The sequence below is a fragment of the Komagataeibacter ossonobensis genome (genome assembly GCF_057359305.1).
The window spans coordinates 1-40,807 of sequence record NZ_JBXAYQ010000031.1; the positions used below are offsets into that span (position 1 = coordinate 1).

Here is a 40,807-nt window from a genome sequence, read left to right on the forward strand (position 1 = left end):
GCTGTCGAGTACTGCCATCTGTTTCGGATCGTAGCGTTCCCCGGCTGCGGCCCCTTTGGGAATAGCCTTCTCGATAGCAGCCAGATCACCGGGCGTCAGCGTAAGATCAAGCGCCCCCAGCGCCTCGGAGAGCCGATCGCGCCGGCGGGCTCCTACAAGTGGTACAATATCGTCACCCTGTGCCGCCACCCAGGCAATTGCCAGCTGGGCCACGCTTGCGCCCTTGGTGGCTGCCATTTCGCGCAATGTCTCCACGAGAGCCAGATTGCGCTCGACATTGCCTTCCTGAAAGCGGGGACTATGAACCCGAAAGTCCCCTGGACCCTTTGCTCCTTGCCAGTGCCCGCTGATCAGACCACGCGCGAGCACGCCATAGGCTGTTATGCCGATGCCGAGTTCACGACAGATAGGAAGAATTTTGTCCTCGATGCCACGTGAAATCAGCGAATATTCAATCTGAAGATCGCTGATCGGATGGACGGACGCCGCGCGCCGGATGGTCTCCGGGCCAACTTCCGAAAGCCCGATATGCCGGACATAACCAGCCTGAACCATCTCGGCAATGGCGCCAATAGTCTCTTCAACAGGCACTGCCGGGTCCAGCCGTGCAGGGCGGTAGATGTCGATATGATCAAGCCCGAGCCGTTGCAGGGTATAGGCCAGGAAGTTCTTCATGGCGGCAGGCCGTGCGTCGTAGGAACCCCAGTTGCCACCCGGGTCGCGCATCGCACCAAATTTGACGCTGACGAGGAATCTGTCGCGAGGAATATCCCTGATCGCCTCACCGATCAGCATCTCGTTATGGCCCATGCCATAGAAATCGCCGGTGTCGAGAAGCGTGATCCTGGCGTCCAGCGCGGCATGGATGGTAGCGATGCTTTCTTTCCGATCAGCCGGACCATACATGCCGGACATGCTCATGCACCCAAGACCGATTTCGGATACCTGAGGGCCGCTCTTGCCAAGTTGCCGCAATTTCATATTTGAGAAAAATCCCTGTTTCCTGAAGCAGAACCCTACCACACAGGCTATATTTCGATAACCTCTCTTCCGTTTGGCTTTTTCGTCCTTTGGAACACACGAATGTTTCGTTTGATGGAACAAATGGACAGGCGATAGTCGCCTCATGCCAGACATTGGGGAATCAGAAAGGGATTTCTCTGACGGGACATGAAACTGCATGGCCTTCAGGCAGTAACGCGATTCATGAAATCCTGTAAAAAGGGAAAAACACGTTCAGGCATGTCTTCAAGTAACGTATGTTTCGCGAAGGGTAGGTTAAGCAATCTGGCACCTTTAACCTGCTCAGCAAGCTCAAACGCCTGTTGCCGCGACACCAGCATATCGTCGTCACCATGCACGACGAGCAGAGGACACCGGATGTTTTTTACAGACGCGCCGGGATAGGCATCTTCGTCGCAGCCGAGCCACATATGCGTCGCCGCCTTGAATAACTTTTCGAAATCCGGTTCGGGATTTTCCGCGTTGTAGACCGATATTTGATTCCCGAACATCCCACGCCATTTTTCAAGATTGATCTTCTGATAAATCTGCCGGACCGGATCATTTTCCGGCAACACCCAGTGCGCGCCGACCGCTATGACGAACTCTGGTTGTACGGCATGAGATGCAGCCAGACGAAGGGCGACAATGCCACCGTCACTATGTCCGATTATACCGGATTGTTGCAGCCCCATCGCGTTAAGAACCGCGGTAAAATCATCCTGAAGCTGTCGATATGTCAGGGGGGCCGTCCCGATACCAGATCGACCATGCCCGCGCGTATCAATAGCAATCAGCCTATAATCTTCTGCCAAGTACTTTGCGAGCGGAATGAAATCCAGCCGGCTCTGCAAGCCGCCATGAAGCAATATAATTACTATTCCTTTCGGGTTCCCGGCTTCAGAGACGAACAAATTTGTATCGCCAACTGATACAAACTTCCCTGTATCAAACATTCGATGGCTTTCATAAGGCTGGATTACTCTGGATCGTGCAGCGAGATTATCACCGGTAAGGCCACATTCTCAAGGTTTCACGATGCCTGGTTTGCTGCCGTCAGGGCGCTGCTGGCAACCGGTCGGAAGCTTCCGTCACGTTGTCCTCTTTCCAGAAGACCCGGAAGACTTCCGAAGGTATTCATGGCCGCATCATGTAACTGGGGCTATCGTCTTGCCGACATCGGAACTGAACATCAGCCGATAAAGACCGGGATATTGACAGGCAAACTGGATACAGGCCTGCCCCGCTGCCATGAATTGCATGCACGTTAAAGACATCGCTTCTGTCATGCTCTTCCCACGCCTGACGAAATCGATCCGGGCCACTTCCAGCAGGGGAAAGGTCGAGTTCTGGTCCGCAGCCATCATGGCCGGCGAAATCCCGCATATGATCCGTGCGTTAGCCATACAGGCACGACATGGGCCGGAACAGTCCGGTTTGGGGGATGGGGCATGACCGAGACATATGATTATGATCTGGTCGTGATCGGCAGCGGCCCGTCAGGCAGGCGGGCTGGGGTTCAGGCGGCGAAACTGGGTCGATCCGTGCTGATTATCGAAAAAAATACCCGGGTTGGCGGGGTCTGCGTGCATACCGGCACCATTCCGTCCAAAACCCTGCGGGAGACGGTCCTCAACCTGACAGGCTGGCGGGAGCAGGCTTTCTATGGCCGGGCTTATCGTGCCCGCAAGGATATAACCATAGCCGACCTGAACAGTCGCCTGCGCAAGACCCTGGATTATGAAGTCGATATGCTGGACCACCAGTTCGCCCGCAACGGCATAGCGGTTGTGCATGGCACGGCACGGTTCGTGGATCCGCACCATATTACGATCACCATGGACAACAGGGTTGCGCGGACCGTGTCGGGTGACAGGATCATTATTGCCGTCGGTACCCGCCCGCACCGTCCGGCCAATGTGCCCTTTGACGGGACGGTCGTGCTGGACAGCGATGAAATGACCAGCCTTGCGCGCCTGCCACGTTCCCTGACGGTAATTGGCGGGGGGGTGATCGGTATTGAATACGCGACAATATTCAGTGCGCTGGATGTGCAGGTGAGCGTTGTCGAGGCACGTGACAGTATTCTGGGTTTTGTGGACCGGGGCATCATTGTCGACTTCATGCATCAGTTATGCGATCGCGGAATGCGCTTCAGGCTGGGCAGCCGGCTGGATTCAATCACGGTCGCGGATGGACAACCCGTGGCCCTCCTGGCCGATGGCGGGCAGATCCGTTCTGATATCCTGCTTTATACCGGCGGACGTTCCGGGGCTACGGATCAACTCGGGCTTGATGCATGCGGTCTGCGGGCCGACAGTCGCGGCAGGTTGCAAGTAGACCCGAAGACGTTCCAGACAGGTGTCGCGCATATCTATGCCACGGGGGATGTCATCGGTTTTCCGTCCCTTGCTTCCACATCGCTGGAACAGGGGCGTATCGCAGCGTGCCATGCTTTTGGCCAGACCGTGCCGCCAGCCCCTGAATTCTTTCCTTATGGGATATATTCCGTGCCTGAAATCTCAACGGTCGGCATGACGGAAGAACAGGCAAAGGAAAAATCCATACCGTATGAATGCGGGATCGCACGCTTTCGCGAGACATCACGCGGGCATATCGCAGGCATGCATTCGGGGATGCTGAAACTGGTGATTTCCCTTGAAACCCACAGGCTGCTCGGGGTGCATATAGTCGGTGAAAGTGCCACGGAACTAATCCATATCGGTCAGGCCGTGCTTAATTTCGGGGGAACGTTCGACTACTTTATCGATGCGACCTTCAATTACCCGACATTGGCGGAAGCATACAAGATCGCGGCCCTTGATGCATGGAACCGCATTCCCCGTCGCAGGGGGGACGTGGAGTCTCCATCACCCGTGGCGACATGAAGGATCAGCTTTCCTTGCCTCCGCATTGCATGGCACCGGGCCTGCATGCAGGCTGATCTTCTGGCTGGTGAAGAAAGCTGGCAACATCGAACCTGGCGGAGTAAGGCAACTATGCTCTGTAGTCGGCATCGCTCTGGGCAGGAAAGCCTGGTTGTTCGCCGGTTCCGATCGGGGCGGCCCGCGCGCGGCCGACATGTATTCCCGCATCGTCACTGCAAAGCTCAACGACGTCGATCCCCAGGCCTGTCTCGCCGACGTTCTCGCCCGGATCAACGACCAGCCGGTCTCATGCCTGCACGAGTTCCTTCCCTGGAACTGGGAAAACACTCGTCACGCCAATCATACACAGAGGTGATGCGGCTGATCGACGCCCAGTTCCTGGAAACGCCCTATTATGGCTTACGGCAGATGACATGGCATCTGCGCCGCCTGGAACATGAAGTGGGCCGCAAGCGGGTCCGGCGGCTCATGGCGATCATGGGCCTGCGGGCGATTTACCAGAAGCCGCGTACGACCATGCCCCATCCGGAGCATCGGAAATATCCATATCTGCTGCGGGATCTGGTCATCAATCGGCCTAACCAAGACTGGTGTTCCGATATCACATATATTCCCAATCACCTGTCCGGATTGTATGTATGCGGTGCAGAGAGTTCCAAAAATACGGGACATTTTTGTCCAAATTGGATATACACGATACATATCCATGAGGAGGGATCTCCGATGCTGACCCGCACAACACTCTTTCTATCCAATCGCTCGCAGGCGGTGCGTCTGCCGAAGATGGTCGCCTTCGGGGAACAGGTGCGTGAGGTGGTCATCGTGTCCGAAGGTCCACGGCGGATCATCGCTCCGGTCGATGTGGCGTGGGATGATTTCTTTGCGGCTCCCGGGGTGGATCTGGGGGAGCGGAACCAGCCAGCCATGCAGGAACGCGAGGCGCTCTGAATGCTGCGTTACCTGCTGGATACGAACCTCTGTATCCGGGTGTTGCGGGATCGACCGCAGGGGCTGCGTCCGAGGTTCAACAGCTGTGCGGAGGAACTCTGCATCTCGGACGTGGTGCTGTATGAGCTGCTTTATGGCGCGGAACGCTCGTCTGATCCCGTGCACACAAGGCGTGAGGTCGAGCACTTCGCGGCAAGGCTGGCGGTCCTGCCATTCGACAGTGAAGCGGCCGCCCATACAGCGGACATTCGGGCTGCTCTTGAACGGAATGGCCGTATCATAGATCCGTATGATCTCATGATTGCCGGGCATGCCCGGAGCAGGGGGCTGATTGTGGTGACCGGCAATCTGCGGGAATTTCAGCGGGTGGAAGGTCTTCGAACCGAGGACTGGTTGACTGACACGGTCTGACCGGGAAAGGCTGCGGCGAGACAGAATATTGATAAAAACGATTGTTTATCAATCGACTATGTCATGCAGTAGAGCCTCTCTACGAACCCGCTGACAAACTGCAATTTTCTTTGGTTGCAGGCCCCCTGAAACCAGATATGAATCCTTGATTTGACACGATAAACCCGCTCGCACACGGCGGGTTTTTTGTTGTCTGAAATTCCCTGCAGGAAACACATGGGAAACAGATGAAAAGGTAATCCGGCGCAATTTTGTCGAAGGTCACATGTGTGTGAATGTGGGGCAGGGTGCCCTGATGCCTGTTTCGGGATATCGTTCCGGCCTCACCGAGTCAGGTTCAGGAGACGCAGGAGCAGTCATGGCCGCAGACGAACTCACGGGACTGATCCGATATCTCGGCCAGGAGGACTGGCAGGAGTGTTTTGGCGAAGTGCTTGGCGATCACATTGGTCCGGCGCTGGAAGCGGGCGACATCTCCTTCGAGGATCTGGCGGAGATGATCGGCCCCGACGTTGCCATGACGCTGTGGGGCTGCGCCTTCGAGGATTTTCTCGGGCAGGACTGGGATGACGGCCGGAACTTCGTCGACGTTTACCTCAAGCGTCGGAGCTGGAAGGAAGGGCCGCGTAACAGCGCCTACATGCGTGCCCTCAAGGCTTCGGTCATGAGCCTGTATGAAGTCTCGGACATCAGACCCGGCCAGAGCCTGATGGCGCGAGACCTGCTGCGGGGTAGTGATCCGGTTCTGGTGCATGAAGGCACGGCAACCCGGACACTGGAGCAGTGGGACCGGATTGCAGCACGTCTCGTGCCGTCCGATGGGAAGACCATTCTGGCAGGCGGACTGCTCGCCTATTCGCGGGGTGCCTGTGAGGATCTGGCTGCGAACCTTTACAGGGCTCTGCGGAAAAGACGGGGCAAGGCGGAGTTTCCGAAAGTCGATACGCAGACCCTGCGTGAGCTTGCGCCGATGTTCACGCTGACCTGGCTGTTCCGGACGCTGGAGGACATGGCCCGGCAGATGGAGGGGCCAGCTTTGTTCAATGGGGACGGAGAGGATCTGGTCTTCCACGAAGTGTGTTTCCCGCTGGCAAAGGGCGTGACGCAGAAGATGGTGGCGGATGTGCTTGACGGGATGGCAGCCCTGCGGGCAGAGAGCCGGTCATTCTGGAACTGGCTGAAAGAGCCGATGAGCGATCCCGTGCGCAAGGCTGGACGGGATGAAAACGGGCGGTTCCTGCGCACGGAGATGGATGATGGTGCGATCGTGCTGGGCACGCTGGATCTGAAGGGGCGGCAGTTGCGGCTGCAGGTGAACTCGAAAGAGCGTGCCGAACGTGGTCGTGCCATGCTGCAGGTCGGTCTGGGAGATCTCGTGCGCGCTCCGCTCATGCAGATCATGACGCCGGCGCAGGCGATGGAAGAGCGGGGGACGCATGGACGGGAGGTCTCGCCAGAACTGCAGATCCCGCCCGAGGAGGAAGCCCGGATTATCGGGCAGATGCTGGAGCAGCACTATCGGCAGGTGCTTGATGAGCCAGTCCCGGCCCTGGGGGATATGACGCCGCGCCAGGCCGTCCAGACAGCTTCAGGACGTAAAAAGGTGACCATCTGGTTGAAGGATATCGAAAACACTACGGTCCGCGCCCAAGGGAGTGGCGGTGGCATGGCTGCCTACGATTTTGGGTGGATGTGGCACGAACTCGGAATCATCAGGCTCAGGAAATAGTCCGCTTTCGCCTCATCTCGGTCGTTTGGACCACAAGGTTGTTTGCCAAATAGCGGACATCAGCGCTTCAAAGCCTCGTTGCAGAGATTGTCTGGATCTCACTGATTGCACCTATTGAATGATCCCAAGACACAGACAGGCAACCCATGGACGTTATGGTGAAAATTTCAGCAATACGGAATTGTGATCGGATCATATGACAAGCACGTTCCTTATATCCCTTACATACTGCCCCATAGTATGAAAAGGATACTCAAGGGTAGTATATTCGGGAGTAAGCGTTCGTGCCGCACACACCGGCTGAGAAAAAGCGCGTTCTGACCCGCGTGCGCCGTATTCGCGGGCAACTTGATGCGCTGGAACAGGCTTTGGAGAAGGGAACTGATTGCGGTCCGGTGCTGCAACAGGTGGCGGCTATCCGGGGAGCGATCAACGGATTAATGGCCGGTGTTCTCGAAAGCCACCTGCGGGAAGAATTTGTTGAGTGTGCCGGTGATCGTGATGCTGCCAGTGGTTCGATCGAGAATGTGGTGTCACTCGTTCGATCCTATCTCCGGTAATGCCCTCGATGCTGGCTGATAGGTTATTTGGAGAAAAAATCATGAAATCACGGGCCGCAGTTGCTTTCGAGGCGGGTAAGCCCCTTGAGATTGTCGAGATCGATGTAGCGCCTCCTCGTGCTGGTGAGGTGCTCGTGCAGATCACGCATACGGGTGTGTGCCACACTGATGCGTTTACCCTGTCAGGGGATGATCCCGAGGGACTGTTCCCAGCCGTTTTGGGTCACGAAGGCGCGGGAATTGTCATCGAGGTCGGAGAAGGGGTCACCAGCGTTGCCCCCGGCGACCATGTCATTCCGCTTTACACGGCGGAATGCGGTGAATGTCTGTTCTGTAAGTCGGGAAAAACCAATCTCTGCATTTCAGTGCGCGCCACACAGGGTAAAGGCGTGATGCCGGATGGCACGACACGCTTCTCCTACAAAGGTCAGCCGATCCATCATTACATGGGGTGTTCGACGTTCAGCGAATACACGGTTGTCGCCGAGGTTTCTCTGGCAAAAATCAATCCCGCATCCAATCCAGAGCATGTCTGTCTGTTGGGATGTGGCGTCACCACAGGGATTGGTGCGGTACACAACACGGCCAAGGTGCAGCCGGGAGATACGGTTGCCGTCTTCGGTCTGGGCGGGATCGGTCTCGCGGTCATTCAGGGAGCGCGACAGGCAAAGGCTGGCCGGATTTTCGCTATTGATACCAACCCGGAAAAGTTTGAACTTGCCAAAGCATTCGGCGCCACGGAATTCCTCAACCCCAAGGATTATGACAAACCGATTCAGCAGGTTCTTGTGGAAATGACCGGCTGGGGTATTGATCATACATTTGAATGTATCGGAAACGTCAACGTCATGCGCGCGGCGTTAGAAGCCGCGCATCGTGGGTGGGGGCAGTCGATCGTCATCGGGGTGGCAGGGGCCGGTCAGGAAATTTCGACCCGTCCCTTCCAGCTTGTGACGGGGCGTTCGTGGCGCGGCTCGGCTTTCGGTGGGGTCAAGGGACGCAGCCAGCTTCCCGGCATGGTCGAAGATGCCATGCGTGGCGATATCGAACTTGCGCCTTTCGTAACCCACACCATGCCGCTCGAAGACATCAATACGGCCTTCGATCTGATGCATGAAGGAAAATCCATCCGTTCCGTCATTCATTTCTAAGGTCTGCGTCTCACCGCGCAACATCATTTCCAATGGTTGGAAATTACAGGAGAACGATCATGGCAGTTATTTCCGGTGACGGTGTTTTCTCTCATGTTTTTCTTGGGGCAGTGGATACTGCGGTATCCGCGAAATTCTATGACGCCGCGCTTGCGGCTCTGGGCATAAAAAACCTGGGGCCGTTCGGGCATGGGTGGATTCTGTATGGCCGCGAAAAGCCAGCCTTCATCATTGCACGTCCAGGCAACGGTGAAGCGCCCTCAAGCAACGGTGTCACCATCGGTTTTGCAGCAGCGACACCCGCCGAAGTGGAGGCTTTTCATGCCGCAGGTCTTGCCAATGGGGGAGCCGATGAAGGCGCACCCGGTCCGCGAAGCCACTTACCGGGCGCTTACGCTGCCTATCTCCGGGATCCGGCAGGGAACAAGATCTGCACTTATACCTTCACGGACGGTAACTGACATGCGCAAAAGGCAGTGAGAGCCATGGAACGCAAGGAAACACACGCCTCTTTTGGGGGCGTGCAGGAAGTCTGGCGACACAAGTCCGTGTCGTTGGGTGTGGAAGCAAACTTCGCGATCTACCTGCCGCCGCAGGCAAAAACTGAAAAGGTTCCCGTTCTTTACTGGCTCTCCGGTCTGACATGTACGGAGCAGAATTTCATTGGCAAGGCTGGCGCGCAACGCGTGGCCGCAGAACTGGGCGTCGCCATTGTCGCGTCGGATACCAGTCCACGGGGCGTGGGTGTGGCTGATGACGATGCGTACGATCTTGGACAGGGTGCCGGATTTTACCTCAATGCGACGCAGGAGCCGTGGGCTGTGCATTATCGGATGTATGATTACGTCGTCACGGAACTTCCTGCGCTGATTGAGGCGAGCTTTCCGGTTACGCAGCAGCGAGGCATTGCGGGACATTCGATGGGTGGATTTGGCGCCATCATGATCGCGCTGCGTAATCCTGGCCGCTATCGTTCTGTGTCAGCCTTTTCACCCATTGTGGCACCAACGCAGGTACCATGGGGTGAAAAAGCATTCAGTGCTTATCTGGGGCCGGATCGTGCCAGTTGGGCAGCCTATGACCCGCTTGAACTTGTGCGGACAGCGAAGGAAAGACTGCCTGTTCTGATAGATCAGGGTCTGGCGGACCAGTTTCTGAAAGAACAGCTCAGGCCAGAACTGTTCCAGGAAGCCGCACAGAATGCAGGGCAGGAACTCATCCTGAATCTTCGTCCTGATTACGATCACAGCTATTATTTTGTAGCCAGTTTTATTGCAGATCATCTCAGATATTTCGTGAGTAAACTACGATGAATAGATTGTCTGTCTTTTGGGATCCGGAATTTTCTGGCTTTGAGTGGAGATGAAATCTGTTAGGGGCATCTTTCAAACTGTGAAATCAGCTGGCAGCTTGCCGTGTGGGCTTGAGCGTACCGTCGAAGAGCATGGACCTTTCGACGCGCCGGAGCATCGTAGGATATCTCAGATGTCATGGCGGAAAGGCGTTTTGAACTTCGATAACGAAACTCCGCAGTTTTGGGGTCATAGCAGGGCCGGCATTGTAAAGCAGATGCATCGGGCGACCAGGAACTCTCCACTGGGATAGAATGCGGACAAGGCGGCCAGAATCAAGTTCGGGCTTCAAGGCCTGTTCAGAACCCAATACTATGCCCTCTCCTGACAAGGTGAGGGCCAATAGAAAGCCCCAGTCGTTGGACGTCACAGTGCCAGAAACCATGACAGATCGTGTGCAGGTCTTTCGTATAAAGTGCCATGCTGTTCGTACAGAATTTGCAGAGTTTTCGTAGACAAGACACTGATGCCGGGCGAGTTCCTCAGGACTGTCCGGAGCGCCAAATTTTTCGAGATAGGCAGGCGCTGCGCAGACCGTGAGGGAATATGAGGCCAGAGGGCGACTGACGACCGTAAGATCGGGATCTGGCTCGCCAATACGAATGACAGCTTCATGGCCATCCAGCGTCGGATGAACCAGTTGATCCGTAAGGGATACTTGTAATCGTACCTTCGGGAATTTCTTCCGAAAATTATGTAGAAACATGGGGAACATGGTCCGCCCGAAGGTAACTGGTACGCTGACAGCAAGTGTACCACGTGGTTCGCCCAGCGTGTTGGCGGCAAGATTATCAGCACGCTCGACAGCCTTCAGGACGAGATGACATTGCTCGCAGTAAAGACTCCCTATTTCTGTGAGGCTCTGACGACGTGTCGTCCGATGGAGCAGGCGCGTGCCAAGATGACGCTCCAGAGCCTCTATATGTTTGGCCACCATCTGCGGCGATAAGGTCAGACGCTGAGCGGCCGCGGCAAAAGACCCCAGTTCCACAACCTTGATGAAAACCTTCATACTGGTCAAACGATCAAGCATTCATCATCCTCAGTTGTGACTGACATCTTCTATCGACAATTTATCTCTTAAAAAAGAGGAATATGTTGAGCCTGCTGATTGATCGGCAAGCATCTTCTCCGATGGAGCTCTTTAGAATGCCTATTTATCTTGTGCGAATGGATCATCCGGACGGCGACGGGTGGGGGCAGCATGTCGTGGCGCATGTGCTGTATCTCAAGCGCCTCATTCAGGAAGGTAGTCTTCTGGCTTCTGGTCCGCTGAAAGGCACCCCATTGCGGTCAGGTTTTCTGATCATGAAAGGTGCCAATCGGCAGGAGATTGAAGCGATGGTGGCTCGGGATCCGTTCTCGCCGGAAGGTTTGATCTGTGATCTTCGAATTGAAGAGTGGGATCCGCTGTTCGGTTGCCTGTCCAACCTATCGACCGGCAAACCGCCCGTGGAACTGCAATCTCTATTCCCATCCGAAGAACACTCATGATCTATGAAATGATTCGCTTTCGGACGGATGTTTTGGGAGTGCCAGCCCTCTCCCGTCTCCTGAAAGCACGGTTCTCGGATACCCTGAATCCTGTTGCGGGAAGCCTCACAGGGGTATGGCGAACGGAGATCGGTGAACTTGGAACGCTACTCCTGCTGCGTTCCTTTTCCTGTCAGGATGCCTTGCTTAAGGCGCGGCACAGAACACTGGAGTCCAGAACGCCCTTCGGTATCAAGATGAACGACGTTTTAATAGAAGCTGAGGCGTTTGAAGGCTTTCCGTTTCTTAAACCCCCGGAGTTTGGTGAATGTGGTGGACTCTATGAAATCCGAACTTACAGTTTAAAAGCTGGAGGGTTGGAACCGACCCTGAAAGCGTGGCAGAGTGCTCTGAAGCCTGCACAAGCCTATACCCGCCACCTGATCACCAACATGTTCGCGCTGGATGGTGCGTCACGCATCTGCCATATCTGGGCCTTCGACAGCTTTGAACAACGCAATATTCTGCGTCAGCAACATTACGTGGACGGACTTTGGCCGCCAAAAGGAGGGCCTGAGCAAATTATTCATGCCCAGTCCTGCCTTTGCTTACCGGAAACTTTCTCGCCATTACGGTGACGACGAAAAGCTCACAAATGTTCCCATGAATGACTGCTTTGCCAGCCTTGTCGCTTGATAACCGACATTCTGTTACCCCCCCAAGTCAGACGTTCCATTCCGGCTGTTCATGCAGGGAGAAATTATCTTTGAGCAAGGCGGGCATGATTTGTGAAGTGGATATGTCCGCTGGGACGTCGTATCTGCACTGTGCCTCTTCATGCGTGCCTTTGTTGTTCATACACGCGCAGATTCAGATCGGTGAGATCGAGGAGAGGCGTCGGGATCTGATGGACGCGCGCCCGCCTGACCAGGACACCAATAATCTGTTGCGCCTCCACAGGAGCGCCCTGCAGCAGATCCCGGAACATGGAGGACGTCAGGGTGGAGTCCGTTTTCGTCAGGAGACTGACAGTGCCCTTTAGCGCGGCATCCCGCAGGGGATAACCGGCAGCGGCGGCCGTTGACGCACATTCATGGATGACCGCCTGCGCAAAGCCCTGACCTGCTGGCTGGCTGGCGATATCCCCCACGGTTCCGCGCATCAGGCAGCAGATGCTGCCCAAGGCGGCGAGCAGCACCCATTTGTCCCACATATCCTGCAGGATGTGGGTGGAACACACGGTTTTAAATCCGGGGCCCGACAGGGTTTCCGCAATACTGCGCGCCGCTGGCGTATTGCTACCGTCCCGCTCCCCGACGGAAAGCCGGGGAAGGGAGCCCGTCTGGACAATGCGCCCCTGCGCATCAAGCATGCTGACGATAAAGCACGTGCCTCCCATGACCGCGGCAGGGCCAAAGCGGTCTGCCAGAATATCAAGATGCTGCATGCCGTTGAGAAGCGGGACAATCCGTGTCTGCGGTCCCACCGCAGGCGCGAAATCGTTCATTGCAGCCATCAGGGAATAGGCTTTTACGCTGAGCAGGATGATGTCGTAGGGCCCCTCAATCCCACCGGCCATCACCATCCGGGGGGTCATGGTGACGTTGCCAACGGAACTGATCAGGCACAGGCCCCCGGCACGGAGCTGCTGCAGGCGCCTTTCGCGCACCAGAAAGGTCACGTCATGCCCGGCGCTGGCCATGCGGGCGCCAAAATACCCACCCACGGCGCCTGCGCCGACAACAAGAATTCTGGAACCCATGACGCTGTTTCCTCTCTTTGATCCGCCCTGACGTGTTGCGGTTGAGGGCGAGTTGAAGCGCTCTGGCGGCAGGGGTCAAGACAGGCTCAGAATCTCGATCTTCCCGGGTGCCGGGCCTTGATGCTGGCCGCGTCGATATAGGTCTCGACGACCTGAAGGCTTTTGTGCCGCGAGAAGCGCTTCAGTTCCAGGAGATCATACCCGTCTTTCGCCCCCGTGGTGATGGCGCCGCGGCGCAGGCTGTGTCCGCCAAAGTCCCCCTCAAGGTGGGTGTCGCCACAGCGTTTGCGGATGATGTCCGTGACTGCCCGGTCCGACAGGGCGTGCGGCCCGATCCTGGGCGGGGCTCCGACGGGAGTGACTCCCGCCCTGTGGCCCCGCGCGGACCAGATGCGCCGGAAGACCGGACCTTCCGTGATCCCGGCCTGCCGGAGCCAGGTCTCGTATGCCAGAACCGGGCAGTTCCGGGTCAGGCCCCGCGGGATGCCGATCAGAGTACCCTTGCGCTGGGGATCACCCTTGGACCGGCCCAGCCGGATCTGCATGCCATCCTCATCCACCGTGATGTCGTCCACCTTCAGTGCGGCAAGTTCGGAGCGCCGGAACGCGCCAGCAAAACCGATCAGGAGAATGGCCCGGTCCCGCGCACCGACCAGATCATGTGGACTGATGGCTTCGACGACCCGGACCAGCCTGTCCCAGGTGAGCGCGGTTTTCTGGCGGGGCAGAGTCTCCTTTGCCTCCCGCCGGATGCCGGCAAGCGTTGCGGTCACCATCGGGTGGGCGGTGGGTACGGCAATCTGCGCCAGGTGATGCAGGTAGCGCAGGGCGGCCCGATGCAGGTCTATGGTGCTGGTCCTGCGGCCCTGCAGCGCCATGTCGGCCAGATAGGCGGCAACATCCTCGCCGCGGGCCGGCAGGGCGGGCAGGGCATGACCGGCAGCCCAGCGACACCAGGACCGCACGGCGGCGCGATAGGTGCGCAGCGTGTTTTCGGCCTTGCTGCGGTGCATATAGGCATCGGCCGCCTGACGGGCCGTGGCCAGGCGGCCATCATGTTCGGGCACAGGCTGTGTCGAGACGACGGAAAACCATTGCGCGACGGCAGCAGCCGGCTGGCCGACGGGCGCAGGAGGCGATGCGTCTGACGTCCCGGGACAGGCTCCTACGGGCTGGAGCGGCCGGAACCAGGCCAGGAAGCTGGGCGTACCGTCGTCGATTTCCAGTCCGACAGCCAGTTCGAACCCCGATGGGACATCGGCCACATGGTCCTGAGCCATCTGCTGGGCAGCCGACGCATATGGCACGCCCTGGGCGAGGGGGATATCCGGGGAATAGCTACCGTCCGGCAATTCGATGCCCGCCAGAAGCAGGGGCAGGGGCGGGGTGAACCGCGCGGTCGAGAGGATTTCGCGCCAGCGCGCCGGGTCCTGTGTCTCGGCCAGACGCTGTCGTGTCAAATGGTCAACGCGGGCGTGCAGCGCGGCCTGCGCGCGCCTGCTGGAGCCGAGGATGCGGATGTCGCTCAGCATGACCGGCTTTCCCGGTCCGAAGACCCCTGGGTGCAGAAAAGGTGACCGGGGTCGCCCCTGCCTCTTTTCCGCTGGCCCGGCCTAGGCTGGGCGATCGGTTCGGCAGGACAGAGCCGACCGCTACGCGGGCAGCAGGGGAGGGGCAGACAGGCAGGTAGGGTGGAAAGGCTCTGGAACAAGCGCATTTTGGGATTTTTGTCGAAATGCCTCATGAATGGGAACAGAAATCCTATTTTACCAACCACCTATTTGGCACCGTCCAGTTAATCGTGGCAGAAAATGCTATCCAGCGCGGTCGGGAGCTCTGTCAGATTATCCGCGTCCATAAGCAGCGACCTTGAAGGTTTTTTCGTGGCTGAACAGTAAACTACATGTTTGTCAGAGACGAAGAGAATACCGGGCATACCGGTTTTCTCCTGTCCGAATAAGAGCATCAAGCGCCACCAGATCAACCAGATCACGCGTCGCCGTGGCAGACGTCGCCCCTGTAATCGACCGATAATTCTGGGCACTCAGGCCACCTTGAAAACCATCAGGCCCTTCTGCCAGCATTCGAAGCAGGGCCTTCTCCTGACGAATGTTCAGTTTTCCGCGTAAGCGATCCAGAAACCGCGTTTTCTCAATAAGAAACCGGATGTTCCGAAGCGTGCGGGATTGCGCCTCCAACACGACCTGAGAGAACCAGACCATCCAGTTCTCTATCTGGTTCGTCTTGCTGGCCCGATGCAGTTCGAGATAATACGCTTTCTTGTATGTATTGATGGTCGCGGCCAACGCCGTCAGCGTTGGGGCTGCGAGGGTTTGCGCCAATGCTTTTTCAGCAATAGCCCGTCCGATGCGACCATTTCCATCTTCAAAGGGATGAATGGTCTCAAACCACAGATGCGCAATCGCAGCCCGCTCAATCGCGGGCAAGGGGTCGATCCCGCTTGGGGCGGTCCTGTTAAACCAGCCGATAAACTGCGCCATCTCCGAAGGGACGCTTCGAGATGGCGGGGCTTCGAAGTGGATGTGCGGCGCATGGATGGGGCCGGAGATAATCTGCATTGCCTCGGCATGCGTCCGATATCTGCCAATGACATCCAGATCTCGCCGACCGTTCATGAGCATGGCATGCCACTCAAAGAGACTCTGGTCAGTCAAAGGGGCCGCATAATGCCGATAGAGGTCCGCCATCAATTCAGCGGCCCCAGCCTCAGTTGGCGTAGAACGTCGCCTGTCTGTGGCGAAGCCAAGGTGTCGCGCAATCGACGATTGCACACTGGCCCGATCAAGCTCCTCGCCTTCAATAGCGGAGCTCTCGACCGTTTCTTGCGACATGAGTTGAACGACAAGATGCTGATTGGCGTCTTTGTCCAGATGCTGCATCGCACCGACGACCACGCCTGAACCTTTCAGGAACTCCGTTTCGGCGTCTCGCAGACAGCTTTTCTCGAAGTGAAAATGTGGCCAGTCCGGAAGCTGCCAATTCCAAAGCATGATTGATATCCCAAGGCTCTATCAATCATTCTATCGCATTTTTATGATTGATAGAAGTCTAATCTATCGATCCTTCGGCGTGACGGATTATGCTGCGTATGAACCCAGAGTGGCCCGCAGCATTCCATAATGTTCACTAAGACGGACATCATATCCGCCGTTTTCTGATGAAGGCGAGATATTCCCAACAGTAGATAAATGGTGCGGATCTGGTTCGCTCTTCCACGCAATCTGGACCGAAGCGGGACATTCATCCCGGATCGTCAATGCGAGGAGAAACTTTTGTCGAGCCATATGCATTGACCAGGCATCTGCCTGCGCATCGTACCGGCATAGGCCGGATGAGGCCACGGCCTCCTTTTCGGTGAAGCAATGGACAGCATGGCCGATGGCGAGAAACTGCCACGGGGCAGGGCTGCCGTACATTTCGGTCAGGAAGCCGTCAAACTGGGAGCTGGTCGAGGTATCATCCGCCCCGTTCATGGCAAGAACCCGTGCCCGGATCGCATGTGCCAGGGCGGGATTATCCGTCGAGAGATTGCCGTGGAACGCGACCACGGCTGCGATCTCCGGACCGGACCGCGCGAGATCCAGCACGGCCGCGCCGCCGAAGCAATAACCGATGGCGCAAGATGGGTCGTGTCGATTGGTGCCTGCGATACAAACGACCTGAACTGTGCCAGGGCAAAGGCCACGCGACGGCGCATCATGGAACGGTCAGCGAGCAGAAGGGGGATATGGCATCGCGTGCGCCAGCGGCGTCTTTCGGGCGGATCGCGGCGGCATACATATCCGTCAGCAGGATCACGTAGCGTTGCCCTGCGATGTCCTCGGCCTTGCGGATCACGCTCTCGTTGACGCATGAACCATGCGGGCACCATCAGGAGACCCGGCCGCCGCGCGGCAGTCGTGTCGTCGTAGATTAGGACGCAGTCATAACGCGCGCCCTCGAACGTCTACGAAACTGGCCTGTCGACCATGCGGGCACGCGCATGCCCGGAAATAAGGAACGGCAATGCGGCAATGACGAGCGGACGCAAACAGATCATTGACGTTTCTCTTTCGGTTATGGGACGGGCGAGGGGCAGGTCAGATTATCGCATATGCTGTTTTGCGCTCAACCATTGACGGAGTAAAGCTGTCAGGAGATCGCCATAACGGACCAGAATGAGAGTTTTCTTCAGCCCTGTCCGGGATGGACAGGGGGCTTGGCGGGACAAGTCGACGGCGCCCCGTGGGGAGAGGAAAGCAACGCGAGGTTTTCAGTCCAGAGAGTTTTTTGCAGTGGCGTCATCCAAGCATAGCGGGCTGGGGGAGGCTGCTGCCTGGAAGCACTGATGATGCGTAACCGAATTAAGGGTACTTTTTCGCATTAATAAGGATCATTTTTCTCCTGATTAAGGGGAACCTGAATCGGAGAGGATCGCGGAAAACCTGACATTCTCCTTATTAAGGGCCATTCGATAAAATTAGCAGGAATTTCCAGATTTGTCCTACTTCCGACAAGATAACTTATCGGAAGTAAACTTTTGATCGGTCGGAGTTTGCCCGGCGGGGAGGGGAGGGGGAAGAAAGTCGGGAAAACCGGGCCTTTCAGGACAAACCGGGCGCTTTTTCGTTCTCCAAAATATGTTAACATGATACGACGTATTATATGAAGCACAAACGCCTTAATGTTGTCAGGGTCAGGTGGCGCGGTTGCCCGCTGAGGGTGGACGAACTGCCTTCTTCGAAAGCCCGTTCGGGATCGGCCCGTAGGGCGTGCGGGCCGGAAAACCGCGGATCTGATCAGAATGGCTGAGATCGGTCGACCGCTGCAGGCGGCGCGGCCCCCGACCGGCCTGTCGCCGGCCACGGCACGGGCCTATGCGGCCTCCTGGCGCGCCTTTGTCAGGACCCAACCAGCCGATAGCGGCTTTCCGGTCGGCCCTGTGGCGGTGGCAGCGTGGCTGGAGGCCCGGGCGAAGGCGGGACGGCCGCGGCAGAGCCTGGTGGTGGATCGCGCGGCGCTGACGGCGTGGTGTGCCGCCAATGGCGAGGGGCTTGATGTTGCCCTGCCCGCTACGCGGGTGCGCCGGACCGGGGCCGGGGTCGATGCAGCTTCGCTGCTGGCCGCCGCGCGACGTTGCGGGCCCGACCTGCCCGGTCTGCGCGACCGGGCTTTGCTGCTGCTGACGGTCGCGCTGGACATCGGCGCTGAAGCATTGGCGCGGCTGACGGTGGAAGACATCACCGACACGATAGACGGAATGACCGTCGCCCTGCTGCGGCCCCGGTCCGGGCGTCACCAGTTGCGTCGCCTGCGGCGGCGCCGGGATCCGGCCGTCTGTCCGGTGAGGTCCTGGGCGGCCTGGCGCGATGCCGCGCAACTGCGTTGGGGAGCGGCATTCCGGGGGATCGATGCGCACGGCACCGTCGGGGATCCGCTTTCGGTGCCGGGGTTCCGGTTCGTGCTGGACCGGGCACTGAGACGTCCAGACCACCCAGCCCACCGCGCGCGGCGAACAAAATCGGGGTCCCCGCCAGAGTCCCCAGTTGGGACGGCGGCGCGTCGACGCACGACAACGCCCGCCCCGGACTGGGTTCGGACAACGCTGACGGTGAGCGGTCCGGTGGACGTGGTGGCCCGGTTCCGGGCGGCGGCCCATGGGCCGGGGATCATTCCCTGGCAGGTGGATTTTGACTACGAACAGGCCCGCCTGCTGGCACCGATGGCGGGGAAGGGGACACAGGCGGTGACGCTGGCCCGGCTGCTGCGCCAGGCATCCGAACGCCTGCATCGGATCGCCCTGCAGCATCAGGCGGCGGGCACGCCGTCATGCGCGTTTGACCTACATCGGCTGGTGCCAGTTCCCGGTCCCATTCTGGAAGCCGGGTCGGACTCCCGCGCGGCGGCGGCATGGCTGCAGGCGCATTGGGGCACGCTGCTACCGCTGCGCCGGGTGGAGGTCGAAGCCGTGCGCGATCAGCGCGCCCGCCGCAGTGCCCGGCTGGTCTACAGCTTCTGGTCGGCGGAATGGACACCGTGGCAGGCGCTGGACCGGGTGCGGACGGACTGGCCAGAGCTGGTTTTCGACATCCAGCCGCAGTACGCGCGCACTGATGCCGGGAAGGCCACCAATGCCGCCTGACGAGGACGAAGACTGGGGTGATCCGCCGCGTCGGTTGCCGCGTCCAGCGGTGCCGGAATTCCATGTCGAGGGGTTTCACGGGCCGCTGGACCTGCTGCTGGATCTGGCGGAACGGCAGCGCCTGGATCTGGGCATCTTGTCCATTGCGGACCTAGCGGCCCAGTTTGTGGATGAGGCGGAGCGGCTGGCCCAGACCACGCCACTCATGCAGCGCGCGGACTGGGTGATCTGGATCGCCCGGCTGGTATTCCTGCGCTCGCGGCTGCTGTTTGCCACGCAGGCGGAAAAGCAGGTTGCCGAGAGCGAGGCACGCCGGACGGCGGACCAGATCGAGGGGTTGTTGCAGATGCGCGCGGCAGCGGACTGGCTGGAGGCGCGACCGCAGCTTGGCGTGTCGGTTTTTACGCGGGGCGGGACAGATGCGGATGGCAGCGTTTCTGTACGGCAGGGGACGTATTTCAGTCTGATGGAAGCCTGCCTGAATGTGCTTGAGCAGGAACTTTCGCGAGTTGAGACTTCTATTCCTGTTTATCGGATCAATGTGCCTGCATATTGGCGTGTGACAGATGCGCTGGCTCTTGTCCGCGAAAAAATAGCAAACGGGACCTTCCGCAATATATGGGAAGAGTGCATGCCCCCGATGGATTTAAGCGGGCCGGACAGGACTATTGATCGTCGAGCGGCTGTAGCTGCGACATTTGTGGCTGGGCTGGAACTGGTGCGGCAGGGAGATGCATCGATCGATACGGTCGTGTTTCCCATGGCATGATGTTAGCGATTGCAGACGACATAGATCGGTGGGTATGGCAGATCATCAAGCAGGGCGTAGGCATGCGGTAATTCGTGCGCCTGTCCGGGCGAAAGCGTGAATGACATTGCCCTGCCATGGCCGTTCGCGGCTACGCGGACCCTGGTGCCAAATCCTCCACGTGAGCGGCCAAGAGCTTCACAATCCTTTCGGCCTTTTCTGTGCCCCTTTTTTAGCTGCCCCGGCTGCCTTGTGATGGGCACGGATCGTCGTGCCATCGAGAAAGACCATGCCGAGAGCCTGATCCCTGTCTGTGACCTTTTCAAAGAGGCGCTGCCATATACCGAACTTCGACCAGCGAATGAACAGTTGTGCGGCAATCCACCAGGGACCAAACTCAGATGGCAGGGCGCGCCATTTCGCGCCATTCTGATGACGCCAGAAAATCGCGGATATCGTCCGCCGAAGATTCTTCGGTGGGATCTTGCCCTTGGGGCGGACTTCTTCGATCAGCGGCTCCCATATAGACTTGGCCTGATCAGAAAAGACAGACTGCATCATGCTCATCATAAACAGCTATGCAGTCCGTTCTGTCATTCAAGGCCTAACAGGCTCTAGAACTCGGCCTTGACGGAGCCAAAAAACTGGCGTGGCGCACCGAGCAGGATGGACTGGTTATTGAATGCATTTCCATCTGTATTGTCCATGGTAAAGCCGTTCTGCCCCATGGTGGAGACATAGTGGGTATTGGCTAGGTTGTAGATGTTGAAGGCCAGTACGATCCGGTGCACGGAATAGCCTTTACGGGCCAGGCCCACATTGTGGAAGGTGTAGGACATGCCAAGGTCGCTCATCCAGTAAGGGGAAATTTTGTAGTCACCTACATAATCAAAACTGCGGCTGCTGTAATACTGCGCATCGATAAACGCCTGGAAATCATGCCAGTCATAGGACAGGCGTGATTTGTACATGAACTTGGGGTAGGCCACGACCTGATGGTTGCGGGTATGGTAGGTTACACCGCCGCTACTGATGTTTTGGTCATAGACCGAATGGTTATAGCTGACACTGTTGAACAGGGCTAGGCCCCGCACCGGCGTAAGTGTAAGACCGGCATCTACGCCATTCATGGTGACGCCACCCACGTTCTGTACCGTTGCTGTGGTGTTGGACAGGATCGCACCCGCGCCGGTATTGGCCAGGATCTGTTGCAGGCGGTTGTTGAAATTGGTTCGGTACAGGTAAAGGCTGCCCTGTACAAGTCGACCAGTATAGCGATAGCCCATGGCATAGGTCCAAGCTGTCTCGGGGCGCAGGGTATTCCTTACGGAGTCATAGGCCGCCTGCGAGACCGCCATCGGCGCATTGCTCGAATTATAGCCCGATTGCGGGTAGGTATGCGCGTTCTCCGATATGTCCACAAAGACCTGATGGTGCCTGCCCAGGGTCCAGTCCGCACTGATATGGGGCAGGAAAGCCTTGGCCGTGGTCAGGCTGGCATTGGTGGTCAGGGTGGGAAAACGTAGTGACCAGTTTTGCGCATCGCCCACACGGGTCGTGCTGAGGATGGATTTGAACCCGAAATGCAGCGCGAGCGCGTGCACTGGGTGCCATGTATCTTGTACAAAGGCGGTAAAAGTGTTGGTATTGTATTCCTGCCCCCACAACGTACGGTGCGGCACACCACTGAAGCTGCCAAACGGATCGAGTGGCGCGCCCTCGCCGGGCAGGGGCTCCTGGTAGGCATAGGCGTAGGTGGAATAATGATTGTTCTCGTACCATACGCCTGCCGACAGCGCATGATGCCCTATATTGTAGCTGAATGACGATACCCCGCCAAAGCGCTCCACGAAGGGCTTGCGCACCTGTTCGAATATGCGCCCGCCATTCAGGCGGATCGTGTCATCCGCCACGGGGCAGGGACTGGCGGTCGCATCCGTGCAAGCATAGGGGCTGGCATAGGTGCCATGGCCGGTTTCCTCATGCCCGTACAGCGTTGTCTTCCACCGTAGCCGGTTGGTCAGGGCAAGGTCGGCGGTTATGCCGCCAAAGTAATCGCCCGATGTGGCCGTGCTTTCATAATAGGAGGCATCCTTCGCATCGTGCACATTACCATAGGAGGCGGGGTATTGCCCCTCCGATGCCGCATAGGCGTTGTTCCAGGCATTGGGCAGGCCGTAAAAATTATCCAGACCATAGCCGTTATTCTGTAGCCAGTTGGGCGTGTAGTCCTGGTAATTGACCATCTGGAGCTGGTCCCAGTCAAAAAAGGCGCTGATTTCGCTCTGCGTGCCGATAGGCTGGACCAGCTTGGCGTTGACCTGTTGCATGAACTGGTCGCCGCCGCCTTTCCATTTATCAGTATCATTGCGCATGTAGGATACGAAGAATTTGGTGCCTGTGCGGTTCAGCCTGCCTGAATCAAACCGGAAGAAGGAATGGAACAGGGCATTGCTGCCAAAGGTCTGGTTGATCTGGCCGCCGGTCTGGTCACGCGGGGTGGCCGAGACATAATTGATGGTGCCACCAAGGTTGTTGGTGCTGGCCGTCGCTTCCGCGCCTGCGCTCTGGGTGACATCGAGACGCTCGACATTTTCAGCCGAGATGGCCTGCAGGGGGTTGAGGCCATTATAGTTACGGAATGTCGGTTCGCCCAGCGGTATGCCATCAAGCGTCATGCCGATCTCGTTTTGAACAAAACCATGCATGTAAAGCTGGGTTGAATAGGTATCGAGCCCCTGCGGGTCATCGGACTGGAACTGCACGCCGGGAAGCTGGGCCAGGACCTTCAAAGGGTTGGTGCCAGGCACCTGCTGTTCCATGACCTTGCGGGAAAGCGTGACCTGCGGGCCGCGCAGCAGGTGATGGCTACGCACTTCCAGCGCCTCGACCGGGTTGGCGCGTGCCGCATGTCCGCGCGCCGGATGTTCGGGCTGTTTTTTTTGATCGGGAGAGAGAGGGGTGGCTCCCGCCGGCGATATGGCAATGAACGGCAGGGCTGCCAGCCCCAGCCAGAAAAGAGAATAGGTCGGTTTCATCAGGTCGCTCTTGGTCAGGGCTGAGACATGCATAATCAACTAATAAAAATAGTTATTTACCAATCAACTGCTAAAACTACGTCTATATCCGACATAAATTAATTTCAACATACGGAGTCGTGTTAGAAAAATTTATCCGTGCGATTTTCGAGGAACGAAATGTGAATTTCATAACCAATGCATTGTTATATAACGATAAAACAATTATTCAAAAAATATGTGCAATATTTGACTTACGATAAAAAATGGTAATTATGCACGAACGACGATGCGCGGATAGCCGAAGGAGCCCAGAGTCATGTCCCTGCCATCTTCCGACAACATATTGGAAAAATTACCATCTTCGTCATTCCCTTCATGGTCGGGTGCTACAACGATTTATGATAGTGATTTAAGATCCTATCGCCACAGTCGGCAGGACTGGATGGTGGAACGCCTTTCCCCCCATATAGGGGCAGTGGTGCATGGCCTTGACCTTGCGGCACCTATCTCCGCCCCCGCCATGCAGGATATCAGGGAACTGCTGCTACGCCATCAGGTGCTTTTCATGCGTGAACAGGTGCTGACCCCACATCAGCATCGTGATTTTGCTGGCCGGTTCGGCGCGCTGCATATCCATCCGGTCTTTCCCGCCGTGCCGGGGGTGCCTCAGGCGATCGTGCTCGATACAGCGCGGAACGACCTGAGGGATAATGCGCTGTGGCATACGGATGTCACCTTTTCCCCGACACCGCCGCTGGGGGCTGTTCTGGTGGCGCGGGAACTGCCACGGGTAGGCGGCGGAGATACGCTGTGGGCCAGCGCCACGGCGGCCTATGAGGCCCTTTCCGCCCCTATGAAGCAGCATCTTGACGGTCTGACCGCCCTGCATGATTTCACCCGCTCCTTTCCACTGTCGCGTTTTGGACGGACGCAAGGCGAGCGTGCCCACTGGATGGAGATCCGCAACAGCCACCCGCCGGTAGAGCATCCCGTCATCCGCGTGCATCCTGAAACGGGACAGCGCGCCATCTTTGTCAATGAAGGGTTCACATCGGAGATCTGCGATGTGGAACCCGAGGAAAGCGCGGCCCTGCTGGCATTTCTTTTCCGGCACATGGCGCGGCCGGAATTTCATATGCGCTGGTCGTGGCGGGAAGGGGATGTGGCGTTTTGGGATAATCGTATTACACAGCATTATGCCGTTGATGATTATCGTCCCCACAGGCGCGTGATGCACCGGGTAACCATTATGGGTGACCGGCCGGTCGGCCCAGCCGAAATCCCGGCTTCATGACCACACTCACACCGGACAGGTCGCCTGCCGTACAGGGCGCGCGCAGGCTGGCGGGCTGGCATGTCGCGATGATTTCCGTGGGGGGGATCATCGGGGCCGGGCTGTTCGTCGGCACTTCCGCCACGATTGCAGCCTCCGGGCCTGCCGTGCTGCTGTCGTATCTGGGGGCGGGAGCAATCGTGTGGTGCGTCATGCTGGTGCTGGGTGACCTGACCCTGCGGCATGATGCGCGTGGCTCCTTCATTTCCCATATAGGTGCGGCGCTTGGGCGGCGCAGCGGTTTTGTGACCGGGTGGAGCTATGTCTTTTTATGGGTGGTGACGGGTGGCGCGCAGGCGGTTGCCGGCGGAATGATAATAAGCGATCTGTGTGGCATTCATCCTTTGTCGGGTTCGATGGGGCTTGTGGTCGTGGCCCTGCTGCTCAACATGCTGCCGGTGCGCGCCTATGGCCGGAGCGAGGCTGTACTGTCCATTCTCAAGCTGGCGGCGCTGGCGGCTTTCATGGTGCTGGGCGTTGCGTGGATGGCGCATACGCCGCACGCGGGCGGCCAGATACGTGAAAACCTGCTTGGGCATGGCGGCTTTTTTCCACTTGGCATATGGGCGGTTCCGGCGGTCATCCCCATGATCGTGCAGACCTTTACCGGCTGCGAGATCGCCTTCGTGGCCTCGGTGGACAGCGCGGACCCGGCGCGTAACATCAGGCGCGCCATCACACGGCTGCCCTTTATCGTGCTGCTGTTCTATCTGGGGTCCGTTCTCATGATCGTATGCCTGCGCCCGTGGACGGAGGTCGTGCCGGGTCATTCGCCTTTCCTGCTGGTCATGCGTTATCTGGACATTCCATTTGCCGAAGGCGTTGCCATCGGCATGACGCTGATGGCCGTCATGTCCTGCCTTAATTCATCGAAATATGTCGTCTCGCGCATAGTGCGCGAACTGGCAGGCCTTGGCTGCGCTCCGGTCCTGCTGGCGCGCGCAACGCCCGGTGGCGTGCCCGTCATGGCCGTTATCCTGACCACATCCCTGGAAATCCTGATTATCCTGTCGGCTGCATGGTCCCCCTCGCATGTTTATACGGTTCTGCTCGGAGCTTCGGGAAACCTGATCCTGTTTTGCTACTTCATGGCGGCCCTGGCCTGCCTGCGCATGAGTCCCATGTGGGGAGGGACTCAGATTTTGGCGTCCCTGTGCATCCTTATTATGGCGTCGCTCTTCATATCCATTCCATTTTACCCAGACCTACGTTTGGAAGGTCTTATTGCGTTGATAATTGTATCAACGATCTATGCTTCAGGTTTTGTTTTCCAGTTAAAGCAGAAAAAAACGCATGGGCACGGCAATCATGACGCATTGCGATACGACACCAGTCCTTGAGCTTTCCAAAGTCGCTGTTCATACGAATGCCTGTCGTGAGGTAAGTGTCTTTTTCCGGAGCGTAGAGGAAGTACAGGCTGGAACGGCCATTATCGGAAGAGCTTCCCGGAAATGGACGCTTATTTGTCCTTCTGTCAGAAGCATGGCGGGGAACTGCTTTTGTACGGAACAGGGATGCGTGTTTTTGATCATGAGGGAATTGGGGGCACCGCCTGTGCCATCAAAATTGCGTGAATCTTTCCGAATATGCTACCCGCTCCAGCGAATGAACCGCTTATGGGGTGCCTGATAAGGCACAAACCCTCTGGGCACATTCTTCGGCTGCCGTTCATGATGCATGATAGAGATGATCTTGCTGATGATCCATCGATTATCCACATGGCATAATCCACGTGCCCAGGGCGACAGGACCCACTCGGTATTGGGTAGATATCCACGGGTCAGCCATGGAATAGGCCTTCAATATCCTCATCACTTATTCTGTTTCTGTTCATGACTGATCGTGATTGCCGAGCGCGATACGTCCAGTTGCTTCCAGCACGACATCGGCCTGGGGAGTGTGGATGCGTCCGCACAGGACATTCCGGTAATGTCGTTCCAGCGGGTTGTTCTGGCTCAGTCCGGGGTTTCCGGTCACTTCGACGGCTCTAGAGACGGCAGTGATGGCGTTTTCGGTAACGAGACGTTTGATCTGCCCCGCCTCTAGGCCGCCGCTGAGACCGGCTTCGTTTCGGCTCAAGCCGTGTTCGATCAGGGCTTCGTTGGTAAGGAGCAAACCGTCGATTTCGCCGAGAACGGTATGGAAGCGGGGAAGAGTTGCCAGCGGGCGTCCGATGGCAGAGGGAACACGATTTTTCAGAAATTCGATCAACCAGTCGCGGCCTGAGCGGGCGACGGCATCATAGAGTGCGGCAACAACGACGGCGTGCCATGTGGCGAGGGCGGGGGGTTCCGGGCTACCCTTGCCGTGCGGATTGAAATTGACCAGATAGCGGTCGGGAATGAGGACGTCCTCGAACACAAACGTATCGCTGCCGGTTGCACGCATTCCAAGTTGGTGCCAGCTTTTATAAATTCTGACGCCGGGGAGATCAAGCGGGACAAGAACCTGACCGACGCGGGGTTCAACTTCGTCCGTGGCGCTCCAGACGATACCCCATTTCAGCGCGGACGACCCGGTCGAGAAAATCTTACGGCCATTCAGGCGCCAGGTGCCGTTCGTGTATCTTATCTTTGTCGCGGGGATGCCGCCTCTGGCGGGCGTGCCGAGATCCGGTTCGACGCGGAGGGCGTTTATAAGTGCCCCGTCCCGGACAATGGAAGAAAAGACCTCGTCTCTCACATCCTCCGGCCATACGGGCGACTTTGCTACCGCACCGGACTGAAGATACTGCATGGCAAGGATCAGGGCTGTTGAAGGATCGCCTTTGGCCACTTTTGAGACAATCTGTACGATTTGCCGTAGGTCGATATCGGCACCACCTTTCGTACGGGGCAGAGCAAGGGAAAGAAGGCCTTCTTTCCGCAGATCATCAAGGTTATTGATGGCGATTTCAGCAGAAAGATCATACTCGCTGGCGCGCGTCGCGAAACGGGCAATCAGTTCATCCGGTACATCTGTTCTAATGTTACCTGTCTGCAAGCCGTCCATTACCGGTCCTTCTCTGATAGCAGGATGCACGGAAACCTATCATTGGCCCCGTGCACGTTTGAAAACATCTTCCATGCGCCAGTGCTGATTCCTTCGCGCAGGATCATCCGCCCATTCGTCCCAACCTGACTCCCGTCGCAGTTCACCGGAAAAAGCCACGGCCAGATCGGTTCCGGCAAGGCGGCTGTCGCTCTCGGGTGCGACATAAATGGCGTCCGCCTGACAGTATAATTCGCACAGAAAGCAAGTCTGGCAGTCGTCGGGTCGGGCGATTTCTGGTGAGTTGCCAGGACAGGGATCAAAAACATCGCGCGGACAGACGATGACGCATTCGTTGCATGCCGTGCAGCGATCTTCGAAAATAAGACTGATCATGCGGGTATCTCCACCGGATCGCATCGTGTTCTGATAATGTCCAGACCGCTGCTGCGAACAAGGAAAGGCCGCGTGTTGCCGGAGGAAGAGTCGATCCGCTGGTGCAGGCCAAGGCTGCTTTCGCGGGCGAGGGCGCTGGCAGAACACCAGCGGGCGGTGGCGAGCATGGCCTGCAGTTCGCGAAATCGTTGCCGGGCACGGGGCGTTTTTCCGCCGTACAGTCCGTTAAGCGCGTGGTGACAGTTGGCCAGGCGTTCGATCGCTGTCTGGAGTGTCCGGGCTGAACGGAAATACTGTTTTTCAGGCGCCAGCATTTCAGCGGTGATTGTCCGCTCCGTCTCCCGCTGCACCGCCGCATCTGCCATGCGGATACCGTTTTCTTGGTTCCGCGTGTTCTGGACGGATACTCTCTCACCGCGTGATGTTTTTAGGAAAGTAATGGCGCTTTCCGCCGCGATGCAGCCAGACGCCAACGCCCAGGCGGAGTTGACTGCGCCACCACCGGAGATGGGACCGGTAACCTGCTCACGTGACGCTACGTCGCCAGCCACGAATAGGCCTGGTACGCCGCAGCCACTGTCCAGCCCTGTAACCCGGATACCACCGATACCGCGCACGGTGCCCTCTCCGAGAAGGGTGATCGGAAAACGTTGCTTGAACGGATCGATGCCGAGGCGTCGGAAGGTTATGGTCACGTTTGGTGAAATTTGCGGAAGTTGGCGACGAATATCCTCCGGCACGGCGGAAAGGTCGCAGAATACCGGACCTTGAGACAAAGCGAGCGCAAGAAAGGCATTGTCATGCGGCCCGGTCTGGCGCACCAGCAGTCTGCCGTCTGAATCGTAATAGCGGGCAAAAGAATAGATCATGGTACGCGCCATTGTCGTACGGGCAGGGGCGATGGTGAAAAACGCCGAGAATTCCATGCCGGAGAGTTCCGCGCCGACCTCGGCAGCCATGAGAAGACCATCGCCGGTGTTGTTGGCAGCACCCAGCAGGCTCGAGCCAAACGCGCATCCGCCGGTCGCGAGCACGGTGGCGCCAGCCCGGATGAGCCACGTCGTGTCCGTGCCCTGACGCAGCACGCCACGGGCACCATTGATGACGCCGTCCGCATCCCGCATCAGATGCGTGGCGGGGGCATGATCGAGAATATGGACGCCTGCGGCCAGTACTTTCTGTCGCAGGGCGCGAAGATATTCCGGGCCGCGCAGGGCATAGGGACGGATATTGCCATTTCCGTCCGGTTCATGGCGATAATGCGTGGCAATGGAAGGCAATGTTTCAAAAGTGCGTTCGATGATCCGCAGCATCCATGCCGCGTTGCCAAGCCCCTGAGCGGCGCGCAGGCGTTTTGCCACCGCCTCTTCCCGCGCGCCCGGTTCCGGTGGCACCCACCAGTGACCGGGCCCGGCGGTCGCGGCGACGCCGGATGTGCCGCAGTAGCCTTTTTCTGCGAGGACAACACGCATGCCGGAGCGGGCCGCGGTCAGTGCCGCCCAGCATCCGGCCAGACCGCCGCCGATAATGAGGATATCGGCGTCGATGGTCAGTATCTGATCCGTGCTCATGGTTTCAGGATGTCTTTGTCAAATGCCTCGGACAGAGGCGCGGAGGGATTGATAAGTCCCGCGCTGCGGTAGGTGTCGAGTGTGATATGTTCCGCCTGTTCCACGGCATCACTGATCGGAACTGGCGCGGCGATCAGTTGCCGGGCGACAGAGACCGCAACATCCTCAGGCAGGCCGGTCTGCTGCGCGAGGATATGGGCATATTGCGCCTGATGCGCCTGCCCCCATGCGTAGGCCAGGGCGACCCGCTGGTAAAACGTAGCCAACAGTTGACGTTTTTCGGCCAGCGCAGTCGTGGTCGCGACGAAGAAACTGTTATTCGGTGTCAGGTTGGCTGCGTCGGCAACGATATGGCCGTTGTGTCCGACCGTTTCCAGCGCAACGTAGGGTTCCCAGGTGGACCAGGCGTCGACGCGGCCTGTATCCAGCGCCGCTTTTGCCTGGGCCGGTTGCAGGAAAATGATCTGCGGGGCCGGTGAGGGAATGGCGCCGGTCGCGATCAGTCGGAGCAGGAGCAGGTGACCAATCGAACCACGCCCGGTGGCGATCCGTTTGCCCGAAAGCTGCGCAGGTGACGTAATGGCCGATCCGGGTGCGACGACGATGGCGGTGGTATGGCCGCCACCACGCGGCGGGATCAGATACGCGGCTTTAACCGGGATGCCGACACCCCATGCGAAGAAGAAAGGGCCGTCGCCGGCAATGCCGGTGTCAACTGCGCCCGCCCCAAGGGCCTGGAGAAGGGGAGACGCGGCCTCGAACTCGACCCAGCGGATCCTGAAGGGAAGATCCTGCTCCACGCCCGCGGCTTCCATGACGGCCCGCTGCTGTCCTTTCTGGTCGGCCACAACCAGTTCATCCGGCACGGCGGCGGCAAGGCCGGGCAGGGGATGAAGCAGGGCGGCAAACAGGAGCAACAGGGAGTAGGCGGGGCGCTGGGACCGGAGATGATGCATGCGGCAGGCAGCTTTCAAGGTGGAAGACCTGCTCCTAAACCAGCATTGCGTTCCCAATGATACAATTAAATCACACAAAACTGTGGCATGAATATAAATCACCAGACGGATAATCGTGAAATATGGGAGAACGGGTGGGAGAATAATAACCCACGGAGTCCTCATGTCCGAGACCATTCTCCGCACACCCGCCCGTGCCGCTCGCCCGTCGTCATCCTCCCGATCGTGGCAGATGGCGCAGATGCCCGGCTGGCGCCATTTTTCCCGTTTCCTGTCGCCGGTGCTGCTGGTGATTTTCTGGCAGGTGGGCTGTTCAACGGGGCTCCTCTCGACACGGCTGGTGGCGTCTCCGGGGCAGATCATCGCAACGGGCTGGTCGCTGGCGCATGATGGCACGCTGCCATCCAATCTTGGTGTCTCTCTCATGCGGGCTGTGTCGGGACTGGCCATCGCGCTTGTTACCGGGGTGAGCCTGGCGCTGATTGCGGGACTGTCCCGTATCGGCGAGGACATTGTGGATGCGCCGCTGCAGATCATGCGCACGCTGCCAGTGCTGGCGCTGGTGCCGCTGTTCATTCTCTGGTTCGGGATCGGGGAGACACCGAAGATCCTGCTGGTCGCTCTGGGTTCGACGTTCCCGATTTATCTCAATCTGCATAAAGGCATTCGGTCGATCGATCCGAAGCTGCTGGAGATGGCGCGGACACTCGGGCTTTCGCGTGGCCAGACGATACGCGATGTCATACTGCCAGGCGCGTTGCCCGATCTGCTGATCGGCGTGCGGTTCGCTGTCGGTATTTCGTGGCTGATGCTGGTGGTGGCGGAGCAGATCAATGCGGATAGCGGGATCGGACATATGATGATGGATGCACAGGATTTCCTGCGGACCGACATCATTCTCGTCGGGCTGTTTGTCTATGGGCTGCTGGGTCTGGGTTCCGATCAGCTTGTCCGCACCCTGGAGCATCGTTTTCTGGTGTGGCGTCCGCTGCAGCGCGGTAAAGGACGCTCGGCATGAGCCCGTTCGCACAGCCCGCTCTCCAGACGCGGCTTCAGCCCCCGGAAGGGGCTGCCGTATGCGTGCAGGACCTGACGCGCCGTTTTGGCGGGGGAGCGCCGGTACTGGACCGTCTCGACCTGAAGATCGCACCGGGAGAGTTCGTTGCGCTTCTTGGCCGCAGCGGTTCCGGAAAATCGACACTGCTGCGCACGTTGTCCGGGCTTGACCCGGTGAACGAGGGCCATGTGTCCTGCCCGGAAGATGTGGCGGTCGTATTTCAGGAAAGTCGGCTGCTGCCGTGGAAGCGGGTCTGGAAAAACATAATCTTGGGCCAGGCTGGCGGCGATGAGGGGCGCCGCCGGGCAGAGGCAGTTCTGGAGGAAGTCGGGTTATCTCACCGGACCGACGCCTGGCCAATGACACTGTCCGGTGGCGAGGCGCAGCGCGCGGCACTTGCACGCGCACTTGTGCGGGAGCCTGAATTTATGATGCTGGATGAGCCTTTCGCGGCGCTGGATGCTCTCACGCGCCTGAAAATGCAGCAACTGGTGGCGGGGCTATGGACACGGCATGGCTGCGCGGTGTTGCTGGTGACGCATGATGTTGATGAGGCGCTTCTTCTGGCAGATCGCGCAGTGGTGCTGGATGCCGGGCGCATCCGCACGGATATCGCCATCGCGCTTGATCGGCCGCGTCATCATGCGGATTCCCGTTTTGCCCACCTGCGCTCCGTACTTCTGGAAGCACTCGGGGTTCATGATGACTGAACGCGGTCCGTGGCCCTATGCCGGCAGCAGCGGACTCAGGGCATCGGAAAACACCTTTCCTATATTCGTATCGTGTGGAATCAGGCCCGCTTTTTTAAAGACCTGCGCGACGGATTCAGCGCCTTTGATGTCACTGTCTACCCATGCACGCGGATGATAGGGCCGGTTCTGGTTCGCAAGATAATTCAGGACCTCCTGTTCTGGTACCTGAATGACCGGTGAAATGATTTTCGCCCAGCGCGGCTTGTCGGCGGCAAGAATGGAATAGGCCTTGCCAAGGCGATGAATATAATCTGCAGCAGCATGGCGGAAGGCATCATCGCCAAGTCGCAACGGGTTCGCTCCGATGAAGTAATGGCCGGAGAGAATATCTGCGGCGCTTGCAAGAATGCGAGCCGAATGATCGGCCTGCAGCATCTGAATGGCGTAGCCATAGGTTGCCCAGGCATCGAGGCTGCCCGCGCGCATGGCCGTCAGCCCCTGGCTCATGTTCAGTGCCACCGGTGTGATGTCAGAAAAACGCATGCCGGATTGTTCAAGGAGTCGGATCAGGAAGTAATGCGCGGTTGTTGAGCGGATATATCCGACGCGTTTTCCGTATAGATCTTTTACCGACTGCATTTCAGAAAATGTTGGCACCAGCAGCGCCTGATCGGTCGTGGGGCCATCCATTGTAGCGACGACCGAAACGCGGGCGCTGGATGCCGCGATGAATACGAGCGGAATTTCACTCCATCCCCCCAGATCCACTGCGTTAGCATTGATGGCCTGCGCGATGAGATTGCCCGAATTGAACTCGCTGAATGCTACCTGATAGGGGAAATCACTGAGCCCGAGAGCGGGAAGCAATGTCGAGTCCATGCCACGGAAGCTGGCGACATGGAGCGTTACCGCGGAAAGATCAGCGGCACGGCTCCGCTGTCCGGTCAGGGCAAGCCCCAGCATAGTGGTCGCGGCCAGAGAAAACCGGCGCCGGGGAAACGATGTATCGAAGATCGACATGGAGGGCTCCCTAGAAACTGGAAAATCCTGTCATGCTGGCATGGTCGGTCTGCTGTCTGTTCATAAAAATCAGTCATGTCACGTATAACCGAGTGTTTACGATCTGAAGTGAACCGTGAAATGCGGTTTATACACAATATTTAATTCATTAAATAAATTAACTATGCACTTTTGTATTATTTTATCGTCAATAAAGAGCAGTATGTATATCGTGAAATAAGATTAATTATTTACCTAGGAACCACTAAATGACATCTCGTATCGGTCGCCCGCGTGAGCATCTGGTATTGGGCGCGTATCTCGGTGGTGGCGGTACAAATGGGGATGCCTGGCGCCTGCCTGAGGCAGATGTAGATGCTGATATCAATTTTGAACGATACAGTCAGTATGTCCATATTCTCGAGCGTGGCAAATTCGACAGTATCTTTCTCTATGATAATGTATTGCCAGTACCCAACCCGGAAGTGCTGGCGTATCGCCCCGGCTTTCCGCGATGGGATACGTTCACGCTTCTGGCTGCACTCGCGGTTGTAACAAAACGGATTGGCCTGATCGGTACCGCTAGTACCACATTTAACGAGCCTTATAATATTGCCCGCAAAGTTCTATCGCTTGATCACCTGAGTAACGGCCGGGCAGGCTGGAATGTTGTTACGGCAACGGGGGGAGGCGAAAACTTCAACCTGCCCGAGCATGTCGGTCATGCCGAACGTTACAGGCGCGCACATGAGTTTTATGATGTCGTGACGGGACTGTGGCATAGTGTCGAGCCTGATGCGATAGTACGCAATAAGGTAACCGGGCAGTGGCTTGATCCTGCCAAGGTCCATCCGCTCAATCATAAGGGTGAATTCTATGCCGTGCAGGGGCCGCTCAATGCCCCCCCCCGTATCGCGCAGGCTGGCCAGCCGGTCATTGCCCAGGCCGGTTCATCCGATGATGGCAAGGAACTGGCCGCCCGCATCGGGGAAGTGATCTATACAGCGGAATATGACCGTGAACACGCTTTGGCGTTCCGTAATGAACTGATCGAGCGCGCGCAGAAATACGGTCGCGGGGTCGCCAATCTGCGTGTATTGCCAGGGCTGGCGCCGATTGTTGGTAAAACGCGTGAAGATGCGCAAAGAAAATTCGAGCGCTACCTTTCCTATCTCGATCATGGCGCAACACTGAATGGCCTGGCCAACTACGCCAGCCTTGGCATTGACCTGGCAAACTGGCCCAAGGGCAAGCCTGTTACCCTGCCGGACAATCTGGCGCAGACCAATTCACACAAAAGCCGGCAGAGCCTGATTGCGAGATGGATCAGGGAACGACAGGCCACGACGGATGACATCCTGCGGTTCTTTATTGCAGGCGGTCATCGCCTGATTGTGGGGAGTGCGACCGATATTGCCGATCATATACAGGACTGGTTCGAGGCTGGGGCGGTGGACGGTTTTAATATCATGTTTACATCCGCGCCGACCGGCATGGAGGACTTTGTCGATCTGGTTGTGCCTGAACTGCAGCGCCGTGGCCTGTTCAAAAAAGATTATGCCAGTCCGTATCTGCGTACCAACCTTGGCCTGCCTACAGTATAAAAGCCATTTCTGTTCATGGCTATTTGCCCGGCATTAGCCATTAAGGATTTCTTATGTATTCTCGCCCCCTGCGCGCTACTGTGCCTGCTTTTTCGCATTTTTCTTTCATGGTTATTTTGTCATGCTCAACGCTGATCCATGGAAAGGCGTGGGCGGATGAACCTGTACATAATCCCCCCGCAGAAAAGACCGGAACTGACAGGAACCATATCGGTCACATGGCACATGAGCATGAGCATGAGCATGAGCATGAGCATGAGCATGAGCATGAGCATGAGCATGAAGCTCAGGCGGGAATGACTGCCGTATCCAGCGAAAAGATCATGGTGCATCATCATCGTTCAGGCAAGGTGGAAGCCGCATGGAACAATCTGAAGAAAATACCGGGTGGCACCAGTATTATTGACTCGAAAGACACGGCAAAGCGCAGTAACGCGACGAATGCGGATATCTTCAAATTTCAGCCCGGCCTGTTTGCCCAGGCTGTGTGCGGCGGTGATGACCTACGCATTTCGGTACGCGGTTCCGGCGTGCAGGATGGCCTGTCTGCTACACGGTATGGAATCAATTTCTTCTTTGATGGCCTGCCTCTGACCACAACGGCCGGTGCCGTTAATGAACTGCAGGAGCCGCTGGGCGTGCAGTATACCGAAGTATTGCGTGGCGGCAACGCAATTGACATGGGCGGTACGCTGCTTGGCGGAGCCATCAATTATGTCTCCAAGACCGGTTATGATGCAGATCGCTATCACGCGCGCGTAGAGGCCGGCAGTTTTGGTTACGTCAAGGAACAGCTCAGTTCAGGTGGAGTCTATGGCAAGGCTGATTATTATCTCAGCGTGACTAATGCCTATCGTGGGGGGTACCAGCAAAACACAAAAACATCCAGCTTTGGCGTCAATTTCAATTTTGGTTACAAATTCAACGATCACGTGGATACGCGCCTGTTCGTTCGCTATCGGCAGACGGATGAAGGGTATCCGGGCTATCTCACCCGCAGCCAGATTGCGCAGGACCCCACGCAGGCCCAGAAAGGTTATGGCAACACCAGCACGAATGGTTACGGCACGCACACGCTTGAACCGGGCAGCTATTTTGTAGGCGACAAGACGAATATCCGTTTTAACGATGGTTCAAAATTCACGCTTGGATTTGATTACCAGAATACCCCGATGGATCATCGCCTGCAGTTTACGCGCCTTCAGTATGGTATCCAGAACGCATCCGGCATGCTGGACTATACCCGGTCTGATACGTTGTTCGGCCGTAAAAGTGATACGCATGTAGGGGTTTACACCACAGCGATCCTTAGCCTGTGGGAAACGCAGAAAGTCAAGGATCTTGCGCATTATGCAAGCTATGGTGCGCATGTAGGCCAGCTTATCTCACATGATACTTTTGGTGGGAGCACCACGACTTTTCATATAAGTAATAATTACGAAATTTTCCATAACTTCTGGCTGACAACGGCAGGTGCGCTTACCTATGCGCCGCGACAGATCGCTGTAACCTATCCAACGTATTCTGATCTCCACACCCAATCCCTCTATTTTCAGCCCCGGGCGGGTTTTCGATATGTTGTCAATCCTCACATCCAGTTTTATGGCAACGTAACAAGAGGTGAGGAACCACAGACAATATGGCGCTACCTCACGGGGCCACTCTATACTTCCGGCCTGGCAACAGGACAGAATGCAGGTGGAACTAATATCAAGCCTTCCACCTCGACCACATTTGAAGTGGGCACTGAGGGTAACTGGCGTGGCACGGACTGGAGCCTTACCTATTATCATAGCGCGATACGGAACGAGCTGCTGTCAGTGATGACGCCAGAATCACAACTGTACAATGAAGTGTTGAATGCGAATGCATCGCCAACCACGCATCAGGGCGTTGAGTTCTCGACACATTCCGTACTCTATCAGTGGGCTGGCGGCGTTGTTTCCTTACGGCAGGCCTATACTTATCAGGACTTTCACTTCAATCATGACCCGACATTCGGCCATAACAAACTGCCCGGCATTCCTTCCCATTTCTATCAGGGGCAATTGCACCTGGATATGAAAAACGGGTTCTATATTGCTGCTGATGCACAGGTCTCTTCTTCCGTTGAAGCATCATACGATAATACGTATCGGGCCGCGCCCTATCATATCTACAATTTCCAGATGGGTTATCAGTGGCCGGGAAAACACCGCATGATATATGTTGATCTGCATAACCTTGCCAATAAGCATTACGCGACTGCAGTCATCCCATCCTACAAGGCCGCAGGTAAAGAAGTGGCCGCCATGTTGCCCGGCGACGGACTGAGTGTATTTGCTGGTATTGACATTGGTTTCAATTAATATTTATTTTGTGATTGTATATCATACAGTCTGTACCTTCTCGTTTTTGCCACGGAGAGAATATGACCTGGTTCCCTGCAGAGCAACGTTATAATGGAATGGACTTTCGCCGCTGTGGTAATTCTGGCCTGTGGTTGCCACCAGTTTCGCTTGGGTTATGGCATAATTTTGGCGGTACGGATGTGTTTGAAACCGGGCGTGCGGTCATCCGGCGCGCATTTGATCGTGGCGTAACGCATTTCGATCTGGCCAATAACTACGGGCCGCCCTATGGGTCGGCAGAAGAAAATTTTGGCACAGTTCTAAAAAAAGATTTTGCGCATCACCGCGATGAACTCATTATTTCATCCAAGGCAGGATGGGATATGTGGCCCGGCCCATATGGTTCTGGCGGGTCACGCAAACATGTCCTGGCGTCGGCAGAGCAGAGTTTGCGCCGCATGGGCGTGGATTATGTCGATATCTTCTATTCCCACCGCCCTACACCAGATGTTCCATTGGAAGAGACGGTCGGTGCTTTGGCCCAACTGGTCCGGCAGGGGAAAGCCCTTTATATTGGCATTTCCTCTTACAGTCCGGAGCGCACGCGCCAGGCAGCCGAATTGCTGAAAGCAGAAGGTATACCGCTCCTGATCCATCAGCCTTCATATTCCCTGCTCAATCGGTGGATAGAAGTTTCACTTCTTAAAACACTTGAGGAACTGGGTGTGGGCTGTATAGCGTTCTCTCCCTTGGCGCAGGGTTTGCTGACCAGCAAGTATCTTGATGGTGTACCAAGCGCGTCTCGCGCAGCAGCTGGCACTTCTTTTGCCAACACAATGCTGAATGGTGAGAATCTCCGTCATGTTCGGGCATTAAACGATATTGCGGTGGCGCGCGGGCAGACGCTTGCGCAGATGGCCATTGCCTGGGTGTTACGTGTTCCCGGCATTACTTCGGCATTGATCGGTGCCCGTAATGTTCAACAGTTGGATAATTCGCTTGATGCATTGAAAAATACCAGCTTTACGTCTGATGAGCTGAACAAAATTGATCATCATGCTCGCGATGGAAATGTAGATCTGTGGCGAAAGGTGAGTGTTCTTTAACCCGCATTTCTTAGAGCCTGTTTGAAAAATCGGTCTGATGTGATTAGGGCCTGTTAGACCTTGAATGACAGAACGGACTGCATAGCTGTTTATGATGAGCATGATGCAGTCTGTTTTTTCCGATACCGCATGGTCCGTCTGGGAGCCTTTGATCGAGGAGGTCCGCCCGAAGGGCAAGACCCCGCCGAAGAATCTTCGACGGACGATATCCGCGATTTTCTGGCGCCATCAAAACGGCGCGAAGTGGCGCGCCCTGCCATCTGAGTTTGGTCCCTGGTGGATTGCCGCACAGTTGTTCATTCGCTGGTCGAAGCTTGGGGTGTGGGAGCACCTCTTTGAAAAGGTCAAAGACAGGGATCAGGCCCTCGGCATGGTCTTTCTCGATGGCACGACGATCCGTGTCCATCACAAGGCAGCCGGAGCGGCTAAAAAAGGGGGCACAGAGAACGCCGAAAGGATCGTGAGGCTATTGGCCGCTCACGTGGAGGATTTGGCACCAAGGTCTGTGTAGCTGCGGACAGTTATGGCAGGGCACTGTCCTTCACGCTGTCACCCGGACAGGCGCACGAACTGCCGTGTGCCTACGCCCTGCTTGACGCTCTGCCACACCCGCCAATCCATGTCGTTTGCGATCGTGGGTATGCTTCAAATAAATTCCGTGAAGATCTTTGGAACCGTGGATCTCGTCCTGTCATCCCGCCACGGAGGAATGATCCAGAAGTCGCCTGTCCCAAATGGGCTTACAGACACCGGCATCTGGTCGAAAACCTGTGGGCAAGGCTCAAGGAGTGGCGGGCTGTCGCGACCCGATACGAAAAGAAAGCCGCGTCCTTTCTCTCTGTCATCCTCATCGCGGCTACAGCAGACTATATCAAGGCCTAACAGGCCCTAAAGCTCAGAATGTGGACGCCCGAGCACAGGGGCCGGGTGGCCAGGATCAGATGAAAGACAAGACGTTATCCGTCTGACATGACGGACGAGGAATGGGAGCGGAACGCGCCTTTGATGCCACGCCCCGGACGTCGGGGAAAGCCGCACGAAATTGAGTTCTGCGAGGTTATCAACGCGGTGCGCTATCTGGTGGGTTCGGGCTGTGGCTGGCGGATGCTGCCGATCCACTTCGGGCACTGCCGGACTGTTGACGGCTGGTTCGGTGAAGTGGCCCGACGCGTCCTGTTCCAGACCATCCATGACGTAGAACTGATGATGGATCGGGCTCAGGCAGGCCGCGATGCCAGCCTTATGGCAGCAGTGACCGACAGCCGGAGCATCAAGGCGTCTCACGCGCAAACAAGAGGCGACGACGCCGGTATGAAGATCGTCAGCCGCAGGCGCCACATTGCCGTCGATACGGATGGATGCCTGGTGATGATCAATCTTACCTCTGCCGACATCTCGAACAGTGCAGGTGCGCAGATGATCCTTGCTGCCGTCCGCAAACGCCGCCTTGGGTGAAGCACCTGTTCGCCGATGGCGCCTACGATCGGCTCAGGCTCATGGACCAGGCGGTGTATCTCGACTTTGTCCTTGAACTCATCCGCGGCCGCGAGGGCGCGAAAAGTTTTGAGGTGCTGCCGCGCCGATGGGTCGTGAAGCGAACCTTCGGCTGGATGATCAGATGGCGGCGCCTGGTTCGGGATTACGAACGTCGCATCGACGTGTCAAAGGGCACGATTCTCGTCGCCATGGGAGCCAATTTTATGCGCAGAAACGCACATCCGTGATTTTCCAAACAGGCTCTTATGCAATGACATGGCTCCGACTGAGCGGGCACTGCCATCTAATGATGGCGGGAACGGGTCTGTTGTCGTGTGACGGCAATCAGAATCCAGGGCATACTCTCGCGACGGTCGCTTTATGGCGAGTTGCACTCGTGAGCATGCATGAGCGAATCCGAATTCGTACTGCCATGGGTTGGCCAACGTGATGATGAGGCGGACGCGCCGGGCACAGTGCATGACATGGGGGGCAATCTCCAACCGCCAGAGATTGCTCCGTGCCACAAGTCTACCTTATGACCCAGCGCGGTTCCTGCCACTCGCTGGCGCATGAGGTGCGTCGTCAGGTAAACCCAATGAGAGCTGCGGCGAGTTGAAAAGGATTGCGGAAAGTTGATCTGAGCATGTTGCGATGCTCTGTTCTGCTGCAATCTGGCGAAGAAGCGTTCGATTTCGTTTCTCTTTTTTGTATGCAGACAGCAGACTCTTCGTGTGTTGCAGCGGTTTTTCCTTGAAGGGATGGGTGATGTGATGAGAGGATCCGCGTCATCCAGCAAGGGTTCTCTTTCTGCAATGTTCGCTTTCTGACCAGGTGTCAGTAACAGGGCGATCGTCTTTTCTGGAGCATCGACGATCGTGGAGATTCCCAAGGCCCGTCCGTTAAGGGACCGTACGATGGCCTGATCCGCAGCCTTTTCTACGAACTCCCGCGCTATGCTAATGTGCGTGGACGATTGTGCTGTCAATCATCCATATATTCATTGTCGTGATCAGCGGCCAGATGGCGGAAAATCTGTTTGGTCACGTCGCTTTCGCTCCAGCAGCTGAGGTTTTGTGAACATTCTGCCAGTTACCAGAGCGGGCAGGCAGATCACGCCGCGGAGCGCCT

Annotated in this window: 33 protein-coding genes and 6 pseudogenes; 23 read left to right on the forward strand and 16 right to left on the reverse strand. The window is 57.1% G+C overall.

Annotation, left to right across the window (positions count from 1 at the left end):
* The 3 genes and pseudogenes from AC1RQ9_RS14255 to AC1RQ9_RS14265 form a co-directional block, all read right to left on the reverse strand.
* A partial coding sequence (locus AC1RQ9_RS14255) for an aldo/keto reductase (RefSeq protein WP_485987480.1) occupies positions 1-981 on the reverse strand: 981 nt, incomplete at its 3' end.
* A gap of 206 nt (positions 982-1,187) precedes the next feature.
* Positions 1,188-1,958, reverse strand: a complete 771-nt coding sequence (locus AC1RQ9_RS14260) for an alpha/beta fold hydrolase (protein WP_034929695.1) — start codon at positions 1,956-1,958, stop codon at positions 1,188-1,190.
* A gap of 83 nt (positions 1,959-2,041) precedes the next feature.
* Positions 2,042-2,408: pseudogene (locus AC1RQ9_RS14265) on the reverse strand (TetR-like C-terminal domain-containing protein); the annotation flags it as partial.
* Between the two features lie 45 nt (positions 2,409-2,453).
* Here AC1RQ9_RS14265 and sthA point away from each other — a divergent pair.
* The 10 genes and pseudogenes from sthA to fghA all read left to right on the forward strand — a co-directional run bounded on the left by sthA (position 2,454) and on the right by fghA (position 10,002).
* Complete coding sequence (gene sthA, locus AC1RQ9_RS14270; RefSeq protein ID WP_061276393.1) at positions 2,454-3,890, forward strand: Si-specific NAD(P)(+) transhydrogenase; 1,437 nt, start codon at positions 2,454-2,456, stop codon at positions 3,888-3,890.
* 124 nt (positions 3,891-4,014) lie between these two features.
* Positions 4,015-4,245 (forward strand): annotated as a pseudogene (locus AC1RQ9_RS14275) (transposase domain-containing protein); the annotation flags it as partial.
* Positions 4,239-4,529 (forward strand): annotated as a pseudogene (locus AC1RQ9_RS14280) (IS3 family transposase); the annotation flags it as partial. The pseudogenes AC1RQ9_RS14275 and AC1RQ9_RS14280, both read left to right, overlap by 7 nt.
* A 108-nt stretch (positions 4,530-4,637) precedes the next feature.
* Positions 4,638-4,838 (forward strand): annotated as a pseudogene (gene vapB, locus AC1RQ9_RS14285) (type II toxin-antitoxin system VapB family antitoxin); the annotation flags it as partial.
* Positions 4,839-5,249 (forward strand): type II toxin-antitoxin system tRNA(fMet)-specific endonuclease VapC, encoded by a 411-nt coding sequence (gene vapC, locus AC1RQ9_RS14290; RefSeq protein ID WP_061276389.1) that lies wholly within the window; start codon positions 4,839-4,841, stop codon positions 5,247-5,249.
* Between the two features lie 358 nt (positions 5,250-5,607).
* Positions 5,608-6,978 (forward strand): DUF7986 domain-containing protein, encoded by a 1,371-nt coding sequence (locus AC1RQ9_RS14295; protein ID WP_130732834.1) that lies wholly within the window; start codon positions 5,608-5,610, stop codon positions 6,976-6,978.
* Positions 6,979-7,262: 284 nt separating this feature from the next.
* On the forward strand, positions 7,263-7,538 hold the full coding sequence (frmR, locus tag AC1RQ9_RS14300; RefSeq protein WP_025829448.1) for a formaldehyde-responsive transcriptional repressor FrmR: 276 nt from the start codon (positions 7,263-7,265) through the stop codon (positions 7,536-7,538).
* A 41-nt stretch (positions 7,539-7,579) separates the two neighbouring features.
* Positions 7,580-8,689, forward strand: coding sequence for an S-(hydroxymethyl)glutathione dehydrogenase/class III alcohol dehydrogenase (locus tag AC1RQ9_RS14305; RefSeq protein WP_039733241.1), 1,110 nt, complete (start codon positions 7,580-7,582; stop codon positions 8,687-8,689).
* Between the two features lie 59 nt (positions 8,690-8,748).
* Positions 8,749-9,150: a VOC family protein gene (locus AC1RQ9_RS14310; RefSeq protein ID WP_039733238.1), complete on the forward strand. Its 402-nt coding sequence runs from the start codon at positions 8,749-8,751 to the stop codon at positions 9,148-9,150.
* A 24-nt stretch (positions 9,151-9,174) separates the two neighbouring features.
* Complete coding sequence (fghA, locus tag AC1RQ9_RS14315; protein WP_087609083.1) at positions 9,175-10,002, forward strand: S-formylglutathione hydrolase; 828 nt, start codon at positions 9,175-9,177, stop codon at positions 10,000-10,002.
* Between the two features lie 175 nt (positions 10,003-10,177).
* Here fghA and AC1RQ9_RS14320 read toward each other — a convergent pair whose 3' ends face one another.
* Positions 10,178-11,074, reverse strand: coding sequence for a LysR family transcriptional regulator (locus tag AC1RQ9_RS14320; protein WP_082084838.1), 897 nt, complete (start codon positions 11,072-11,074; stop codon positions 10,178-10,180).
* A gap of 101 nt (positions 11,075-11,175) precedes the next feature.
* Here AC1RQ9_RS14320 and AC1RQ9_RS14325 point away from each other — a divergent pair, with 101 nt between their 5' ends.
* Both AC1RQ9_RS14325 and AC1RQ9_RS14330 read left to right on the forward strand, forming a co-directional pair.
* Entirely contained in the window at positions 11,176-11,535 is a 360-nt protein-coding gene (locus tag AC1RQ9_RS14325) for a YciI family protein (RefSeq protein WP_039733242.1), read from the forward strand.
* Positions 11,532-12,152, forward strand: coding sequence for an NIPSNAP family protein (locus tag AC1RQ9_RS14330; protein WP_039733240.1), 621 nt, complete (start codon positions 11,532-11,534; stop codon positions 12,150-12,152). Before AC1RQ9_RS14325 ends, AC1RQ9_RS14330 begins: the two co-directional genes overlap by 4 nt.
* Positions 12,153-12,349: 197 nt before the next feature.
* Here the strand turns inward: AC1RQ9_RS14330 and AC1RQ9_RS14335 are convergent, their stop codons facing one another.
* From AC1RQ9_RS14335 to AC1RQ9_RS14355, 5 genes are all read right to left on the reverse strand, one after another.
* Complete coding sequence (locus AC1RQ9_RS14335) at positions 12,350-13,276, reverse strand: ketopantoate reductase family protein (RefSeq protein ID WP_159264363.1); 927 nt, start codon at positions 13,274-13,276, stop codon at positions 12,350-12,352.
* 86 nt (positions 13,277-13,362) lie between these two features.
* Positions 13,363-14,808: a tyrosine-type recombinase/integrase gene (locus AC1RQ9_RS14340; protein ID WP_159264364.1), complete on the reverse strand. Its 1,446-nt coding sequence runs from the start codon at positions 14,806-14,808 to the stop codon at positions 13,363-13,365.
* 378 nt (positions 14,809-15,186) lie between these two features.
* Positions 15,187-16,287, reverse strand: a complete 1,101-nt coding sequence (locus tag AC1RQ9_RS14345) for a Fic family protein (protein ID WP_130732964.1) — start codon at positions 16,285-16,287, stop codon at positions 15,187-15,189.
* Positions 16,288-16,374: 87 nt separating this feature from the next.
* Positions 16,375-16,884, reverse strand: a complete 510-nt coding sequence (locus tag AC1RQ9_RS14350) for a dienelactone hydrolase family protein (RefSeq protein WP_278534033.1) — start codon at positions 16,882-16,884, stop codon at positions 16,375-16,377.
* 109 nt (positions 16,885-16,993) lie between these two features.
* Complete coding sequence (locus AC1RQ9_RS14355; RefSeq protein WP_199858430.1) at positions 16,994-17,134, reverse strand: hypothetical protein; 141 nt, start codon at positions 17,132-17,134, stop codon at positions 16,994-16,996.
* 946 nt (positions 17,135-18,080) lie between these two features.
* On the opposite strand from AC1RQ9_RS14355, the gene AC1RQ9_RS14360 reads away from it, so the two are divergent.
* Positions 18,081-19,418, forward strand: coding sequence for a site-specific integrase (locus tag AC1RQ9_RS14360; RefSeq protein WP_217420568.1), 1,338 nt, complete (start codon positions 18,081-18,083; stop codon positions 19,416-19,418).
* Positions 19,408-20,187 (forward strand): segregation and condensation protein A, encoded by a 780-nt coding sequence (locus AC1RQ9_RS14365; RefSeq protein ID WP_485987481.1) that lies wholly within the window; start codon positions 19,408-19,410, stop codon positions 20,185-20,187. Before AC1RQ9_RS14360 ends, AC1RQ9_RS14365 begins: the two co-directional genes overlap by 11 nt.
* 5 nt (positions 20,188-20,192) lie before the next feature.
* Here the strand turns inward: AC1RQ9_RS14365 and AC1RQ9_RS14370 are convergent.
* Positions 20,193-20,724: pseudogene (locus AC1RQ9_RS14370) on the reverse strand (IS5 family transposase); the annotation flags it as partial.
* Positions 20,725-20,780: 56 nt separating this feature from the next.
* A complete protein-coding gene (locus tag AC1RQ9_RS14375; protein ID WP_217420345.1) occupies positions 20,781-23,204 on the reverse strand; it encodes a TonB-dependent receptor in 2,424 nt (807 codons plus the stop codon).
* Between the two features lie 424 nt (positions 23,205-23,628).
* On the opposite strand from AC1RQ9_RS14375, the gene tauD reads away from it, so the two are divergent.
* Complete coding sequence (tauD, locus tag AC1RQ9_RS14380) at positions 23,629-24,480, forward strand: taurine dioxygenase (protein WP_217420346.1); 852 nt, start codon at positions 23,629-23,631, stop codon at positions 24,478-24,480.
* Positions 24,477-25,859, forward strand: coding sequence for an amino acid permease (locus AC1RQ9_RS14385; RefSeq protein ID WP_254511915.1), 1,383 nt, complete (start codon positions 24,477-24,479; stop codon positions 25,857-25,859). The genes tauD and AC1RQ9_RS14385 overlap by 4 nt, the downstream gene beginning before the upstream one ends.
* 490 nt (positions 25,860-26,349) lie before the next feature.
* On the opposite strand, the gene AC1RQ9_RS14390 is transcribed toward AC1RQ9_RS14385, so the two are convergent.
* From AC1RQ9_RS14390 to AC1RQ9_RS14405, 4 genes are read right to left on the reverse strand one after another with little or no spacing between them, the layout of a single operon-like run.
* Positions 26,350-27,510, reverse strand: coding sequence for an acyl-CoA dehydrogenase family protein (locus tag AC1RQ9_RS14390; RefSeq protein WP_217420347.1), 1,161 nt, complete (start codon positions 27,508-27,510; stop codon positions 26,350-26,352).
* Positions 27,511-27,549: 39 nt separating this feature from the next.
* Positions 27,550-27,885, reverse strand: a complete 336-nt coding sequence (locus tag AC1RQ9_RS14395) for a 4Fe-4S dicluster domain-containing protein (RefSeq protein WP_217420348.1) — start codon at positions 27,883-27,885, stop codon at positions 27,550-27,552.
* Positions 27,882-29,456, reverse strand: a complete 1,575-nt coding sequence (locus AC1RQ9_RS14400) for an FAD-dependent oxidoreductase (protein WP_217420349.1) — start codon at positions 29,454-29,456, stop codon at positions 27,882-27,884. Before AC1RQ9_RS14400 ends, AC1RQ9_RS14395 begins: the two co-directional genes overlap by 4 nt.
* Positions 29,453-30,412 (reverse strand): ABC transporter substrate-binding protein, encoded by a 960-nt coding sequence (locus tag AC1RQ9_RS14405; RefSeq protein WP_217420350.1) that lies wholly within the window; start codon positions 30,410-30,412, stop codon positions 29,453-29,455. The genes AC1RQ9_RS14400 and AC1RQ9_RS14405 overlap by 4 nt, the downstream gene beginning before the upstream one ends.
* A gap of 241 nt (positions 30,413-30,653) precedes the next feature.
* Here AC1RQ9_RS14405 and AC1RQ9_RS14410 point away from each other — a divergent pair, with 241 nt between their 5' ends.
* The gene (locus AC1RQ9_RS14410; protein WP_182355913.1) at positions 30,654-31,430 is read left to right on the forward strand and encodes an ABC transporter permease; all 777 of its coding nucleotides are present in this window, start codon (positions 30,654-30,656) and stop codon (positions 31,428-31,430) included.
* Positions 31,427-32,179 carry an ABC transporter ATP-binding protein gene (locus tag AC1RQ9_RS14415; protein ID WP_182355896.1) on the forward strand — a complete coding sequence of 251 codons (753 nt, stop codon included), beginning with the start codon at positions 31,427-31,429 and terminating at the stop codon, positions 32,177-32,179. Before AC1RQ9_RS14410 ends, AC1RQ9_RS14415 begins: the two co-directional genes overlap by 4 nt.
* 15 nt (positions 32,180-32,194) lie before the next feature.
* Here the strand turns inward: AC1RQ9_RS14415 and AC1RQ9_RS14420 are convergent, their stop codons facing one another.
* Positions 32,195-33,181 (reverse strand): ABC transporter substrate-binding protein, encoded by a 987-nt coding sequence (locus tag AC1RQ9_RS14420; RefSeq protein WP_217420351.1) that lies wholly within the window; start codon positions 33,179-33,181, stop codon positions 32,195-32,197.
* A 248-nt stretch (positions 33,182-33,429) separates the two neighbouring features.
* On the opposite strand from AC1RQ9_RS14420, the gene AC1RQ9_RS14425 reads away from it, so the two are divergent.
* The 5 genes and pseudogenes from AC1RQ9_RS14425 (at position 33,430) to AC1RQ9_RS14445 (ending at position 39,924) form a co-directional block, all read left to right on the forward strand.
* Positions 33,430-34,764, forward strand: coding sequence for an NtaA/DmoA family FMN-dependent monooxygenase (locus AC1RQ9_RS14425; RefSeq protein WP_217420352.1), 1,335 nt, complete (start codon positions 33,430-33,432; stop codon positions 34,762-34,764).
* A 53-nt stretch (positions 34,765-34,817) separates the two neighbouring features.
* Complete coding sequence (locus AC1RQ9_RS14430) at positions 34,818-37,112, forward strand: TonB-dependent receptor family protein (protein WP_485987483.1); 2,295 nt, start codon at positions 34,818-34,820, stop codon at positions 37,110-37,112.
* A 62-nt stretch (positions 37,113-37,174) separates the two neighbouring features.
* Complete coding sequence (gene mgrA / locus AC1RQ9_RS14435) at positions 37,175-38,200, forward strand: L-glyceraldehyde 3-phosphate reductase (RefSeq protein WP_182355893.1); 1,026 nt, start codon at positions 37,175-37,177, stop codon at positions 38,198-38,200.
* Positions 38,201-38,303: 103 nt separating this feature from the next.
* A protein-coding gene (locus AC1RQ9_RS14440) for an IS5 family transposase (protein WP_217420356.1) occupies positions 38,304-39,082 on the forward strand; the annotation gives its coding sequence in 2 pieces (ribosomal slippage) (positions 38,304-38,643 and positions 38,643-39,082; 780 coding nt in all).
* 18 nt (positions 39,083-39,100) lie between these two features.
* Positions 39,101-39,924: pseudogene (locus AC1RQ9_RS14445) on the forward strand (IS5 family transposase).
* Positions 39,925-40,807 lie beyond the last annotated feature (883 nt).

Coding starts and splice junctions, on each gene's coding strand:
- AC1RQ9_RS14360 (WP_217420568.1), top strand. CDS start 18,081: ATGGCTGAGATCGGTCGACCGCTGCAGGCGGCGCGGCCCCCGACCGGC.
- AC1RQ9_RS14430 (WP_485987483.1), top strand. CDS start 34,818: ATGTATTCTCGCCCCCTGCGCGCTACTGTGCCTGCTTTTTCGCATTTT.
- AC1RQ9_RS14320 (WP_082084838.1), bottom strand. CDS start 11,074: ATGCTTGATCGTTTGACCAGTATGAAGGTTTTCATCAAGGTTGTGGAA.
- tauD (WP_217420346.1), top strand. CDS start 23,629: ATGGTGGAACGCCTTTCCCCCCATATAGGGGCAGTGGTGCATGGCCTT.
- AC1RQ9_RS14310 (WP_039733238.1), top strand. CDS start 8,749: ATGGCAGTTATTTCCGGTGACGGTGTTTTCTCTCATGTTTTTCTTGGG.
- vapC (WP_061276389.1), top strand. CDS start 4,839: ATGCTGCGTTACCTGCTGGATACGAACCTCTGTATCCGGGTGTTGCGG.
- AC1RQ9_RS14385 (WP_254511915.1), top strand. CDS start 24,477: ATGACCACACTCACACCGGACAGGTCGCCTGCCGTACAGGGCGCGCGC.
- AC1RQ9_RS14330 (WP_039733240.1), top strand. CDS start 11,532: ATGATCTATGAAATGATTCGCTTTCGGACGGATGTTTTGGGAGTGCCA.
- sthA (WP_061276393.1), top strand. CDS start 2,454: ATGACCGAGACATATGATTATGATCTGGTCGTGATCGGCAGCGGCCCG.
- AC1RQ9_RS14325 (WP_039733242.1), top strand. CDS start 11,176: ATGGAGCTCTTTAGAATGCCTATTTATCTTGTGCGAATGGATCATCCG.
- AC1RQ9_RS14375 (WP_217420345.1), bottom strand. CDS start 23,204: ATGAAACCGACCTATTCTCTTTTCTGGCTGGGGCTGGCAGCCCTGCCG.
- mgrA (WP_182355893.1), top strand. CDS start 37,175: ATGACCTGGTTCCCTGCAGAGCAACGTTATAATGGAATGGACTTTCGC.
- AC1RQ9_RS14365 (WP_485987481.1), top strand. CDS start 19,408: ATGCCGCCTGACGAGGACGAAGACTGGGGTGATCCGCCGCGTCGGTTG.
- AC1RQ9_RS14305 (WP_039733241.1), top strand. CDS start 7,580: ATGAAATCACGGGCCGCAGTTGCTTTCGAGGCGGGTAAGCCCCTTGAG.
- fghA (WP_087609083.1), top strand. CDS start 9,175: ATGGAACGCAAGGAAACACACGCCTCTTTTGGGGGCGTGCAGGAAGTC.
- AC1RQ9_RS14400 (WP_217420349.1), bottom strand. CDS start 29,456: ATGAGCACGGATCAGATACTGACCATCGACGCCGATATCCTCATTATC.
- AC1RQ9_RS14390 (WP_217420347.1), bottom strand. CDS start 27,510: ATGGACGGCTTGCAGACAGGTAACATTAGAACAGATGTACCGGATGAA.
- AC1RQ9_RS14335 (WP_159264363.1), bottom strand. CDS start 13,276: ATGGGTTCCAGAATTCTTGTTGTCGGCGCAGGCGCCGTGGGTGGGTAT.
- AC1RQ9_RS14415 (WP_182355896.1), top strand. CDS start 31,427: ATGAGCCCGTTCGCACAGCCCGCTCTCCAGACGCGGCTTCAGCCCCCG.
- AC1RQ9_RS14405 (WP_217420350.1), bottom strand. CDS start 30,412: ATGCATCATCTCCGGTCCCAGCGCCCCGCCTACTCCCTGTTGCTCCTG.
- AC1RQ9_RS14260 (WP_034929695.1), bottom strand. CDS start 1,958: ATGTTTGATACAGGGAAGTTTGTATCAGTTGGCGATACAAATTTGTTC.
- AC1RQ9_RS14340 (WP_159264364.1), bottom strand. CDS start 14,808: ATGCTGAGCGACATCCGCATCCTCGGCTCCAGCAGGCGCGCGCAGGCC.
- AC1RQ9_RS14425 (WP_217420352.1), top strand. CDS start 33,430: ATGACATCTCGTATCGGTCGCCCGCGTGAGCATCTGGTATTGGGCGCG.
- AC1RQ9_RS14395 (WP_217420348.1), bottom strand. CDS start 27,885: ATGATCAGTCTTATTTTCGAAGATCGCTGCACGGCATGCAACGAATGC.
- AC1RQ9_RS14410 (WP_182355913.1), top strand. CDS start 30,654: ATGCCCGGCTGGCGCCATTTTTCCCGTTTCCTGTCGCCGGTGCTGCTG.
- AC1RQ9_RS14420 (WP_217420351.1), bottom strand. CDS start 33,181: ATGTCGATCTTCGATACATCGTTTCCCCGGCGCCGGTTTTCTCTGGCC.
- AC1RQ9_RS14295 (WP_130732834.1), top strand. CDS start 5,608: ATGGCCGCAGACGAACTCACGGGACTGATCCGATATCTCGGCCAGGAG.
- AC1RQ9_RS14345 (WP_130732964.1), bottom strand. CDS start 16,287: ATGCTTTGGAATTGGCAGCTTCCGGACTGGCCACATTTTCACTTCGAG.